General features: G+C 68.9%; 40 protein-coding genes, 1 tRNA gene and 1 pseudogene. 21 read left to right on the top strand and 21 right to left on the bottom strand.

Annotated elements, in window-relative coordinates; genetic code table 11:
* Positions 1–69 precede the first annotated feature (69 nt).
* Positions 70–669, top strand: coding sequence for a hypothetical protein (locus ACWD3I_RS46290; RefSeq protein WP_365409236.1), 600 nt, complete (start codon positions 70–72; stop codon positions 667–669).
* 396 nt (positions 670–1,065) lie between these two features.
* Here the strand turns inward: ACWD3I_RS46290 and ACWD3I_RS46285 are convergent, their stop codons facing one another.
* The 5 genes and pseudogenes from ACWD3I_RS46285 to ACWD3I_RS46265 form a co-directional block, all read right to left on the bottom strand.
* The gene (locus tag ACWD3I_RS46285) at positions 1,066–1,980 is read right to left on the bottom strand and encodes a hypothetical protein (protein ID WP_365409239.1); all 915 of its coding nucleotides are present in this window, start codon (positions 1,978–1,980) and stop codon (positions 1,066–1,068) included.
* 285 nt (positions 1,981–2,265) lie between these two features.
* Positions 2,266–2,613: pseudogene (locus tag ACWD3I_RS46280) on the bottom strand (glycosyl hydrolase); the annotation flags it as partial.
* 138 nt (positions 2,614–2,751) lie between these two features.
* Complete coding sequence (locus ACWD3I_RS46275; RefSeq protein WP_365409242.1) at positions 2,752–3,648, bottom strand: carbohydrate ABC transporter permease; 897 nt, start codon at positions 3,646–3,648, stop codon at positions 2,752–2,754.
* Position 3,649: 1 nt separating this feature from the next.
* The gene (locus ACWD3I_RS46270) at positions 3,650–4,552 is read right to left on the bottom strand and encodes a carbohydrate ABC transporter permease (RefSeq protein WP_365409245.1); all 903 of its coding nucleotides are present in this window, start codon (positions 4,550–4,552) and stop codon (positions 3,650–3,652) included.
* On the bottom strand, positions 4,549–5,865 hold the full coding sequence (locus tag ACWD3I_RS46265; RefSeq protein ID WP_365409248.1) for a substrate-binding domain-containing protein: 1,317 nt from the start codon (positions 5,863–5,865) through the stop codon (positions 4,549–4,551). The genes ACWD3I_RS46270 and ACWD3I_RS46265 overlap by 4 nt, the downstream gene beginning before the upstream one ends.
* Before the next feature lie 750 nt (positions 5,866–6,615).
* Here ACWD3I_RS46265 and ACWD3I_RS46260 point away from each other — a divergent pair.
* The gene (locus ACWD3I_RS46260) at positions 6,616–7,662 is read left to right on the top strand and encodes a LacI family DNA-binding transcriptional regulator (RefSeq protein ID WP_365409251.1); all 1,047 of its coding nucleotides are present in this window, start codon (positions 6,616–6,618) and stop codon (positions 7,660–7,662) included.
* Between the two features lie 269 nt (positions 7,663–7,931).
* Here ACWD3I_RS46260 and ACWD3I_RS46255 read toward each other — a convergent pair whose 3' ends face one another.
* On the bottom strand, positions 7,932–8,183 hold the full coding sequence (locus tag ACWD3I_RS46255) for a hypothetical protein (protein ID WP_365409254.1): 252 nt from the start codon (positions 8,181–8,183) through the stop codon (positions 7,932–7,934).
* A 180-nt stretch (positions 8,184–8,363) separates the two neighbouring features.
* Between ACWD3I_RS46255 and ACWD3I_RS46250 the strand changes: the two genes are divergently transcribed.
* The gene (locus ACWD3I_RS46250) at positions 8,364–8,645 is read left to right on the top strand and encodes a hypothetical protein (protein ID WP_365409257.1); all 282 of its coding nucleotides are present in this window, start codon (positions 8,364–8,366) and stop codon (positions 8,643–8,645) included.
* A gap of 281 nt (positions 8,646–8,926) precedes the next feature.
* On the opposite strand, the gene ACWD3I_RS46245 is transcribed toward ACWD3I_RS46250, so the two are convergent.
* From ACWD3I_RS46245 to ACWD3I_RS46195, 11 genes are all read right to left on the bottom strand, one after another.
* Positions 8,927–9,000: transfer RNA gene (locus ACWD3I_RS46245), tRNA-Met, on the bottom strand.
* A 130-nt stretch (positions 9,001–9,130) separates the two neighbouring features.
* Positions 9,131–9,949: a SigB/SigF/SigG family RNA polymerase sigma factor gene (locus ACWD3I_RS46240; RefSeq protein WP_365409260.1), complete on the bottom strand. Its 819-nt coding sequence runs from the start codon at positions 9,947–9,949 to the stop codon at positions 9,131–9,133.
* A gap of 433 nt (positions 9,950–10,382) precedes the next feature.
* Positions 10,383–10,595, bottom strand: coding sequence for a hypothetical protein (locus ACWD3I_RS46235; RefSeq protein WP_365409263.1), 213 nt, complete (start codon positions 10,593–10,595; stop codon positions 10,383–10,385).
* Between the two features lie 206 nt (positions 10,596–10,801).
* Positions 10,802–11,161 (bottom strand): ANTAR domain-containing protein, encoded by a 360-nt coding sequence (locus ACWD3I_RS46230; protein ID WP_365409265.1) that lies wholly within the window; start codon positions 11,159–11,161, stop codon positions 10,802–10,804.
* 278 nt (positions 11,162–11,439) lie between these two features.
* Positions 11,440–11,832: an ANTAR domain-containing protein gene (locus ACWD3I_RS46225; protein WP_365409268.1), complete on the bottom strand. Its 393-nt coding sequence runs from the start codon at positions 11,830–11,832 to the stop codon at positions 11,440–11,442.
* Positions 11,833–11,914: 82 nt separating this feature from the next.
* A complete protein-coding gene (locus ACWD3I_RS46220) occupies positions 11,915–12,175 on the bottom strand; it encodes a hypothetical protein (protein WP_365409270.1) in 261 nt (86 codons plus the stop codon).
* A gap of 866 nt (positions 12,176–13,041) precedes the next feature.
* Complete coding sequence (trhA, locus tag ACWD3I_RS46215; RefSeq protein WP_365409272.1) at positions 13,042–13,845, bottom strand: PAQR family membrane homeostasis protein TrhA; 804 nt, start codon at positions 13,843–13,845, stop codon at positions 13,042–13,044.
* Positions 13,846–13,906: 61 nt separating this feature from the next.
* Entirely contained in the window at positions 13,907–14,239 is a 333-nt protein-coding gene (locus ACWD3I_RS46210) for a MerR family transcriptional regulator (RefSeq protein WP_365409275.1), read from the bottom strand.
* Between the two features lie 1,362 nt (positions 14,240–15,601).
* Positions 15,602–15,880 carry a hypothetical protein gene (locus ACWD3I_RS46205; RefSeq protein ID WP_451084400.1) on the bottom strand — a complete coding sequence of 93 codons (279 nt, stop codon included), beginning with the start codon at positions 15,878–15,880 and terminating at the stop codon, positions 15,602–15,604.
* A 300-nt stretch (positions 15,881–16,180) separates the two neighbouring features.
* Entirely contained in the window at positions 16,181–17,248 is a 1,068-nt protein-coding gene (locus ACWD3I_RS46200; protein ID WP_365409278.1) for a dipeptidase, read from the bottom strand.
* Positions 17,245–18,573 (bottom strand): amidohydrolase family protein, encoded by a 1,329-nt coding sequence (locus tag ACWD3I_RS46195; RefSeq protein ID WP_365409281.1) that lies wholly within the window; start codon positions 18,571–18,573, stop codon positions 17,245–17,247. The genes ACWD3I_RS46200 and ACWD3I_RS46195 overlap by 4 nt, the downstream gene beginning before the upstream one ends.
* 133 nt (positions 18,574–18,706) lie before the next feature.
* On the opposite strand from ACWD3I_RS46195, the gene ACWD3I_RS46190 reads away from it, so the two are divergent.
* A complete protein-coding gene (locus ACWD3I_RS46190; RefSeq protein ID WP_365409284.1) occupies positions 18,707–19,468 on the top strand; it encodes an IclR family transcriptional regulator in 762 nt (253 codons plus the stop codon).
* Positions 19,465–20,391, top strand: a complete 927-nt coding sequence (locus ACWD3I_RS46185) for an ornithine cyclodeaminase family protein (RefSeq protein WP_365409287.1) — start codon at positions 19,465–19,467, stop codon at positions 20,389–20,391. Before ACWD3I_RS46190 ends, ACWD3I_RS46185 begins: the two co-directional genes overlap by 4 nt.
* Positions 20,392–20,982: 591 nt before the next feature.
* Here the strand turns inward: ACWD3I_RS46185 and ACWD3I_RS46180 are convergent.
* A complete protein-coding gene (locus tag ACWD3I_RS46180) occupies positions 20,983–21,312 on the bottom strand; it encodes a GNAT family N-acetyltransferase (protein ID WP_365409290.1) in 330 nt (109 codons plus the stop codon).
* 127 nt (positions 21,313–21,439) lie between these two features.
* On the opposite strand from ACWD3I_RS46180, the gene ACWD3I_RS46175 reads away from it, so the two are divergent.
* From ACWD3I_RS46175 to ACWD3I_RS46165, 3 genes are all read left to right on the top strand, one after another.
* Complete coding sequence (locus ACWD3I_RS46175) at positions 21,440–21,787, top strand: PRC-barrel domain containing protein (protein ID WP_365409293.1); 348 nt, start codon at positions 21,440–21,442, stop codon at positions 21,785–21,787.
* 578 nt (positions 21,788–22,365) lie between these two features.
* Positions 22,366–22,500, top strand: a complete 135-nt coding sequence (locus ACWD3I_RS46170) for a hypothetical protein (protein WP_365409296.1) — start codon at positions 22,366–22,368, stop codon at positions 22,498–22,500.
* A 250-nt stretch (positions 22,501–22,750) separates the two neighbouring features.
* On the top strand, positions 22,751–22,972 hold the full coding sequence (locus ACWD3I_RS46165) for a hypothetical protein (RefSeq protein WP_365409299.1): 222 nt from the start codon (positions 22,751–22,753) through the stop codon (positions 22,970–22,972).
* Positions 22,973–23,057: 85 nt separating this feature from the next.
* Here ACWD3I_RS46165 and ACWD3I_RS46160 read toward each other — a convergent pair whose 3' ends face one another.
* On the bottom strand, positions 23,058–23,429 hold the full coding sequence (locus tag ACWD3I_RS46160; protein ID WP_451084401.1) for a transposase: 372 nt from the start codon (positions 23,427–23,429) through the stop codon (positions 23,058–23,060).
* 92 nt (positions 23,430–23,521) lie between these two features.
* Between ACWD3I_RS46160 and ACWD3I_RS46155 the strand changes: the two genes are divergently transcribed.
* Positions 23,522–23,710: a hypothetical protein gene (locus ACWD3I_RS46155; RefSeq protein WP_365409302.1), complete on the top strand. Its 189-nt coding sequence runs from the start codon at positions 23,522–23,524 to the stop codon at positions 23,708–23,710.
* A gap of 87 nt (positions 23,711–23,797) precedes the next feature.
* Positions 23,798–24,124, top strand: coding sequence for a PNPOx family protein (locus tag ACWD3I_RS46150; protein WP_365409305.1), 327 nt, complete (start codon positions 23,798–23,800; stop codon positions 24,122–24,124).
* 320 nt (positions 24,125–24,444) lie between these two features.
* Here the strand turns inward: ACWD3I_RS46150 and ACWD3I_RS46145 are convergent, their stop codons facing one another.
* Entirely contained in the window at positions 24,445–25,764 is a 1,320-nt protein-coding gene (locus ACWD3I_RS46145) for a tetratricopeptide repeat protein (protein WP_365409308.1), read from the bottom strand.
* Positions 25,765–26,300: 536 nt separating this feature from the next.
* On the opposite strand from ACWD3I_RS46145, the gene ACWD3I_RS46140 reads away from it, so the two are divergent.
* The 9 genes from ACWD3I_RS46140 to ACWD3I_RS46100 all read left to right on the top strand — a co-directional run bounded on the left by ACWD3I_RS46140 (position 26,301) and on the right by ACWD3I_RS46100 (position 37,310).
* Complete coding sequence (locus tag ACWD3I_RS46140; protein ID WP_451084399.1) at positions 26,301–27,857, top strand: hypothetical protein; 1,557 nt, start codon at positions 26,301–26,303, stop codon at positions 27,855–27,857.
* A gap of 401 nt (positions 27,858–28,258) precedes the next feature.
* Complete coding sequence (locus ACWD3I_RS46135; RefSeq protein ID WP_365409314.1) at positions 28,259–28,633, top strand: hypothetical protein; 375 nt, start codon at positions 28,259–28,261, stop codon at positions 28,631–28,633.
* 134 nt (positions 28,634–28,767) lie between these two features.
* The gene (locus ACWD3I_RS46130; protein ID WP_365409317.1) at positions 28,768–30,141 is read left to right on the top strand and encodes a ricin-type beta-trefoil lectin domain protein; all 1,374 of its coding nucleotides are present in this window, start codon (positions 28,768–28,770) and stop codon (positions 30,139–30,141) included.
* Positions 30,142–30,361: 220 nt separating this feature from the next.
* The gene (locus ACWD3I_RS46125) at positions 30,362–31,657 is read left to right on the top strand and encodes a ThuA domain-containing protein (protein ID WP_365409320.1); all 1,296 of its coding nucleotides are present in this window, start codon (positions 30,362–30,364) and stop codon (positions 31,655–31,657) included.
* A gap of 586 nt (positions 31,658–32,243) precedes the next feature.
* The gene (locus tag ACWD3I_RS46120) at positions 32,244–33,074 is read left to right on the top strand and encodes a PP2C family protein-serine/threonine phosphatase (protein ID WP_365409323.1); all 831 of its coding nucleotides are present in this window, start codon (positions 32,244–32,246) and stop codon (positions 33,072–33,074) included.
* Between the two features lie 50 nt (positions 33,075–33,124).
* Positions 33,125–34,150 (top strand): MASE1 domain-containing protein, encoded by a 1,026-nt coding sequence (locus ACWD3I_RS46115; RefSeq protein WP_451084398.1) that lies wholly within the window; start codon positions 33,125–33,127, stop codon positions 34,148–34,150.
* Positions 34,151–34,550: 400 nt separating this feature from the next.
* Positions 34,551–35,174: a hypothetical protein gene (locus ACWD3I_RS46110; protein WP_365413458.1), complete on the top strand. Its 624-nt coding sequence runs from the start codon at positions 34,551–34,553 to the stop codon at positions 35,172–35,174.
* 187 nt (positions 35,175–35,361) lie between these two features.
* Positions 35,362–35,484: a hypothetical protein gene (locus ACWD3I_RS46105; RefSeq protein WP_365413460.1), complete on the top strand. Its 123-nt coding sequence runs from the start codon at positions 35,362–35,364 to the stop codon at positions 35,482–35,484.
* A 548-nt stretch (positions 35,485–36,032) separates the two neighbouring features.
* Positions 36,033–37,310, top strand: a complete 1,278-nt coding sequence (locus ACWD3I_RS46100; RefSeq protein ID WP_451084397.1) for an MFS transporter — start codon at positions 36,033–36,035, stop codon at positions 37,308–37,310.
* A gap of 382 nt (positions 37,311–37,692) precedes the next feature.
* On the opposite strand, the gene ACWD3I_RS46095 is transcribed toward ACWD3I_RS46100, so the two are convergent.
* Positions 37,693–41,346, bottom strand: coding sequence for an nSTAND1 domain-containing NTPase (locus ACWD3I_RS46095; RefSeq protein ID WP_365413465.1), 3,654 nt, complete (start codon positions 41,344–41,346; stop codon positions 37,693–37,695).
* 386 nt (positions 41,347–41,732) lie between these two features.
* On the opposite strand from ACWD3I_RS46095, the gene ACWD3I_RS46090 reads away from it, so the two are divergent.
* Together ACWD3I_RS46090 and ACWD3I_RS46085 are read left to right on the top strand one after the other, a co-directional pair.
* Complete coding sequence (locus ACWD3I_RS46090; RefSeq protein ID WP_451084396.1) at positions 41,733–42,068, top strand: hypothetical protein; 336 nt, start codon at positions 41,733–41,735, stop codon at positions 42,066–42,068.
* Positions 42,069–42,110: 42 nt separating this feature from the next.
* Positions 42,111–42,680, top strand: a complete 570-nt coding sequence (locus ACWD3I_RS46085) for a hypothetical protein (RefSeq protein ID WP_451084395.1) — start codon at positions 42,111–42,113, stop codon at positions 42,678–42,680.
* The last annotated feature ends 657 nt before the right edge of the window (positions 42,681–43,337 follow it).

Here is a 43,337-nt window from a genome sequence, read left to right as displayed (position 1 = left end):
AACTGCGGCGGATAGTTCTTCATGACCACGAGATGTCCGTTCTCAGATCCTCAGGATCCAGTGTCTCGTGTGTCCAGGATCAAGGGTCAAGGCCCGTTCGGCGCGGACTACGACGCGGCCGGCGAGTTTCAGCGGCGGCTGTGGGAGCGCGCCGAGTGGCCAGCATTCACGGTTCCGCTCGCCGCTGATCACCGTCTCCATGTGGTCTACCGGACCTTCGCGGACGACACCGGCACCGACTACCTACTCCACCACCCCGACTGGGGTCAGGCAGAGCTCATCGCCCGGGACGACGGTCACTTCATGGGACCCGGGCTGTCGTGGTCCGAGCTCGAGGCGGCTGCGGGCAACGCGCTGCCCGGCGGCAGCACTGCCGATGCCCACGCCCGCCTGCTGCTCCTGCTGCCTGCGTTCGGCGACGACGCAGTACCCGACGACGCCGTTGACCGCCTGGCGGGCGCGCTACGCGCCCGCACCAGTGTGGAGGATCCTCAAACCCTGGCCTCTGCTCTTCTGGAGAATCAAGGAGCCCCCGGCCCTGCGCACTGGACAACCGCCACGCACGGTTTCTCCGTGAACGACGGCGAGTACTCGTTCCGCAACCCTGCCAACCGCTTCGCCCTGTCAGCCGATCGCCTGGCCCGGGTGGCCACCGCACTGGCACCGTGACCAACCCGCGCCAGCTTCCGGCCGTGCGGGACGTGCGTGGAGCGATCGAGCCGTGACTGCCCTGATCACGGCTACGCAGCCGGCCTGGACAACCCCGTTCTCCGGCCTGAGTCTTCGATGCTCCAACAATGTGGTCGCCGCGGGTACGCCTCCGGGCGGCCGCCGTGCGGAGTCCGGCAGGCCGGCACCGGCAACAAGGGCGCGATCAGGTCCAGGGGACTCGGCGGAGTTGAGCTGGCAACGTTGTGGCGTACCCGCTTGTTCTCCGGATCGAGCGCGACGTGCGGGCCGATGGTCCCGGTGATCCGGCGGGGACCTCGGGCAGCAGCATCTGTACCGGGGCCGTCTCGTAGGCCTCCAGCTCGAGTGGTGAAGGGGCAGTGTTCCGGCCCTGCACTACTCGCCCGTCAGAGGGCACTGTTGGTCGGCGGGGGTGACCTGCCAAGTGCCTCGGATCAGGTCGAGCGTCGCGGTGCAGTCGACGTGTACGGGTGGTTCTTGGCCGTGACGCCACCGCTGTGGCAAAGCGGACAGGCGGATGGTCGCCAAGGTTGGTGTGGCGGCCCCAACAGCTCCGATCCAGTGGGGGCTTTCGCGGATCAGCCGGCCCGTCGTCGCGATGTCCGGTTCGGGGATCATCACTGATGAGATTTCACCGGCGCTGACGAGCGCAGAGCCAGCCAGCAGGGCTGGCAAACGGCTCAGGACGACTGCGGGCATGGCTGGATCAGTTGACTCGACCGTCAGATAGCAGTCGTCATGCCCGGAATACCAGAAGCGCGAGCCCTCGATGTGGGGTAGAACGGGCTCGTCGAAGGCAGCCGTCCCAATGAACAAGGCGATCTCATCAAGTTGGGCCGGGGTCGGCACCATCGGCACGTCGACCAGAGACAGCTCGTAGGGCGACCAACTGCCATCCAGGAACCGGGGCAGACTGTCGCGGTGCAACACCAGGATCTCCTCACCGAGTCCCGGGGTGGCACAAGCCCACGCCCCGATCGAGTGAACGGTGACGTCGGCTCCCTGCTCAGCAGCGATCAACGACGGCCGCCACTGCTGGAAGTCCTCGTCCAGGAAGCTGTTCGTCGCAAGGTCCACGACGAGGACCGTGTCGTTCACCGAACGCGAGAACACATCGATCAACTCGCTGGCCTGGGCCGCCGAAGCACTGATCTGCCACGACCTGCCGGCCTCACGGACGGTGAAACTCAGCGGGAACGGCAAACGATTCGTCCCGACGCTGTTGACGCTGAAGGCTCCATCGCGTTCAACCTCGATCATCGCCTCATCCCCTATGAACTCGAAGGCCATTTTGACCTGCGCAGATCATCATGCGTCGTCAGCCGGGGCAGGCCGCCCCGCACCGGTATTGGAAGGCGGTGCTCGGACGCTGCGCCACTCCTCGTCCTGGCAGGCGACGAGGTAGTTCGCCCAGCTGTCCAGACCACATTGGGTCCAGGCGTGTGGAGAGTTGGGGTGGATGCCGAACAGGTCGCTGACGACGATGGAAGGGAGGTCCGCGACCGCTTCGATCATCGCGGTGTCGCGGGCACTGAGTACGTGGAGTCCGTACTGGTTCATGAGCGAGTGGATCGAGGCGGCGAAGCCGGCCAGACACTCCTCGTGCGCCACGGCGGGAATATCGAAACGGTTCGCCGCGGCGATACGGGCCTGCGTGCGCGCCAGGGAGAGCGCGCCCACTGCCGGGTCGACGGGGACAGTGCCGAAGGGACGGGTCAGCTGGCCCAGTCCGCTGGGCATCAGGGCCTCGAGATCGGTGGCCTCCTCCATGTCGTGCTGGTGCGGGGCCACTTCGCCGCCCTCATCGGACGCGCCCACCCACACTCCGTACAGCTGGGCGGTCTTCTCCTGAAGCGTCATCGCATCGATCAGGGCGTCGACTCTCGCGGCGACGGGAAGGGCGGGGTCGTTCCAGAGGGGGATTTCAGGGGCGGGCCCCGCAGCGACGTCTGCGGTCGCTTTCCTTCCACATCCATCAGCCCCTGGGCCGGGCTCGACGGGCGAACAGGTACGCGAGCAGGGCGGGCGCCATGGACGACATCACTGCTGTCAGGAGGCCGGTCACCGACTGAATCCGGCGGTCAGGCCGCTGAGCAGCTGGCGGCGCCCGACGACGTACAGCGCCAGGATGGGCAGCGTCGTGAGGACGACGGCGGCGAGCACGGCGGGGACGTTGACCCCGTACTGGCCCTGGAACGACCACAGGGCCAGCGGCAGTGTCCGCTTCGACGGGCTCTGGGTGAGGATCAGCGGCAGCAGGAATCCGTTCCAGATGGTCAACGCGTTGTAGATGGTCACGGTGATGAGGGCCGGCCGGGTGAGCGGCGCCGCCAGCCGCCACAGGGTCGTCCACTCGGTGGCCCCGTCGACCCGCATGGAGTCGAAGAGTTCCTTGGGTACGTCGCGGATGAAGTTGGCCAGCACCAGCACGGACAGCGGGATGGCGAAGGCGATCGACGGCAGGATCAGCGCCAGCAGGCTGTCGTACAGATGCAGCTTGATGATGATCAGGTAGACCGGGATGACCGTCGCCTGAAGCGGGATCGCGAGGCCCATGAGAAACAGGCCGTTCACCGCCCGCAGGAACCTGAAGCGCCAGCCGCGCACGATCGCGTAGGCAGCCATGAAGGAGAAGACGACGGCCGGTATCACCGCGCCGGCGGTGACCACGACGCTGTTCACGAAGTAGGTGAGGAAGTCGGATTCGATGACCAGTTGGTAGTTGTCCAGCGTGGGGTCGCCCGACGGGACCAGCGGGTTGCTCGTGTAGTAGGTGTTCTGCGCCTTCAGACTGGTGATGAGCATCCAGTACAGAGGGATGGCGACGACGACCAGCCAGATCCATCCGGCCAGGCCGCCGGGCCAGTTGCGTCGGCGGACCGCCGGACGGGAGTGGGTGCGCCGCTCGCGGCGGGTGGCCTTCTGCGGTCGCTCGGGCTTGGTCAGCGTGGTGGTCACGTCAGGCCCCCTCGAGTTGGCTCTCACCGGCATCCCGGCCCCCGAGCCTGCGCAGCAGCAGGGCGAGGGCCAGGCCCACGAGGACGAGGATGACGGCGATGGCGCTGGCCGGTCCCATCAGGTTGGCCTGGAAGCCCCGTTTGTACATGTCCAGTGCCAGCACCCGGGTGGCGTCTCCGGGACCGCCCTCGGTCAGTACGAAGATGAGGTCGAAGAAGGTCAGTGACCCCACCACCATGAGCGTCGACGAGGTGATGATGGTGAACTTCAGCTGCGGCAGCGTGATGGTGAAGAACTGGCGGATCCGGCCGGCGCCGTCCAGCTGTGCCGCTTCGTACAGGGACTGCGGGATCTGCTGGACTCCGCCCTGGTAGATCAGCGAGTGGAACGGGATGAACTGCCAGGAGACGACGAAGACCACGAGACTGAAGGCCAGCCAGGGCCGCCCCAGCCAGTCCTGGCTGAGGAATCCGATCCCCAGCCCGTGGCCGAGCCCGAAGTTGGGGTCCAGCAGTGCCTTGTACGCGATCGCGATCGCCGCGGAGCTGAGCAGCAGCGGGATGAAGTACACCACGCCCAGTACCGCACGGTAGCGCTGGCTGCCGGCCAGGAACGTGCCGAGCAGGATACTCAGTGGTGTCTGAACGGCCCAGGACGCGGCCATCACGAGGAAGGTGACCCACAGGGCGTGCGGCAGCCCGGGTTCGGTGAGCACCGCGCGCCAACTGGTCAGTCCCGACGGGTGGATGCTGCCGATCCCGTCCCATGTGGTGAAGCTCAGCGCGAAGACGCCGACGAGCGGAATCACGGCGAAGCCGACGAAGAGCACCAGCGCCGGCATCGCCACCCAGGGCAGGATGCTGCGCGGTTCGCGACGCGGCGGATGGCTGGTGAGAGGGCTCATGTGCCGATGACCGCGTTGAGGTTGGTGGCGAACGTCTTCGGCGAGATGGACAGTTGGAACAGCTTGACGATGTTGTCCAGCAGCGTCTCCGCGGCCGTCGGGCTGAGTGCCTGGTCCCAGGACTGGGCGAACGTCTTGGCCTTGCTGGCGACGTCGTAGGTGAACTTCAGGAACTCGGCGTCCTCGGAGGCGTCCAGTTGCTTCTCCGTGCCGAGCAGGAGCGGGACCGCCCCGGTGCCGATCCAGTCCTTCACCTCGGCCGGCTGGAGGACTCCTTTGGTGAAGTACTCCTTGGCGATCTTCTTCTGCTCGGTGCTGGCCTTGGAGGAGATGTACAGGTACTGGCCGGGGTTCCCGACGGTGTCGCTCGGGTCGCCCTTGCCGCCCTCGACGGGCGGGAAGTTCATGAAGCCGAGCCCGCCGCCGGAGACGAAGTCGCCGCCGTCGGCCTTCTGGATGCCGTACGACCAGGAGCCGTGCAGCATCATCGCCGCCCTGCCGGTGTACAGCAGCGCCTGGTCGGCGTTGGAGTCCGCCGTGATCGAGGAGAAGCCCTTGACGAACCCGCCCGCCTTGACCAGCTCCTGCACCTTGGCGAGCGCGTCGAGGGCGGCCGGGTTGGACCAGGCGTCCTTCTCGCCGTCGAAGACGGCCTGGAACACCTCGGGACCGCCGATGCGGTCGAAGAGGAACTCCAGCCACATCATGTTCGTCCACCGGGACTGACCGCCCAGGGAGAACGGCGCTATGTTCTTCGCCTTGAACTTGGGCACCAGATCCATGATGTCGCCCCAGGACTGCGGCGGCTCCACGCCGACATCATCGAAGACCTTCTTGTTGTAGTAGAGGATGATCGGCTGCACGGTCTCGCACGGCATCGCGTAGATCTTGCCGTCGATGGTCGCGGGGCCGAACGAGGACGGGAAGAGCCGCTTCTTGACCTCGGGGTGGTCGCCGAACCACGAGGTGAGGTCCTCGACCTGCCCGGCCTTCACGTAGCTGCGCAGTGTTCCGCCGCCCCAGCCCCAGATGAGGGTGGGCGCCTGCCCGGCGCCGATGGCGGTCTTGATCTTCGTCTTGTACGCGTCGTTCTGGAAGGTGGTGCCCTTGATCTCCTCATCGGGGTGGGCCTTGTTGAACGCATTGAGCGCGTTCGTCCTGACGCCTTCCTGAGGCTGGCCGCTGAGGTACCAGTACGAGGCTCCGGCACCGCTCTTGCTGGGACCGGACGAGCCGCAGGCCGACAGCGCCGCGGAGGCGGGTACAACGGCTGCCAGCCCGAGGAAGGTACGCCGAGAGAGGGGGATCGCCATGTTTGGTCTCCGCACTCGAGAGCCACCGGCTACTCGTGAGTCGTAGTGAAAGCCTTTCGAAAAAGCCTTCTTCGAGCCTGCGCATGGAGCTTGTTCGAGCAAATTAAGTTTCGAACTGATGCCCTGTCAAGGCATACGCGGCACCATTGTTGGGCGGCATTCACCTGCGTAGTATCGGGCGAGCGCTACTCGCGAAAGGCCTCGGCAAAGACCGAAACATTTCGAATATTGAGGTCACAGATCGCGGAAGGAGGGACCATGCGGTGACTGCGGCTGATTCACTGCCAATGACACGCCAGGTCAGGCTGCGCCGAAACGACCCGGTGGTGTCCAGCCCGGACCGGGCCGATGCCCTCCTGACCGAAAGAGGGTCGGCGGGGACGATCGCGCCTCTCGGCCGCCGCCCGGTCGGCAACCACCCGAAGCGCGTGCCCGAAAGCGGCGCCGCGCAGGCAAATTGTGGGCAAGAGGCCCCCATCGACGGCGTGTTCGCCGGACCCAGGGGCGTTCTGTCGGCAGAGACAACACAGGGTCCTGACGGGTGTACGGGACGGCGTACTCACCGATCGGGACACGTTCACCGGACGGGATCCCTCGCGGACCGTCGAACACCACGAAGTCGAGGGGCTCTTGGGCCCCTCCTCGGACAGGCCACCTGCCGCGTCGCCGTACGGTTGACCGATTCCACCCGTGTTGCCGGCCACAATCGACGGCTCACCACACCGGTGGACGTACAACTGGGAGGAACTGATGCCACCGAACGCCAGACGCACCACCCTGGCGGATATCGCCCGAGCGGCCGGCGTCTCCGTCGCAACGGTGTCCAAGGTGGTCAACGGCCGCGGTGACGTGGCGCCGCAAACCCGCGCCCGCGTGCAGGAACTGTTGCATCAGCACGACTACCTCGCGCCCGTGTTCCGCCACACCGAGGCGAAAGCAAGTCCAGTCATCGAAGTGCAGTTCCAGGGCAGCCTCAAGCCGTACGTGGCCGAGGCCCTCGAAGGCATCGTCGACTCCGCCGCCGCAGCAGGGGCCTCGGTGGCCATCAGCAAAGCGTCCCGCGCCCCGCACTGGGCCCGGGACCTGGTCTCAGCCGGGCGCCGCGCCCTCATCGCGGTCACCAGCGTGTACACCGCCGCGCACCTCAAGGAGTTGGCCCGGGCCGGACTGCCGCTGGTCGTACTCGACCCTCTGCACCTGCCGGACAGCCGGGTCAACAGCGTCGGCGCGACCAACTTCGCCGGCGGCCTGGCCGCGACCCAGCACCTGCTCTCCCTCGGCCACCGCCGCGTCGCCTATCTCGGCGGACCGGCCATGGCCGTGTGCAACCAGGCACGCATGCACGGCTACCGCGCCGCCATGGAGGCGACAGGAACGCCGGTCCCCGCCGCCTACGTCCGGCCCGGAGAATTCTCGTACCGCAACGGCCTGCTCGGCGCCGCGGCGCTGTTGGATCTGGAAGAGCCACCGACGGCGATCTTCGCTGGCAACGACGAGATCGCCCTCGGCGCCATCGAGACCGCCCGCGCCCGGGGCCTGCGCATCCCCGAAGATCTGAGCGTGGCCGGCTTCGACGACACGCACCTCGCTCAGATGGCCTCACCGCCACTGACCACCGTGCGCCAGCCGCTACGGGAGATGGGCGGTGCCGCCCTGCGCACCGCCCTGCGACTGGCCGACGGCGAGAAGGTCGAGTCCCACCACATCGAACTCGCCACCGAACTCGTGGTACGTGCCTCAACGGCGCCGCCGACAGATCTCAAGCGACCGACCATGTGTTCTGAGTCGTCCGCTTGACCAGGTCCTCTTCACCCGGCGGAACATCCTCTCCTGGAAGACAGTGCGTTTCGGCTCCCTGACCAGCTCTCGCTGGACCCACTCCCCCACCAGCTCCTCCCGGCGAGTCTTCTCAGGGCCTCCCTCGCCGGGACGTGGATCGCCTTGCGCACGGCCAGGGAGGCGATGGTGCGGCCGTCCACCACGGGGCCCTGGCAAACCCGCCGGCCTATGACCGCCGAGCGCCTCGGGATCGACGATGACGACGCCCTTGAGCACATCAACTGCGGCTACGGGGGCTCGTATCCGTTGGCCCCGACTATCAGGCGCAGGGCAAAACCGTCCTCGCGGGACCAGACGGGCGGGTCACCCCGGGCCGGGGCGATGTCGATCACCGGGGGACTCCACGGCGGATCCACCTGGATGGTCCTGCCGAGCAGGGCAACGGTGATCACCTCGCCCACCGCAGGCAACGACCAGTTCCGGTAGGACCAGAACGCCACCGCCACCATCGCCCGCATGAACTCGATACTCCACCTCACCCGCACCACGTGACACGGATACAGCCCGGTAGTCTCTGGGCTCGGTCGCCCCCGGGACAGGCTCGTAAATCCGATCGCTTATCAGTCTCTGCCGCCTATGAGCTCGTAACAGGATCACAGGTGAGCCTTCTCGGGGCGTCGCCAGCAGATGAGGCTGCATGCCAGGGAGACGAAAGCATCGTGGAGTTCAAGGCGTCGTTCACCTCGGATGGCGAGGCATTTGAACTGGTGAAGGAGGGCAAAGGCCTGCTCGACGACGTAGCGGAGTTTGCCCAGGCCCTTGATGTCCGGGGCGCCCTTACGGGAGATGACCGGCGTGACCCGGCGTGTGCGCAGTTCACAGCGGACTGCCCGGGAGTCGTACGCCCTATCGCCCAGGACGGACTCGGAGAGAAGGTGGGCGCGGCCCGGACGCCCGGCCACCGGCGGGATGCCGTCGACGAGGGCGAGAGTCCACCCTGATGTCGTTGACGTTCTCCGCGGTCGTGATGACGTGCAGCCGAGTGCCCTTCCCATCGCAGATCGGTTGGTGTTTGCTGCCAGCCTTCCGCCGATCGACCGGCGACGGACCGCTCGTGTCTGCCCCACTTTCGGCGCGGACGTGGGAGCCGTCCACGGGTCCGCCACCGGCTTCGGCCCCGGAGACCGCTCGGCCCAGGGCGGCACGCCCGACCAGGACCGTTCAACGGCAATACAGATGCGACAGGGCTCGGATCCAGACGGATCCGAGCCCTGCATGGCAGTAGCGGGGACAGGATTTGAACCTGCGACCTCTGGGTTATGAGCCCAGCGAGCTACCGAGCTGCTCCACCCCGCGTCGGTAGACCCCACCGTACGCCATCACCACAGACACTCGAGACCACCCTGATGAGCGATGCGGCAGCCCAGACCTCGCCAGGGGGCCGCGAACTTCCCGGCCCGGCCCCGCCCTTGCGTGTGAGACGAGGTCATGATGGCCTACTCGTGTCGGGAGCGTCGGCCATGACCTCGTCGTGCAGGCGGGCACAGATACGGGTGATCAGACGCGAGACGTGCATCTGCGAGAGACCGAGCTGCAGCGCGATGCGGCTCTGCGTCATCTCGCAGAAGAACCGCATGTAGAGGATCTGCCGTTCGCGTTCGGGCAGCGCCCGCAGCAGCGGGCGGAGCGCCTCACGGTTGACGACCCGGTCGAAGCCGGGCTCCGTGCCACCGAGCGTGTCTGCCAGTGAGTGACTGCGCTCGGAGCGGCTGGGAACCGCGTCCAGGGGCAGCGCGGTGAAGCTCTCCAGCGCCTGCTGGCCGAGCCGTACCTCCGCCTCGGTGAGGCCGGTGTGCACAGCGATCTCATGGACGGAGGGTTCACGGCCGTGGAGCGAAACGCACTCCTGGCCGGCGAAGCGGACCCGGCCGCGCAGCTCCTGTACGTTTCGCGGCACGTGCACACCCCACAGGTGGTCCCGGAAGTGCCGCTTCACTTCCCCGAGGATCGTCGGTATGGCAAAACTCGGGAAGGCAGTGCCGAGACTGGGGTCGAAGCGGAACACCGCCTTGACCAGGCCGAGTTGGGCGACCTGTTTGAGGTCCTCGAAGGACTCACCGCGGTGCCGGAAGCGCCGCGCGAGCCGTACGCCCATCGGCATCCAGGCGCACACCACCTCCTGCCGCAGCACGGTCCTCTCCGGACCGTCCGGCAGGGCGGCGATACGGCGGAACACTGCGTCGGTATCCGGGGTGTCGTCGTAGGGGCGTGCGCTTCGTGGCCTCTGCGTGCGTGCGTACGACATGGGCGCGTGACTCCCTCATCGGTGGCGTCGCTCACCGTGGGAGCCGGCGGACCGCAGCGCGCTGGGGAGCAGCGACAGCTGCTCCCACGGGCGTGCCTCCGGTCTGAAGCACCTCGGACGAGTTCCCGGGCAGACCGCCGTCAAACAGGCTCCGCGCCACGCAACTGCGGCCGCCCACGGGACACATGGGCGGCGAACGCAGCGCGCCGGAACGCCTGGCACGCTCTCCAGCGGCTGACCCCACACCGCGTACTCAAGGTGGCCAACGGGCAGCACGGCAGGCACCCTTGACCGATTCGTGTGGGAAGGATGCCGCGTGGTCGCCCCCGCCTCAGCATGATCTAGCGCGGAACCCCGGGCGTTCAGGCCCGGGAGGAAGCGCTTCTCAAGTTAGGGGTGACCTGCACGGGCGCACGGGTCTGCACTGTTGCCCTCAGTCGGGCCGCACCGTCGACGCCAGCCACCCCTTCGCCCGCACCCGGCACGTCACCGCCTTCCTCACCGCGCCCCTCGCCCGCTCCCGCGTCCACCAGGCCGCCACCGTCTCCTGGCTGCGGGTCGACGAGATGACCCGGAAGAGGATTACGCCCGCGACGGGGAAGTGAGTCCGGCGACTGCCGCGCTCCACCTCGACAACGCCGCACATGCGCTCCCCGACTACCTGCCGCCGACGCAGTGGCGCTCTCGAGCGCGCTGCCTGCTCAACGGCTGCGGAGTCAGGACGAGGCCAGGGCGGTGTTTGAGTTCCACGAAGAGGGCTACTCAGCGGAGGCGTCCGACGGCCGTCCTGGACGAAGGCACCGGAGAGTCGAACCCACAGCGTCCGGTGCCGTCCGCCGGGCGCGCATGCCGTCACCGGCGGTCTGCCAGATGAAGGCGCCGCAGCCCCCGGCGCAGCTCCCGCTGTATCGGTTCCGGGAGCGTCTCGTTCGTCGTCGTGGCGACCAGAGCCGCGGCAACGTCCCGGAGCTTGACATTGCAATGCTGCGACACGCCCACCAGCACATCCCATGCCCGCTCGCTGGAGCACGGCGCCAGTGCCATCACCATGCCGCGCGCCTGGTCGATCACCGCACGGCTTGCCAGCGCCTCCTCCAACTGCTTGTTCTTGGCGCGCAGTTCGACGACCTCGGCCAGCAAGACCGCATCCCTCACCGAATCCGCAGCCGCCAACGGCAGATGTTCTTCACGGGGCGTGGTCAGGTGGTGCATGGCGTATACCTCACAACACAGCCCTCACAGCCAAGTCATCGTGTTCAACGAGCGGTCAGCGGCGCACCAGTTGCCTCTCACCGGCTGCGCCAGGCTTGGAGGGCAGGCCGTAGAGCTTGAAGGTCTTCCTCCCGGTCGGCGCACAGCACGTCGTCGGTGCCGATCGAAGGAGCATGCCGCACCAGCGCTCCGACTCAGCCGGCCTTGCGGCCTTCGCTGTCGACGACATCGCGGGCGCGCCGTTCCCGGACGCCGGCTGCGTGGATCAAGGCCGCTGTCTACCTGGACGGCTCATCAGCCGGGGATGAGCCGTGCCCTTGGTCGTCCGCGTGAAGCCGCCGCAGGGCATGCCGTTGCGCCCGGTGCATCGGCCGCGGGAGCGGCTTGCCCTCCCAGGCGGCGACGATGGCTGCGGCCACCTCAGGAAGTTTGGTGTGGCACTGCCGCGAGATGTCGACCAGGAGGTCCCCGGCCGTCCCGTGTCTGCAAGGGGTCAGGATCATCATCATGCCGCGGGCCTGGTCGATGACCGCACAGCCGGCAAGCGCCCGCCTCAACTGATCGCTCTCGGCGCGCAACGCGACGAGATCCTTGCCGGTGGCTGCGTTCCCCCACGTGGCCTCGGCCCGCAACTTCCAATGATCCTCACGTAGCAGGGTTGTGCGATGCATGGCATGTACCTCTCAGCGATTTCGACATGCCCGGCCCGGCTGAAGCCGTCCGGAACACATGACTGCCAGGTCGCTCTGCAGATCACCGGTGGCGTTCGTGGTCCCTGCGATCCTCGCGCGTCCAGCGCGCCCGGTTCTGGCGGCTGTAGCGACGCTCCCGGTGGTTGTCGTAGTCCCGGTAGTTCCCGAAGCCGGAACCGGCGCTACGGCCTCGGATCCCGCCACGATTGTGGCCATAGCGAGTGGAGCCGAAGACCAACACCGCCGCGGCCAGCCACCAGAGGGGGTTGAGGAACCCGAAGCCGAACAAGATCAGGGCGACGATGAGAAGCGCGACGAACACGGCGGGCCTTCCCGGAGGCGGAACAAAACATCACTGCCGGGGGCCGGGGCCTGTTCGAACAGCCTAGTCCTCCCCGGGGGTTGTGGACAGCGGCCCACGTCAGCGTCCACCGCCAGGGCCGGATGGCCACTTGCCCTCTGTCCAGGGGTGCGGTGAGGGCCGGCGTGCGCGCTACGGCCCGAGCCCCGGCAGCGTCGATCACCTCTCGCGCTCCTTCGAGGGCGCACCTCGCGCATCAGTGCCGGTTCCCCGACCCGTTTGCCGACGGACTGCTCCCGCAGCCGGTGTCGCCACGCCCTTCCGGCGCCGCTTCGATGTGCCCTACGCGAGCAGCGTCCCCCCTGCTGCCCGCCGCGTCGCACGCATCCCACCGCAGGTGGCACGCATGTACGTACTGATCGTTCCGGCAGCACTCCCCTTCACCCTGCTCGCCACTGTGATGGGCCCGTCCTGATGGGAGGACCATGTCCTGCCGGCACCGTCGGCCGAGCCGGTCGAGGCTCCGTCTGTCCCGGCGGCCCCTGCCCAGTCCGCAGAACTGCCCCAGGTCGACACCGAGTTCACAAGGGCAGTTGTCGGGCGTTGACTGACGGCACGGCGTAAGGCTATGCCGCTCCCGATCACTCGGGCGCGCAGTATGCCGCCTTTCCTCTTCGCCCGGGCCCCGCAGAAGTCAGAAGATCTCCGCGATCTGGAGACCCGGCAATGATGCGCGCGCCTCGCGGCGTTCGTGGCCCGGACCGTACGGCCCGCGACGGCACGAGCGAGGCCAGGTGACCTCATTCATGGGGGGCGGGCTGTGCAGCGGCCGGGCGTGGAGACCACGGGTACGAGGCGCCCGGAGCACCGTCAGCCCGCCCATACCGTCACGTGGCTGCGAGGAGGATGGCGGTGTAGTGGGCGGTGAAGGCGGCGATGGTCAGGGTGTGGAAGACCTCGTGGAAGCCGAACCAGGCCGGTGAGGGGTCCGGGCGCTTGAGTCCGTAGACGACGGCGCCGGCGGTGTAGAGCAGACCGCCGGCGATGACGAGTACGACTACCGCGGTGCCGCCGGCGTGCGCGAAGTCGGGCAGGTTGAAGACGGCCACCCAGCCCAGCGCGATGTAGCACGGGGTGTACAGCCACCGGGGAGCCCCGATCCACAGGATGCGGAACGCGATCCCGGCCAGCGCGCCCGCCCACACCACCGTCAGCAGCACCCACTGCCGCCCTTCGGGCAGCAGCAGTACCGCCAGCGGGGTGTAGGTGCCGGCGATGATCAGGAAGATGTTCGCGTGGTCCAACCGCCGCAGAACCGCCTCCCCGCGCGGACCCCAGGTGCCGCGGTGGTAGACCGCGCTGGTACCGAACAGCAGACAGGCCGACACCGCGTACACCGAGCAGGCCGCCACTGCCGCGCCCGTGCGCGAAACGGCGATCAGGACGATGCCGCCGGCCAGCGCCAGCGGGAACACGCCGGCATGCAGCCAGCCGCGCATCCGCGGCTTCAGCGCAGCCGCCGCCCGCTCCACCCCGTCTTCCAGCCTGCTGGTGCTCGGCCCGGCGGCCGGCCGGTTGGTCGCGCCAGCAGGCGCAGCAGTCTCGGGGGTAGGCAGGGTGTCGGGCGGGGTGCCGGGGCGGGAGTCGAACTCCGGTCCGTGTTCCGGCGGCTGGGCGTCTTCGGCGGTCATGCGCTCATATTCTTGAATTGGGCTGGAGAGTGGGGTCTGGCGCGTCACCGTGGAGTGCGGGTCAGGCGCCGCCCGGGTGCGGGGTTGCGGTGCGGCGGTATTGGGCGTTGATGCGCTGGGCTTCTTCGAGCTGGTCTTCGAGGATGATGATGCGGCAGGCGGCCTCGATGGGGGTCCCCTGGTCGACAAGTTCCCGGGCGCGTGCGGCGATGCGCAGTTGGTAGCGGGAGTAGCGGCGGTGTCCGCCGGCGGAGCGCAGCGGGGTGACGAGGCGGGCGTCTCCGATGGCGCGGAGGAAGCCCTGGGTGGTGCCGAGCATTTCGGCCGCCCGGCCCATGGTGTAGGCGGGGTAGTCATCATCGTCGAGACGGCGGTACGAGTCGTCTGCTGTCATCTGACCTCTCTGGAACACGTGGAGGGCCCTGGCGCCGTGCGGCGCCAGGGCCCGAAGGAACTGCTACACCATCTGCCGGCCCTGTTACTGCGCCGGCCTTCTGTCACCGCACACCCGGCCGAGATGCTGCCGGGAATGCTGGGATCGCGGTTGCTTGACCGGAGACCACCTCACTATCGATGTCCTGCGGTACCCGGACTCACATACCGTCCGGGCGATCCTGATGGCGTCCCATTCCTCCGTTTCTCCCTCTGGGATCAATCACTTACTAAAGGGGACCGCGTACTGCTGGTGATGCGACCTGCTCAGCGGCCTGTGACAGCGCCGCTCTTCGGCAGCCAGCCCCGTTCGCCTGTCCTGCGTCTGCTCTGGCTTGGAACCCCACTGCCGAACCTCCCGGTGCGCGCGTCCGCAGCCGACGCCTTCACCGAGGTACCGCTCACTGGCTTCACTGCTGGTGGGTACTGCTCACGGCGGCCCCTGATCACTGCGGGCCACCCGGTCCGGTCGTCAGTCCCGTCACCGTCCTGAAACCCTGGCTCCGGAACTCCACCACCGCACCGTCCTGCGCATTGCAACTACGTACCGCTGCCCGGCAGTTCGTGTCTGCCGGGCCCTGATGTCTCTCTGGGCTACGAGAGAAACCATAGCCAGATCCACCACTGAATGTCTACTCCAGCCAGAACAGATTTCCTTGAGCTCCATGGCGAGATTCACAGGCCGTCCCGGCAAGACCGCGGTAGCGGGATCTGCGCGGGCCGCAGCGGCCGGTTCCCTGGGAGATGGCGCCTTCGCCCCGCCCAGATCTTGTAGCGGTCCATTAGGAATCGGTCTGCTGCCCGGCGCGGACCGCCTGGACGGCTTCGTGCTCGGCACGGTGGCGCAGGGTGATGTCAGCGACTTGCGGTGGCCCCGCTTGGACGTCGCGCACCTGGTGGGAGACGGAACCTCAAGACCGATACAGGCTCTGTCCGATCTGGGTGGGTCCACTGCTGGCCCAGGCCAGCGTGTCCTCCCCCAGCACCGCCGCCTCCTCGCCCCGGGCAGGCGCTGTGCGGGATCCTGTTCGTGCTGCACACCGGGAGGCCGACAGCAGTACGCGGTTCAGCCGGGGACTCCAGGCGAATGCTCTGCTGACTTCCGTGGCGGCTGCTCTGCCTCGCGCGGTAGCGGTACAGGAAGACCGGGACTGGGGCGGCCCTCCGGGAGTCTGCCGTCGCGCACAGCCGGCAGCCACCGTCTGTCCCGTGCGCGCTCACCATCGGGGCCGCGATCACGCTGCCGACCCGACGGCTTACCCGCCGCACGAACCGCCCCTTGGATTGCCGCGATGGCGCCCATGGCTACGTGACCGCTCGGCCGTCAGGTGTCGTACGCGCCGTTCCGCGGAGCCGAGAAGCCCAACCGATCCGGATAGAGCTCAGCCCAGTCGTGCTCGCCGTCCTCGTCCTCGGCATGGCACTCCGTGATGAGGCCGAAGACCACACCATCCACGGTGACCTGGAACGGCCGGATCGCGATGTCGCACCACTCACGCTCTGGGAAGCCGGCGAGGACTGCGGCCAGCCGGGCTTCCGCGCGGGCGAGCACGGAGCGCTTGGTCGTCGTCGACGGCGGGGCAGGACCCGAGATTCCTGTCACCGTCCTGGTCGGACTGCCCAACCGCCAACGGCTTCACCGTCGGCAGGTTCATCGCCGCCCGGGATGCCGCTCGGCGATTGGCTCGTGCCTGACGCATCATCAGCGCCTTGTGCGACCAGGACCGCTTCTACGGCGGGGACGGGGCCGTCGGCGTCGATACCGGCGTTGTCCTCCTGGCTCAGTTGTGCGTCCGGTCCCCCGTCCTCCGACCAGTCCCGCTGAGACAGCATGCGCGTCGGACTGGGCCGATGGAGACGGGTTCCCGCGTCACACCGTATCGGCGCCCCCCGACTCGGCCGGTCAGTCCGCCCAGACGCGTCGTGCGTAGTCGACGAAGTTCCGGCCCATGATCTTCTCGATCCGCTCGGTGGAGAATCCGCGCCGCTCCAGCAGGCGGATCAGTTCCCGGAACTGGTCCACGCCTCGCAGGTCGACCACGAAGGGGAAGGTGTCCGCGCGCTCCCCGGCGGCGGAGACCCCGGCCTGCTGCCGCCGGGTCACGTGCTCGGCCAGGTGGGCCCGGTAGGCGTCGAGGTCGTCGATGGCGGTGACCGGTCCGTCGGTGCCGATGCCGACGTGGTCCTCCCCGCAGACGTTCACGGCGTGCACGACGTGCTCGACGACGTCGGCGGCGCGTGCGTGGCCGGTGGGGCTCAGAAACGGCATGAAGTAGATGCCGACGAACCCGCCCCGGGAGGCGACCAGCCGCAGTTCCTCGTCGGTCTTGTTGCGCGGCAGGTCGGTCAGTGCCCGGCATCCCGTGTGGTTGATCGAGACGGGCCCGCGGGAGTGGCGCGCGGCCTCCAGGCAGGTGCGTTCGCCGCTGTGCGAGAGATCGACCATGAGGTGGCGGTCGTTGAGGGCGTCGATCACCTCTCGCCCGAAGTCGGTCAGTGCGGTGTCGGCGGACGCCATCGAACCGCCGCCGAGGTGGTTGGCCTGGTTGTACGTCAACTGCACCACTCGCACGCCGCGTTCGGCGAAGACGGCGATGCGGTCGGCGTCGTCGCCGACGGCTTCGGCGTTCTGAAAGCCGTAGATCACGCCGACGCGGCCGTCCCGTGCCGCGGTCTCGATGTCGGCGACGGAGGTGACCTTGAGCAGCTCGTCGGGGTGCCGGGCGAGGATGCCGTCCCAGACGTCGATCTCGTGCAGGGTGTGCTCGTAGGGCGGGAGGTCGCCCATGACGTAGCCCAGGGTGATGTTGACGGCGGTCAGGCCGGAAGCCCGTGCCTCGGAGAGCGTGCGGGCGTCAACGGTGAACTGTTCGCTGGTCGCGTTGAGTTCGCTCGCCGCCGCCTGCGAGCGCGGGTCGTTGGGGTTGTCGAGCTGCCCCAGCGCGTTGATGATCATCGGCGTGCCGGTCATCGGTTCTCCCGGGGGCGGTCGGCGGTGGGGGCGGAGCGGTGGAAGCGCCGGCCCCGCTTGACGGTCAGGGTGATGGTGCGCAGGTGGTCGATGTCGGCCAGCGGGTCGCGGGCGAAGACCGCGAGGTCGGCGAGTTTGCCCGGTTCGACGCTGCCGGTCAGGTCGCCCACTCCGGCACTGCGGGCACCGATCAGAGTGGCGGACCTGAGGACGTCGCGCTCGGGGATGCCGCATTGCCGTACCAGGAAGGCGAGTTCCTCATAGAGGGCGGGGAAGGGCTCCTCGGGCGGGGTCTCGTAGTCGGCGCCGGTGGCGATCTCGACTCCGGCCCGGTGCGCCTGTGTCGTCAGGGCGATCGCCAACTCGTTGTTGCGGGCGGCCCGTTCGGCGGTCTCGGGGTCGTCGCCGGCGAACTCGCGGGAGGCGTACAGTCCGGCGGTCGCGTCCAGGACGATGCCCCGCTCCCGCATCCGGGCGAAGAGCTTCTCCAGCCGCTCGTCCTCCCCGGTGACCAGGGCGGCGTGATCGACGGGCGGCTTGTCCCGGTACGAGGTCAGCGGCTCGGTCGCCGCCTCGTGGGCGAGGAGGGTCACGTGCGAGACGGCGTCCACGCCCGCCTCCACGACCTCGCCCGGCGCGGCGGGGAAGACGGCGGCGTGCGCCCAGACCGCGATCCCCTGCCGGTGCGCCTCCGCGGTGATCGCCGCGACGAGCCCCGCGTCGAGGTCGGCGTACACCTTGATGGCGGACGCGTACGTCCCGCGGGCGAGGGCCACCGCGAGCGGCAGGTCGGTCGTGTGCGTGACGGCCTGCATCCAGGGGACCTCGCCGGGCACCGCGCCCTGGCTGACCTGGTGGGTGCGGGGATCGTCGAAGAAGCCGGGGCCTGCCATGAGCGCCGCGTAGTGGATGTCAGGGCCGGCGATCTCGCCGACGCGGGTGGCCCGGGCGAGGTCGCCGATCTGACGGAGGTCGTCGGCCATGTCGCGGATGCCGGTGACACCGCTGTGCACCAGCCTGTCCAGCACGGCCTCGGCGGCCGGGCGGTCGGGCGGGGTGGCGAGGTGCTGATGGGCGTCGAAGAGCCCTGGGGTGACGAAGTGCCCGGTGAGGTCGACGATTTCGGCGCCCTCGGCGAGGGCGTCGGCGTCCTCGTCGGTCACGACCGCGCGGATGAGGGGGCCGTCCACCACGATCGACATCCCGGTGCGGGGCGGGCTGCCCGTCCCGTCGAACAGGGTGACGCCCCGGTAGACCACCGTCGGACCCGTTCCCCGCTCCGGCGGCGCGTACGGCGTGGCCGCCCCGGCACTCTCGCTCGTCATGAACACCGCTCCCTTGTTACGCTGTATGTAACATTGCTCTCGCTAGACGAAACAACCGGTACCCTACATCCGGATCCGGACGGTGCACACGCCGCACCGGGCCGTTCTCGCCCGACGTTCCGGAAGGGTTTCGATGCCGCAAGCGCAGCGCACGGCCGTGGACAAAGCGCTGGACCTCGTCGAGGCGGTCGCCCGCGCCCCCCGCCCGCCCCGGCTGACCGATCTCGCCGAGACGGTCGGACTGCACCGCGCCACCGCCTACCGGATCCTGGTGGACCTGGTGCGCCGCGGCTGGGTGCTGCGCGCAGACGACCGCTATCTGCCCGGTACGGCCGTACTGCTCCTGTCGGCCCGCGCGGCGCACAACTCGCTGACCACGCTGGCCCGTCCGGTGCTGGAGGACCTGTCCGGGCACACCGGTCTGATGGTCAACCTCCAGGTGCTGGAGCGCACCGGCTCCCGGGTGGTGGACGTCGTGCGGCCCGACCGGCTGGCGATGATCAGCACCCTGCTCGGCGAGACCCTGCCCGTGCACCGCTTCGCCGGACCGCTCGCCCTGGTGGCCGCCCTGCCGCGGGAGGCCCGCACCCCCTATCTCGACGCGGCCGTGGACGCCGGGCATCCGCTCGACGGTGACGCGGGGCTGCTCGCCGACCTCGCACGTGCCGAGGCCGACGGCTTCGCGGCCGAGGACGGGCGCAACGACCAGTTCGTCGCCTCGGTCAGCCGGGCCGTCGTACCCGCCGAGGGAGTGCCCGTGTGCGCGCTCACCGTCGTCGGACCGTCGGCGGAGATCGACGACGACCGCCTCGGACGGCTCCGTTCCGACCTCGCTGCCGCGGTCGACACGCTGGCGGGACTGCTCTCCGGGTCGCACCGGGAGGTCCGGGCGTGAACGACGTCCTCGTCCTCGACCGGGCCGCCACCCTCGCCGCCCTCGACCCGCACCGGCTCATGAGCGCCGTCTCCGATGCCCTCGTCGCCGTGGCCCGCGACCGGGTGTCCGCCCCGGCGCGGACCGCCGCCTTCGCCCCGAACGGGCTGCTCGGCGCTATGCCCGGATACGTCCCCGGCCTCGGCCTCGCGGCGAAACTCGTGTCGGTGTTCCACGACCCCGACCGGCCCGGCCGCAGCAGCCATCGGGGGGTGGTCGTGCTGTTCGACCCCGAGGACGGCAGCCCGATGGCGGTCCTGGACGCCGAGCCGATCACGGCCTGGCGCACCGCCGCTTCCGCCACGCACAGCGCCCTGGCCCTCGCCGGTCCCGGTCCGGTCATGGTGGTCGGCACCGGCGCCCAGGCTCGCGCGCAGGTCTCCCTGCTGGCCGTGGTGCGGCCCGGCGTGCCCGTCACCGTCGCGGGCCGCGACCCCGAGGCGGCCCGCGCGACCGCCGCACTGCACCCCGAGGGTGGGGCGGCGGACATCGAAGGCGCCGTGCGCGAGGCCGCGACGGTGTACTGCTGCACCGGCGCCACCCGTCCGGTCATACGCCGCGCCTGGCTCGCTCCGGGCACCCACGTGAGTTCCGTCGGCGGCTCCCACGGCCCCGAACTGGACGCCGAGACCGTCCAGGACGCCGACCTCTTCACCGAATGGCCCGGCGCCGCCACGACCCCGCCGCCGTCCGGCGCCCACGAGTTGCAGGATCTGCCCACCGAACGCGGGGTCACTCTCCTCGGCTCGGTCCTGGCCGGCGAGGCCCCCGGACGGCGCTCCCCCGAGGCCCTGACCGTCTTCAAGTCCACCGGACACGCGGCCCTCGACGTGGCCGCCGCGCACGTGGTGCACAGGACGGTGACCGGGCGCATTGGGCGGTAGCCCCGGCGCCGGCCTCTTGTCCTGCAACGGTGAGGCAACCTGCCGCGAGCCACGAGGGTTCCGCCATGATCCGGCTGCGTCCGCTTCGATGCCCTGGACTATCGGCGCGTCCGGTTCTCCCAAGTCTCCGCTTGGCCAAGCGACCGCGACCGACACGGTTTCCTGCCCGCCTGGAACTGCATCCACCTATGTGCACGGAGGCGGAGGTGGACCAGGCTGTTCCTGCCAAGGCAATGGGCGTCCCCCGCCGGAAGGGAACCGACGGCCCATGAGCCTGCCCACCGCCAGTCGGCGGTGACCGCCACGGAGGCGACCGGCCTGGTCTCCGAGGCCCTCGTCGTCGACGCCCGCCGGCTGTTCGGAGGGAATCTTCTGCAGCGGCGGCATCTGCTCGGCCGCCGCCGCGAACCTCCTGGCGGGGAACGACTTCGAGGCGGTCACCATGTCCCGCGGGCTGGTCGTGCGGCGCGCGGTGGGCGGCCGCCTCTCGCCCCACTTGAGCAGAGGCGGCGGACGCCGTACGACGGGCCGGGCGCCGGCCCAGCCACAGTGACCGGCCCAGCGTCGTGCGGTGCGGCCGCGTCGCTCAGCTCAGTCAGCGACTTTGCTGCGGTTCTGGTAGGCGAGGTCGTGATACTCCGAGTGCCGCGCGAGGTAGGCCGCGATGAAGGGACAGGTCGCCAGCACCGCCAACTCCCGCTCTCGAGCGTCCTCCAGGACGGCACGCGCCAGGGCCGAACCGAGGCCCCTGCCGTTGTAGGCGGGGTCCACCTCCGTATGGGGATAGACGACCAGCTCATCCGTGCGCAGGTATTCCGCGAGACCCACCCGCCGCCCGTCGATCCGCACCTCGAAGCGCGACTCCTCGGGAACGTCGACGACCTCCACCGTGCTGCTGCCCTGGTCGGTGTGCGGGGACATGGCCATCTCCTGAGGTCGCGCCGGGGAACACCCGAGCGTAGTCGATCATGCGACGGAGTCGGCCGGCAGACGTCTGCCGCGGCGGATGGCGGGCACACGCAGATCCAGAACCCACAGGGAGGACGAAGTGAACGAGTTCCAGACCGACCAGGTACCGACGGCCGGACACACCCCGGACGACGCTCTCACGGGCTACCACGTGCACGCGATGGACGGAGAGGTCGGCAAGATCGGCGCGCATTCCGCGGACCTCGGGCCACACCATGCGGTGGTGCACACCGGTCTCCCGCTGCTGGGCAAGGACGTGGTGATCCCGTCCGAGTCCGTCTCGGGCATCGACCATGCGGCCCGGACCGTACACCTGAGCTGGACCAAGGACCAGGTCAAGGCGGCGCCGGTCTTCGACGAGGAGCAGTACCTCGGCGACCCCCACTACCGCGACCAGCTCGGCGGCACCCAGGGCTCGGGCCACTGACCCGGGCCTGAGCAGCTTCCTCGGCGACTGCGATCGGGTTGCGCCGCGCTCTGCGAGGACAGCTGCGGGGTCCTGCTCGGCGCGTCCGTGCGGTGGCGGCCGAGACGGCCCCTCACTTGCCCTGCGCGGCCGAGCGGGCGCGCCCTCTCCCTCGCGTCCAGGGGGCGTATCCGCGACACTGCCGGCGAACGGCCTGCCGCTGCCCGGGAGCTGGACCACACGCCACACCCACCTCGGCGGCCGGGCTTTCGATATCGCGAGCAGGCAGATCAGTTGAAGGTGCCGCCACCGCAGGGGCACAGATTTCCCCGGGCTCGTATGAGTCCGCCGGACGTCACTCGCGGTCCCGTCGATCGCTCCACGGAAGCAGCCGTCGGCCTGAGGGATTGGGCGGACCGCCCGCACATCCTGTCCGAGACCGCTACGTCCGCGCGAAGAAGGAAGAAGCCGTCGCTGTGGAGGCGCTGGTCCCACTGGAGTGAGAGGCAGTCCCGGCCCGCTCCAGGCTTGCAGCCCTGGAGACAGCACAGGCGGAGTCGGATGCCAACAGGGACTTCGCGGAACGCCGCCCGGATGTCATGGACCGGATCGCGCCAGCTCCCGCCGAACGGATGGTGCTGCCGGAACGGCTTCCCGGTCTGACACCGGCCGAACAGTTCATCGAGAACGCCATCAGCGCCGATGAACTGGACGATGCGCTCACAGCACGCTGATCAGATCGTCCGGGAAGCCCTTTTCACGTCCCGTTCGGGGCTCGGGTTGGGGCGTGCCGCCCTTCGAAGACCTGGGTCCTCCTTCGGATCTTGACGGTTCCCGGATGGCACTCCCTGCTCCTGGGGCTGGGAATGCCCCGACGTCGGGCGCCTGCAGATTCCTGAGGGCGAAGTCCCGGGCCTGTCCGCCGGGCGGGCGAGGCCACAATCCGGTGGCCACCTTCTCCCCAACTCCCCTAGGGTCGCTGGGATGACGCACAACACAGTTGATCCGGCGACGATCACACCGGAGATGGCTGTTCAGATTCGCACGTGGCGATGCGATGAGGACTACTCCTGGCGCGCTGTGGCGCAGGCCGCGTCCGGCCTGTGGGGGTCCGAATGGGGCAGCAATCAGCTCTTCGGAGAGGACCTCTGCGTGGCCGCAGCGACGCTGCTGGGCGAAAACCCCTGCCGGGAACCTTGGAACTGATTCTCGGGTCCTCCTGGTTCAGCGGGCGGACCCGCTGAAGATGCCGGCGATATGAAGTCCGGCTCGGAAGACGGTGGCGGTCTTCTCATAGCGGGTTGCCAGGCCGCGCCAGTTCTTCAAGCGGTTGATGCAGCGTTCGACGGTGTTGCGTCGTTTGTAGGCCTAGCGGTCGAACAAAGGTGGACGTCCTCCTCGGCGGCCTTTGCGCTTGCGGTTGGCGACTTGATCGCTGGGGAATCAACGCCCGGATCCCTCGCCTGCGTAGGTGTTCGTGGATGGCCCGGGACGAGTAGGCCCGGTCCGCCAGGACCACCAGGGGCCGCGCGTGTGGTCGGCCGATCGCTCTGGGCACGCGCAGTGCGGCCATGACGTGCTCGAACGCGGGCGCATCATTCGCCTGACCGGGCGTGAGGACAAAGCACAACGGTCGGCAACGGCTGTCCCCGGCAAGGTGGATCTTCGTCGTCAGCCCACCGCGGGAGCGTCCGATCGCGTGGTGGCCGGACTAGGTGGCCGGGGCCCCCTTTTGCAGGCCCCGGCCGCGTGCTGATGGGCGCGCACGATTGTGGAATCGACCGCGAGGACCCAGGCCAGGTCTCCCTCGGCATCCGCCTGGGCGAGCAGGGCATGCTCCCCGGCCACTGGAACACCGCCGCGGCCGTCGAGGCCCAAGCGGCCGACGCCGCCCGCGCCCTCGCCCGCACGTCAGGAGAGGCTCATGCCCGTACAAACCGCTGACTTCACCCTCGCCGCCGAGCGCGTCGGACGGGGGAAATACGTCAGCCTCACCACCTACCGCCGCAACGGCCGGGGGGCGCGACACCGGTGGGCTGCCTCGTCCACGACGGGACGATCTATGCACTGACCCCGCCCGACACCGGCAAGGTCAAGCGGATCCGCAACAACGGCCAGGTGACGGTAGCCCCCTGCACCATGAACGGGACCGTCGCCGACGACGCCCCGGTCGCCGATGGCACGGCCAGACTCCTCGACGCGGCTGAAACGCGGCACGTCCAGGAGCTGATGAAGCGCACGTTCTTCCTCTACCGGCTGGTACTTCTGGCCGACCACGTTCTGCGCCGGCCTCGCCCGCTGGTCGGCATCGCGGTGCCCGCCGCCCCGACGCCCGACAGGGAGCTCATCCCCTCCTGATCGGCTTCCTCGCCGCCCCTTACCAGCCACAGTCGGGACGGCAGCGCCCCGTCCTGCGGGCCATCCTCCACCTCACCGAGTCCCTGCCCCTTCCGTCGTGGCACTGCTGGTCGGTGCCGTCGCGAAGGCAATGGGTCACCACGACAAGACCGCCAACCGGCTGGTCACCCAAGCCAAGGAAGCCTGAGTGGGCGGTTCGTGATCCTGATGCCCCGGAAGACTCCAGGCTGGCATACCGCAAGAAGGCAATCGCCGGGTGCGCCTGGGGGTGTCACGGCCACAGAGGTGGATCGCACGCGAGGCAACTGCGCACCACGCCATCACAGGAAGCGAGAGCTGGTCACCGGACCCGAGGACGACAGACTCGTCCGCTCGCCCTGCAGCCAGGTATGGCGGACAGCGGACACGAAGTCGGTGAGCTTCTCGACCGGTTCGGCGGGCGTCGCGCCGTCCCCCTCGTCGGGCGCGGCGTCGGCAGCCAGGATATCCGCGGCGATCTCCTCCTCCGGCCTGCTGTCGGGCGCGCCGCGTTCCGCGACGCCGTTCTCTCCGGCGTGCAGTTGCCCTTCCCAGGGCGCCGTCGCTGACTGGTGCAGCAGGGTGACGCTGTCGGCGGTGACCGCCGGTGGGTCGGTCCAGTTGCTCGCGTGTTCGTGGAGGATCTGGCCCGGCGTCCGTTCGAAGAGCCGGCCGAGGGTCTCCGGGCCCTGCTCGGCGCCGGCGACCTCGTTCAGGTCGTACGCGATGACCACCGTGTCTTCGCGTTCGGGTGCGAAGGGCTTCGCCGGCAGTTCCAGCAGCTGGGCCGCCGCGAGGCCGAGGATGCGGCTGCCCCGGTCGGGCAGCAGGGACACCGACGTGGGACGCGCCCCGGCGGCGCTGAGGACCGCCTTCAGCCTCAGCAGTCCGCGCAGGCACTGGCCGTGGGTGTCCTGCAGCCAGGCGAACCGCCCGGTCATCCCCGCGTCGAACCCATAGGGGGACAGGGTGGTGAGTACGGTGCCGCCGATGACGTACTGCCAGCCCCGCAGATCGGTGGCGTCCAGTGGGCTCACCGGTTCGGCCTCGGCGGCCCTCGCCAGCATTGCGCGCTGACGGGCCTGCGCGGGCAGCCACATCTCGTCCTGCGGATCGGGCAGCCGTGCGTGATGGCGGCGGGCCAGGGCGAGGTCACCGGCCATGACGGCGTTGAAGACCAGCAGATAGCGGTCCGGCCAGTCGACGAGGATGTTCTCGTGCGCGGTGAGTACGCCGACGGCCTCGCGGTGCCGGCCCTCGCGCTCGTATGCCGATACCAGTTCCCGCAGAATCCCGGCGGAGTCCGGCGCCTGCCGCAGCGCCTCGCGCAGAGCGGGTATCGCCAGATAGGGCACGCCGCGCTCGATGCATGCGTACCCGAAGTCGTAGAGCGCGCGGACCTTTCCGGGACCGGCAGTCAGGGCGTCGGCAGCGGTGCGCAGGTCGTCGAAGCCTGCACTCCTGGCGGCCCGGCCGGCCACGAGTGCGAGCTCGTCAAGCGGCAGGTCGTCGGTGCCGTGCCGCAACTGGCGCAGGGCACCGGGCAGGTCACCCTCGTCGAGGGCCTGCCAGGCCTGGAGGAGTTCAGGGGTCTTGGGGCGGCGATTCCTGCGCGAGAACATGACAAGGATCTTCACCGATGATCGCTGTCCCCCTCAACCGCATTACGCGGGCGGGAGGCACGGTCGCCGCACGTCGCACCGCCGGACCCGTCCGGCACGTTCCGGCTTCCCCGAACAGATCAACAACGTGCCGGGCACTCGGCCATGATCCGCTATCCGATGATCTTCGAAGACAGGCCCGCGTGATCTGGCACTCGCAAGCCTTGATCACCTGGGGTCGATCCGGGTCAGGCCTCTTCCGCCGGGCCGTTCACGGGCCACTCCCCCCTCGGACGGGTCATGCTCCCGGGTTCCGTGGCGTCCGGTGAGGCAGGCGGCACGTGGCGGGTGCCGGATCGGAAGGGGGCCAGGCCTCCGCCGTAGGCGACAGCGGGGCGCCGTCCTGCCGCGACGACCTCGTACGGCACGGCGCTCTGCCGAACGGGACCCGCCTGGCCGAACCGCACCCCTTCGGTTCACCCTCTGTCCTCCTTCCCTAACTGGCCGTACACTGTCAACTCGGGGAAATTCAGGCGTGATTGACTGGGGGAGCCGTCATGTCCTGGGACCAGAACGCAAATCCGGACTTCGCTGTTCCACCTATGCCGAGCGCACCGCCGCCCGCTCCGGCGGACCCCTGGCGGGCTTTCGCCGTGGGATTGCTGAACCTCAGCGGCCTGGGGCTGGGCTATGCCGTCGTCCGCCGTTGGGGGTTGACGATCGCGTGCCTGGTGGCCACGGGGATCCTGCTCGTCGTGGCACTGCCCGCCGATCCGAACGGGGTTCCGGGCACCCTGTTCGTCCTGTATCTGATCCTGTTGGCGGCGGCAGCACTGCACGGTGCGCGGCTGGGCCTGCGCACGCGCCTGGCATGGCTGCCGAGCGCGCTGGTCGCGGCGGTGCTCAGCGTCGCGTTGCTGGCCGTACCCGCCGGCGGATACCTGCTGTATGACCAGGCACGTGACGAGGCCACTCAGCAGATGCTCCTGGACCGGCTGGCCACAGCGGACGAGCTGGTGGAGTCGGCCGGGACGCAGGCCTTCGAAGTAGCGCAATCCGACTACCGCAGGGCACTGGCCATCTACCACGGTCTGGCCGCGGACCATCCGACGTCACGGGCTGCCGCCGAGGTGCCGAACCGCCTCAGGACCTACTACACCACCGTCGGCGCCGCGTACGCGGAGAAGAACTACTGCGGGGCTGTGGCGCCGTTGAAGTACCTGCGTACCGTGCCGCGCACGATGGACAAGCAGACGCTCGGATCCCTGTCCAGCTGGCCCGACGACCGGCTGGCGACCTCGCTCTACGAGTGTGGGACGGAGTCGATGAGCGGTGACAGCGCGTCCTGGACCGCACAGTGGGGCGAACTGCTGACGACGTTCCCGAAGTCCGAACAGGCTCAAAAGGTGGGGCCCGCTATCGACACCAAGGTCGGCGAGGCGGTCACGGCCGTGGGCGGCAGCGATCCCTGCGCGGCCGTTGAGCGCCTGGGCTCCCTGTCCACGCAGATTCGCGGCGTGTCGGGCGAGGAGGCCGGACTCACCGATGCCCTCGACCAGGCCGCCGACCGGGCGGAGCGGAACGCGGCGTCAGGGACGTACAACTGCGGTGTGGACCAGTACAAGGACGGCAGTTTCAGCGACGCCGTCACCACCATGGACACGTTCATCAAGGACAACCCCGACAGCCCGAAGCGGAGTCTCGCCCGGAAGGTGGCCATCGCCGCGGAGGTCGCTCAGACGGTCCCGGCGGCCGGCAAGCGTCTGCCGACCACCCGCTCGGGCGGCAGCATCACCGTCACCGTCAAGAACGACAGCCCCGACAAGGTCACCGTCCTGTACACCGGCCCGGTGACCGGGAGCTTCACCCTCAAGGCGTGCGGTGGCTGTTCCACCTATTCCGCACTGGGCAGCCCCCTCGGGCTCGACTCGAAACCGTGCAGCGACAGCGGCAAGAAGTATCCGCAGAAGACCATCCAACTGCCCGCCGGCACCACCTACTTCGTCCACAAGTCCCAGGAAGGGATCGGCAACACCCCGGCCTCGGACACCGCCAAGCTGGAGCCGGGCTACATCTACACCGAGTGCGCCTACACGACGAGTCTCGGCTACTGACCGAGACGAATCGTCGCGGTCAGCCCGCGCCGGCAGAACACCTCATCCACGATCTGGTGCCCTCCGAGTCCAGGACTGTGCTTACGCTCCTCGGGAGCCGTCTCAACGGCGCCAACCTGGCCGGGGCGGGCAGGGATCACGGTCACTGACGGGCTCTGCACGCATGCCGGTGCCAGATTCTGCGCGCTACGACTCCGAACGCCGAGCGAGGAGAACAGGCGGCGGCTGCGAGACGGCGTCAGGAGAGGACTCTCTTACCTGATCGGGCCCGGTACGTCTTCGACAGGACGCCGGCCCGCAGCACCGGAGCGCTGCTCGGCCAGCTCGCCCTGGGCTGTCTCACGCTCGTCGTCCCGGTCAGCGCGCTGCTGGTGTGGACAGATCCGCAGGGGCCGTACTCCGTGGCGGAGCGGCTCATCGACGTATGGCGCACCAGTGCTCAGACATTGCGGCTGAGCGGAGTGGCGGGCGCTCCCCTGCGGACGCCGCCGGCCGCGGTTCTCGGTCTCATCGCCCTGTTGTGCGTGCCGACGGTCGTGGGCGTCATCGCCACGGGTCCGGGCGACCGGCCGGCGGAACTGCGCCGGGGCGACTCCACCGTGCTCGAACACGGTCACGCCGTCGTGCTCGGCCGGTCCGATCAGGTCTTCACCGTGGCGGCCGAGTTGTCCGCGGCTTCATCCTGCCGCGCCTTCCCCTGCTTCGCCTACAACTTCTCAACTCAGCCCTGCCGTCCGGGACTTCTCTCGTCGCACCTCTTGACGGCTTTGGCCTAGACCTTTAGGTTCACCAGCCAGCAGGCCCTCCACGCATGCATTCTCTGCACACATACGTGAACGCCCGTGTCCCCTCTCACCGCCTTCACGCCAGCGGCGTCCACCCCCCACCTCAGGACGAAAGGCTCCTCACTATGCAACGCCTCGCCCTGCGCTGCGCTCTCGCCCTCTCGCTCGGCCTCACCGCCGTAGGCACGCTTGCGGCTCCCCCCGCCTCTGCCGCCACTGGCATGATCACCGGCCTGGCCGGCAAGTGCCTCGACGTGGCCGGCGCGAGTTCGGCCGACGGCACGGCCATACAGCTCCACGACTGCAACGCCACCGCCGCCCAGCAGTGGACGGTCGGTTCCGACGGCACCATCCGGGCCCTCGGCAAGTGCCTCGACATCACCGGCAGTTCGACGGCCAACGGCGCCCAGCTCCAGCTCTGGACGTGCAGTGGCGGCGCCAACCAGAAGTGGACGGTCAGCGCCGCGCGCGACATCGTCAACCCCGCCGCCAACAAGTGCCTGGACGTCACAGGCAACTCCTCCGCCAACGGCACCCGCACCCAGATCTGGACCTGCACCGGCGCCGCCAACCAGAAGTGGAGCGCGCCCGCGGCCGACGGCGGCACGACTCCGCCCGGCTCCGCGCCGATGGCCGTGGCGCCGTACCTCTACAACGGCTGGGGCGATCCACCCAGCCCGACGACCGTCATGAACGCGACCGGCGTGAAGTGGTTCACCCTGGCGTTCGTCCTCAGCAACGGATACTGCAATCCGCAATGGGACGGAGGCCGGGCGCTGACAGGCGGAGTCGACCAGCAGACCATCACCACCGTGCGCGCCAACGGAGGCGATGTCATCCCGTCCTTCGGCGGCTACAGCGGCAACAAGCTGGAGAGCTCCTGCTCCAGCACCGGCGAGCTGGCGACGGCGTACCAGAAGGTCATCAGCGCCTACTCGCTCAAAGCGATAGACATCGACCTCGAGGCCGACGCGTACAGCAACGCGACCGTGCAGCAACGGACCGTGGACGCACTCAAGACCATCAAGGCCAACAACCCGGGCACCAAGGTGTACGTCACCATCGGCACCGCGCAGAGCGGTCCCGACACGAGTCTGATCAACCGGGCCGCGTCCTCCGGGCTGGCCGTGGACGCCTGGACGATCATGCCGTTCGACTTCGGCGGCGCGGGCCAGAACATGGGAACGCTCACCCAGCGAGCGGCCGAGGGGCTGAAGAACGCGCTGAAGAACGCGTACGGCTACAGCGACGACGCCGCCTACCGGCACATGGGCATCTCGTCGATGAACGGCATCACCGACGACCACGAGACCGTCACCCCCGCCGACTTCCAGACCATCCTCAGCTACGCGCAAGCCCATCACCTGGCGCGGTTGACGTTCTGGTCCGCGAACCGTGACCGACCCTGCCCGGGTGCCTACCCGAACGACGACACCTGCTCGGGCGTGAGCCAGAGCAACTGGCAGTTCACCAGCATCTTCGCCCGGTACACCGGCTGACGTGCGCGCTCCGCACCCGCACCCCGACTCCCCTCACCACAGCAATATCCGCGCTCCGGCAGAGAAGACCGACCGGCCCGCCATCCCCTCCCGAGAGCGGTCATGGCAGCGGCTGCCACCGGATGAACGGCAACCGGACATCGGCGAACCGTCCGACTACGGCAGCCGTCGCCTGCCTGAGCAACTACCCGTAGACCACATGGAAAGGATCGACCAACAGATGAGCACCGTCAGATCCGGCCCCACCCGCGCTGTCCTGCGGATCCTGCTCCTGCTGGCCACGCTGCTGGGCCTCGCGGCCGTCCCACCCGTCGCGCAGGCGAGCACCACCGCCACCCCGTTCAAAGTCCTCGCCCTCTACAGCGGCACCTACGACGCCGCGCACATCGACTTCGGCAAGGAGGCGAACGCCTGGTTCCCCCAGCAGGCAACCGCCAACGGCTTCACCTACACGGCCAGCACCAACTGGGACCTGCTCGCCAACGGCGGGGTCAACGCCTACCAAGTCGTCCTGTTCCTGGATGATCTCCCGCAGACGTCCGCCCAACGCTCCGGCTTCGAGGCGTACATGCGGGGAGGAGGCGGCTTCATGGGCTTCCACGTCTCGGCGTTCACGACCAACGCGGCAAGCTGGTCCTGGTACCACAACACGTTCCTCGGCTCGGGCAACTTCGCATCCAACACCTGGGGCCCGACCGCGGTGACCCTGAAGGTGGAGGACCGCACCAGCCCGGCCACCGTGAACCTGCCGGCCACGTTCACCTCGTCGGTCAGCGAGTGGTACAGCTGGTCCAAGGATCTGCGGCAGAACCCGGACATCAAGATCCTGGCATCGATCGACCCGAGCAGCTTCCCGGTCGGCACCGACCCGAACCAGTCCTGGTACAGCGGCTATTACCCGATCCTGTGGACCAACACGAAGTACAGGATGCTGTACGCGAACTTCGGCCACAACGCGATGAACTACACGACCAACACACGGCTGTCGTCGACGTTCGCGAGCGCGACCCAGAACCGGTTCCTGCTGGACGGGCTCAAGTGGCTGGGCGGCGACACCACGACCCCACCGACCGGCGACCAGATCTCCGAGACCGCCTGGTACACCGTGCAGAACGGCGGCAACGGCGCATGCGTGGACGCCCGTTCGGCGGCCACCACGAACGGGACGGTGATCCAGCAGTACACCTGCAACGGCACGACCGCGCAGCAGTACCGGTTCCGGAGCACCGACAGCGGATACACGCAGATCACCGCCCGCGGCAACCCCGCGCAGGTGATCGACGTGACCGGCCGCTCGACGGCGGACAACGCGCCGTTGCAGCTGTGGGCCTACTCCGGCGGCACGAATCAACAGTGGCAGCCGGTACGTGAGACGAGCGGGCGCTACCACTTCGTCGCCCGGCACAGCGGCAAGTGTCTGACGGCCGCCACAGCGGCGACGAACAGTGCCCAGCTCACCCAGCGAACCTGCGACGGTTCGGCCGCGCAGGCCTTCCAGCTCGCCGTGCAGTCCTGAGCCACTGCACGGCGACACAAGGGCACCTCGCGTGCAGCCGCGCTCCGCTGCGAGGCTGCGGGTGAGTTCCCCCATTCGCCGCCATCGCCGCGAGCCTCACCACCTGCCGCAGCGGGTCAAGCCACAGCAGATGCGGTCCATGCTCCCTTCCGGTGATACCCCCGCTGGTTCAACGAGCAGAAGAAGACACCGAATGCCGCGCCGACGAGCAGCTCCAGGCAAGGTGCAGGGCGAGCCGTGCGAGTTCCCTGGGATTCCGCAGGTCGGCGGTGGGCGGCCGTAGCCGGTGGTAGTCGCGGTTGTCATGCGGCGGCCGGTCGCCCTCCTTCGGCCGGCATATCCATCACCGGCGCAACATCGTCGAGTGCTGCTAAAACCGGCTCAAGGGCTTTGGGTCTCGCCACCCGATACGAAAGGACCGCCACCTCGTACGAAGCGGCGATCAGCCTGCCATCGTTCCTGGCGACCTGCGAGGCAGGCACAGCACAGCTGGTGTTCCGAGTAACACCGCAGCGGCGCTATCATCCGATATGAATCCTTTAGGGCTAATGCCCCGAAAGGGAATGAAGATCCTTCGGAGCCGCCCATGTCCCGCAAGGGTCCCGCATACGACGGCGACGAACTGCTGGCCAGACTCAGCTCGCTCACGTCCCGGGCACGTGAGCACGCGCAGCTGCAGCGTTCCCAGGTCGAGCTGGCCATTGCCCTGCAGCGCGGCATGCTGCCCGCCCAGATGCCCACAGCACCCCGCTACCACCTGGCTGTGCGCTACGTACCGGCCCACCACGGCCTCAACGTGGGCGGAGACTGGTACGACGCCTTTCACCTGCCGGACGGCCGGATAGGACTGTCCATCGGTGACGTCCAGGGCCACAACATCGAGGCCGCCGCCTTCATGGGGCAGGTACGCGTCGGCTTGCGCGCGCTCGCCTCCGTGACAAGTGAGCCCGGTGAACTCCTCGCGCTGACGAATGACCTTCTGCTGTCGCTCGGCTCCGATCTGTTCGCCACCTGCACCTTCCTGCGCCTTGACCCCTCCACCAGCGTGCTGGAGAGCGCCCGGGCCGGGCATATTCCCTGCGTCTGGGCAACGGCGGACGGAAAGTCCGGCGTGGGCAGCGACGAAGGCGGACCACCGCTGGGTGTCCAGGCCGGCACGACCTACCCCGTCACCCGTTACCGGCTCACCACAGGCGGCGTGTTCGTCCTGCTCACGGACGGCGTGGTGGAGGGGCCGTCCATGGAGATCGACCAAGGCCTGGACCAGGTCGTACGACTCGCCGGGATCGCCGCCGTAGCGGGCATGGACGCCAGCTCGCTCGCCGCCGCCGTGATCCGGGGCGCGGACCAGGTGGGACACGAGGACGACGCCGCCGTACTGGTCCTCGGCTACGAAGGAGCCGAACCTCAGCGGTAGGGCGGCACGCCGCCGCTCCCGCCTCGCCGGAACGGCGGCCTCGGTGTCTGATGGCTTGTGTGGCGGGTACCGAGAATCTGCGCCCGACCGGCGTCTACGCCCTCCAGACACTGGCCGTGGCCGGCTGCTACTACGCCGCGGGACGACTCGGACTCCTGCGGAATCTGACCGTCGAGGGGGCAGTGTTCACCCCCATCTGGCCGCCGACCGGTATCGCCGTGGCCGCTCTGCTCATCCTCGGGCTGCGCGTCTGGCCCGGCATCGCGCTCGGTTCCCTGCTCGTCATCGTGCACCTCACCTCCCTGCGGCCCGAGGTGCTCAGCAATCTGGCGGGCAACACGGCCGCGCCCATCTGTGCGTACCTCATGCTGCGTGCGGTGGGCTTCCGTACCGACCTGAGCCGACTGCGAGACGGCCTGGCCCTGGTGTTCCTCGGAGCCCTGACCGGCATGCTGATCAGCGCCACGGTGGGCGTCGGCACGCTCGTGATCACGGACCGGCTCCACAGCCACGACTTCTGGGCCGTGTGGCTGGCGTGGTGGGTGGGCGACGCAATGGGGGTCTTGATCGTCACTCCCCTCCTGCTGGTGCTCCACGCCGCACGGTGGCCCCCACACCTGTCCCGATGGCAGGAGGCCACCGGACTCACCCTCATCACCTGCGGCACCGTAGTGCTGGTCACCCACAGCAGCCTCAGCGTGCTGTTCCTCATCTACCCCCTGCTGATCTGGACGGCCCTGCGCTTCCAACTGGCCGGCAGCATGCTCTGCGCGCTCTTCACGTCCATCGTGGCCACCGTCGCCGCCACGGAAGGGGCCGGCCCCTTCGACGGTCTGGACCACATCGAGGTGATGATCAAACTGCAGGCGTTCAACGGCACCATGGCCCTGACCGCACTGCTGCTCTCCGCCGTGATCACCGAGCAGCGCAACACCCGGCTCTCGGTGGAACGGGCCTGCCAGGAACTGGTCGAGGTACTCGAACACCTCACCGCGGGGAATGCGCCACCGGGCGGGCCGATTCGACCGACCGGGGAAGCGGAGGACGGGCCCCGGCAGCAGAAGACAGGGCGCTGAGCATCACCTCCATGCCGAGCCACGACGGCCGGCCATGTCACTCGGGCGGGCGTACGCGGCCCCGACCAGATGCGTCGGTGTGCCGCAGCACACTGGACTCCCCGATACCCGGCAGAGACAGCCGGCCGCAAGGGTCATACGGACGGCGAAGGCCACCGTCAAGCACTTCAAGCGCTGCCCTGCGTACCCGCGGAGCTGATCTCCTGGCCGTCGGGCCCGGGCCGCGTCGCGGTGCCCGGGCCCGACGGCGTAGACAGGCAGGGAAGCCGCAGTCACACACACGCAGCGTGCACAGCTTCACGAACGCCGACACCGCCAAGGCAGCGAGCGGACACCACCGTTGTCGGTGCCGTCTGCGATGATCTCGCGTGGTCCAGGGACACCACGATGGGGAGGGTTGATGTCAATCGGCTTCAAGACGTCATGGCTCGCGGTGCGCGACGCCGGGCCGGAAGAGGTGGCCGATGCCCTCGACCTGCGGCACCGACAACGCATCGACTGGGAGACCGGCACCGAACTCGCCTACCGGCAAGGTGTCTTCGTGGCCAGACCTGTCCCGGAGTGGACACTCGCCCACGGCAGGATCCATCTCACGCACAAGACCGACCCCACGCGCCCGGACTTCCCCACCTGGCTGCGGACGCTGGCCGCGCGCATCGGGGACCTCCAGTACTTCGCCACCGACCGCGTCAGCGAGTGCCACGCCTGGGCCCGGGTCGAATCCGGTGAACTGACCCGCGCCTACTGCTACATCGGCATGATCGGTGACGTTCCCCTGCGCCGCGGAGAACCCACTGCCGTCGAAAGGGAGCTCGGCGTCGGGCTGGTCGGGTGCGACGAGATCCGGCAGGACTGGGGAGACGCCGAATGGGACGCCTGGCACGACGCCATGCCCACGGAACAGCACGTGATGCGCATCGCCGCCGACTGGAGCGTCTGCCCGCCACTGATCAGGGACGACTCCGTCACCGCCCCCGGCATACACGGCTTCCCACCAGGCGTCGAGCCAACCGCGACCGGATAGAGGCCGTCATCGTGGCCTACGAGAGCGGACTGGTTCGCCCTGCCGGATGACACGGTCAGGCACCCGGGACGACTCCCGACGACACCATCAAATTCTGGCTTCTGGACATGGCGATCACGCGCGAGTTCCTCGCAGCCCCCGGCTCACCGGCGCCATCGCGCCCGGCTCCCCCACCCTCGCCCAGGCCATGACCGCCGGTCTGGACCGTCACTGGGCCGACGTCGTGGTGGAACCCGGATCCGGCACCGGCGCGATCACCGGAACTATCCTGCGGCAGCTGGCCCCGGGAACGCGCCTGATCGCCGGTTGAGCTCAACCCGGCCTTCGCCTCCCCGGCTCACGGGCCGGTACGCCGATAACAGCCCCGCCGAGGTCGTCCAGGGCAGCACCGAGGACCTGGCACCTGATCTTCCCGGCCGATGGCCGACAGCCCGCTCGCACCACTCACGACACTGCCCACGGCACTGCCCACGACACCGGCCCCATCCATCGACCTGGAACCGAACCCGAGGGCGGCATTCAGCTGTTCAGGCATAGGGCCGGTGATCCCCTGGGAGCTGTGGACCGTCATGTCGCCGCTCTCCGGGGAGGTCGCGGATGCCCTCGGTCGTCGGACTGCTGGAACAACATGCACTCGCTGCAGGCCGACGAATGGCTGAGCTGCCGACATTTCTGCGACCCAGCCCCCTCAAGCGTTCCCGGAACTCCCCACCACACGTTGCTGCCTCCCACACGACCCCCGGATCCGCAAGCCCTCCGCCTCCTCTTGTCGATCGCTTGCCGAGTGTGCGGATACTCGGCAAGCGATCCAACGTGCCGCCTTCCGAACCGTTCCTCCAAACCCAGCGGAGCTCCCCCTTGGCAGACCGCGCCATACGCCGACGCCGTCAGGCTTTGTTCCTCTTGTTCCTTCTTCCCGGTATCGCCATGTCGTCCTGGGTCACGCGCACCCCCGATGTCCGCGATCAACTGAGCCTCTCCACCGGACAGATGGGGCTGGTCCTGTTCGGTGTGTCCGTCGGTTCCATGATCGGCATCCTGTGTTCCGGCCGTTTCGTGTCCCGATTCGGCACCCGACCGGTCATGGCGCTCGGCACTCTCCTGATCATCGCCGGCACGGTCGTCATCGGTGTGGGCAGCGCCGTGCCGTCGGCGCCCCTCGTCACCGCAGGACTGTGCCTGTTCGGCGCAGGCATGGGCGGTGGCGAAGTGGCGGTCAATGTCGACGGCGCCGACGTGGAGCGCATCACCGGGACCGCGGTGCTGCCCACGCTGCACGGCTGCTTCAGCCTGGGCACGGTGGTCGGGGGTTCGGTCGGAATGGCGGCCACCGCCGCTGCGTTTCCCGTCCACTGGCATCTGACGGTGGTCGCCCTGATCGCCACAGGGATTCTGGTCCACGCCCTGCGTGCCGTTCCCACCGGTATCGGCATCAGCGCCGCGCCATCGACGCCGGGTCCGGGGCCGAGTCCGGGTTCAGGTCCGCCGCGGCGATCCGAGCCGCAGGTGTGGAAGGACCGGCAGCTGCTGCTGATCGGCGCCATCGTGCTGGCCATGGCGCTGGCCGAGGGCGCCGCCAACGACTGGCTGCCGCTGCTCATGGTCGACGGCCACGGCCTCGACGCCGCGATGGGCTCGCTCGTCTTCGTGGGGTTCGCGGCGGCGATGACCCTGGGACGCTTCAGCGGCAGCTTCTTCCTCCGCCGTTTCGGGCGAGCCGCTGTCGTGCGTGCGAGCGCCGTCTCCGGTGCCGTAGGGCTCCTCCTGGTCATCTTCTCCGACAACGCGGTCGTAGCGGCAACAGCCGTACTCTTCTGGGGTCTCGGGGCGTCCCTCGGTTTCCCGGTGGCCCTCTCCGCGGCGGGCGACTCAGGTCCCGACCAGACCGCCCGCGTCTCACTGGTCGCCGTCATCGGCTACATCGCCTTCCTCGTGGGGCCGCCCGTCCTCGGGTTCCTGGGCGACCACTACGGGCTGCGCTCGGCCATGGTGGTGGTTCTGGTGTTCGTGGCCGCCGCCATCCTCATCGCTCCGGCCGCCGACACCCGTGACCGCACCGCCGCCGCGGTGGACGTGGCCCAGCGCACGCAACCCGGCACACATCCCGCAGGACAACACCAAGGAGAGCGCTCGTGAGCCCCAGGTAGCGTCCGGCACGATCGGCGTCCTCCTCCCCCGCGGCATTCCCCACGCCGAAGTCATCGCCTTCGCGCAGGAAGCGGACGACTACGGCTTCGACGAACTGTGGGTCGTCGAAGAGTGATCCGGGGGAACTCAGACCACAGCCGCCGCCTGCCACACCGCGCCGACTCCCCTACCCGCCCTAAGGGCGAGCGTCCCGAATTCAGCATCCATCCAGCCACAGAGGGCCACATGCAGCAGAACCCTTGCCACAGCAAGGAGGGCTCACGTTCGCGCAGTTAAGAAGCGATGAACCCAAGGCTATCGACTGAGTCCGGCGACCGACGGTGGGGGACCCGACGTCACTCGCCGTCGGCTACAGCCCGCCGGAGCCGGCTCATCCGGCCGTCTCGTTGAGGTAACCGCCCCGTTCCTCCTGGGTCAGGTCCCGGGTGATGCCTTCCCGGGAACGCCGCAGCACTTCATCGATCGGTTCGCAGGGGCGGCATGTCCAGACGCGTACGGTGCCGTCGTCGTGTGAGCTGACAAACCGGTTTCCGGGCAGGAAGTTCGTGTTCTCGACGGACGCGCCGAATCCGTGGAGGACCACAGGCGGGCTGCTGCCGGTGGTCTCCCAGATCCGGGTGGTCGCGTCGTTGCCGGTGGTCGCCACCCGGCGGCTGTCGGAGCTGAAGGCCACGCTCCACACCACCCCCTGATGCCCGTTCAGCACGCGCGGTCCGCCGGGCCTGGTGAGATCCCACAGCCTGGCCGTTCCGTCGTTGCCGCCGCTGACGAGGTGCCGTCCGTCCGGGCTGAACGCCACTGACCACACCAAGCCGTTGTGACCGCGGAGAACCTCCAGCTCCTCGCCGGTGGTGGGGTCCAGGACGTGGATGGTGCCGTCCAGACCGGCCGCGGCCACTCGGTGCCCGTCGGGGCTGTAGGCGACGTACCGAACGTTGTCCTGGCCGGTGTCGACCACCAAGGGCGCGGCGCCTGAAGTGGTGTGCCAGATCCGTACGGTGCCGTCGCTGCCGCCGGTGACCAGTCGGCGTCCGTCGGGGCTGAACTCCGCAGTCCACACCGCGCCGCCGTGGCCGCGCAGCACGACGGGTTTCGTCGCACCGTCCACCGGCCAGATCCGCGTGGTCCCGTCGTCGCCGGTGCCGGCCACCCGGCGGCCGTCCGGGCTGAACGCCACCCCGAGGACCTCGCCGTCGTGACCGCGCAGCACGGTCGGCGGGGCGGTGCTCCCGGTCCGCCAGACGCGCACGGTCCCGTCGGCGCTCGCACTCGCGAGCCGGTGGCCGTCCCGGCTGGGTACCGTCGCCCACACCGGCCCCTCGTGACCGGTCAGGACGCTGTCGCTGCCCGTCGGGGCCGCGTCCCAGATCCGTACGGTGCCGTCCTCGCTGACGCTCACCAGGTGCCGTCCGTCGGGGGCGAACGCGACCGTCATCACGGCACCGCGGTGCCCGCGCAGGATCAGCGGGGCGGCGCGGTGGTGCACGTTCCAGATGCGTACGGTGCCGTCGTTGCCCGTGCTGGCGACCCGGGTGCCGTCTGGGCTGAAGCCGATTCCCTCCGCCGTGCCGTCGTGGCTGCCGAGCACGACGGATTCGGTGGGCGCCGCGGGGTCCCACAGGCGCGCGGTGCCGTCGGTGCTCGCCGTGGCGATGCGCTGTCCGTCGGGGCTGAAGGCGACCGCTTCCACGGAATCGCCGTGCCCGCGCAGCACCACGGTCGTCCGCCGGCTCTCGACGTTCCAGATGCGCACTGTTCCGTCGCCGCCGCTGCTGGCCAGGCGGCGTCCGTCGGGGCTGTACGAGACGCCGAGCGTGCGCCCGTCGTGGCCGCGCAGCACGACCCGTTCGCCTCTTCCCGTGGCGTTCCAGATGCGTACGGTGCCGTCGTCGCCGACGCTGGCGACGCTGCGGCCGTCCGGGCTGAACGTGGCGCTCCACACGCGTGCCGTGTGCCCGCGCAGGGTCACCGGCTTGGCACTGCTGGCCCACGTCCACACCGAGACGGTGCCGTCCTGGCCGGCTGCCGTGATCCGGGTGCCGTCAGGGCTGAACACCGGCGTCCACACCTGGCCCTCATGGTGGCCGCGCAGCACCACCGGGTCCCGCAGCGTCGTGCCGTACCGCCACACCCGTATCGCGCCGTCCCCGCCACTGGTTGCGAGGTACCGGCCGTCGGGACTGAACGAGACCCCGAGGACCTCCCCGTCGTGGCTGGCGAGCACGGCCCTCACCCGTGACTCGAACAGGGCCTGGCGCAGTGCTGCCTCGGTCTCGTCGGTCGCGCTGGTCCGGTAGGCACGGGTGGCTAGCAACAGGCCCAGTTCGGGGTCGAGTTGGGCCTGGCTGCGCGCGCTCGCCACGAGTTGCCGGGCGAACGCGAGTTCCTGTCCGGCCTCCGCCCGTCGGGCCTGTACGAGCGCGACGAAGGCGAGGACGCTCAGCGCGACCACCGTCGCCGTGAGCCCACTCAGGGTCAGCCGCACACGGCGCCGCGTCGCCGCCCGCTCGGCCTGTGCGCGGTCGCGGCTCGCCGCCAGGAACTCGTGTTCGAGATCATTGAGCAGGCCGGTGTCCCGGTCGTCCCACTCGGCCAGCCGTACTCCGCGGTAGAGCACCCCGTCGTCCCTGCCGTGCTCCGCCCACTCCCCGGCCGTATGGGTCAGACGCCGGTGTGCGCGCAGGAGTTCGCGGTCGGTCTCGATCCACATATGCAGTCGCGGCCATGCGGTGATCAGGGCTTCGTGGGCGAGGTCGACGGTGTCGTCGTCGAGGGTGACCAGACGGGCGCGGGCCAGTTGTTCCAGGACCAGGGCAGCGTCCCCGTGGGCGCCGGCGGTCAGTTCGGCGCGTGGAGCGGGGCGACGGGTGTCCTGGGCTCCTTCACCAGGGGTGATGAGCCGCAGCAGCAGATCGCGGGCGAGCGCGGCCTGTTCGGGAGAGAGTTGAGTGTAGAGGTGCTCTGCGGTTCGGGCGATGGCACCGCTCACCCCGCCGACGGCGTCGTACGCGGCTTCCGTGAGTGCTCTGCCTCTGCGTCTTCGCCAGGTCTCCAGCAGCGCGTGCGACATCAGCGGCAGTCCGCCGGACTCATCGGCGACGTCCCGGATGATGCGGGCGGTCAGGGCACGTTCCGGGGTCAGTCCGGTGGCTGTAGCCGGTTTGACGATGGCGTCGCGAAGTTCGTCCTGGTTCATCGGACTGACCAGCAGGTTGGCGTCGCGCAGTGCGTCGGCCAGAGCGTGGTGTTCGGCGCAGCGGCCGTAGAAGTCGGCGCGGACCGCGATCAGCACCCGTAATCGGCCTGCCGGTTGGCGAGCGGCGAGCAGGAGGTCGATGAACCGGGTGCGTTCCTCTGGGTCGTGGCAGAGTGTGTAGACCTCCTCGAACTGGTCGACGATCACGAACCTGTCCCCGCCGCCATCACCACCCTTGCCGGCTCCGTCCGCATCGAGGAGAGGGGCGTGGGCGCGCGCGGGGTGGGCGCCGGGAGTCAGAATCCGGATCACGGCCGGCCGCAGACCGGTCTCCGGGGACTGCTGGAGGGCGGGAACCAGGCCCGCGCGCAGCAGGGAGGACTTGCCACTGCCGGACGGCCCGAACACCGCGGCGAACCGCTGGCGCCGCAGCAGATCGAGCAGGTCGGCGGTGAGCCGGTCCCGGCCGAAGAAGAGCCCGCTGTCGCCAGGCTCGAACCGGGCCAGCCCCCGATAGGGCGCATCCACCCCCTCACCGGCATCCTCCGCACCGGAAACGGCGGCGTCGTCCGCGGCCTGTTTCCACCGGGCTTCCCACTCCGCGGAGTTGCCTCCGCACGCCGCCGCATAGGCCAGGGTCACTGCCAGCGTGGGCAGTTGCTCGCCCGCCGCCGCCTGCGACAGGGTCGTGCCCGAGTAGCCGGCCCGCCGGGCCATCGCCCGGTAGGTGAGGCCGCCCGCCTCCGCCCGCAGCTTGCGCAGCTCGAACGCGAACCGCTGCACCGGGCCCGCCTCCGGATCCACCGGCACCTCATGACGCCCCGCCATACCCCACCCCGCCAGCCGCCCCATGCCAGACCAGACACACCACCCTCGCATCCCCCTACTCCGGGCGGAGAGACCACGCCCGGCCATTGATTGGCCGTCACAACAGCCCTGCCAATCAATAGGCCAGTCGCTGGAATCAGTGATGTGAGCGGTGCGGGGGGCTACTCAAGCCGGGCGGTGTGTGGGGTGGACGGTTGTCCGTTGTCACCGCAGCCCGGCAACGTGCCCGCTGCAGCGTTCGGCTCACGGCAGAACTGGACAGACACGCAGGTCGCTTGCGGGCAAGTTGCATGTTGTTTGCGTGATGAGGAGCGTCCCGTCACTGCCACTGTTTCAGGGAATTCCGGGCATTCATCGGAATGCTCGTCCATACGAAAGGCATCGCGATGAAAAAGATCAAAGCGGCTGCCGTGGTGACGGCGGCGCTGGCCGGCGTGGCCGTCGCTACGGCGCCGGCTCAGGCTCACGGGGCAACGGTCGACCTGTCGCGCAACGGCTGCGAGTACTACGGCTACAGCGACCACAGCCAGGCCTACACCTGGAAGGAGTCGGGAAGCTGCTCGGGGCACGCGTGGCTCCGGGTGCGCGTCAACGGCGTGATCAGCAGTTGGTATCACGACCCGAGCGCGGTGCGGATTGACGCGGTTTCGGGAGCGAGCATCCAGGTAAGCGATCACAAGAGCTGCGCCGACTGTTCGTACAAGAACATCTGGCACATCTAGAGTGCTCTTGACATGAGGTGCTGGTATCTCGGCAGTGCTGCGTTGCTGCTCGTGCTCGGGTTGAGCGGTTGCGGTCAGGTGCCGCGAGGGCCGGTCATGTCGACACCGACCGCCCAGTTCCACGACTACATCAGCGAGAAGGAGCGTGAAGAGGGCCGGGCCGAGCAGCAGGTATTGGTGGCTGACGGCTCCGCCAGCAGGAGTGACTACGAGGTCGCCGTGGCCAAGCTGCGGAAGTGCCTGACACAAGGCGGCGTCGCACTCGTGAATCATGGCTGGAATCCGGTGAACTATCAGAGAATGAGCCTGTGGTACAAGAGTTCGGCCAGGTCGGACGACGAGGTCGCCGCCTATGGCGATCAATGCCACGCGGCTCACATGGCCGACGTCGAACTGCACTACGTCGAGCAGCACCCGCCACGTATGTCCGGTGCACTCCTGGCGAACACACGCCCGTGCCTGTCGGCTGGCGGCATCGCGACCACGGGGGACGAGAAGAACCTCCCGGAGCTGGTGCGGGCCGGAGGACCGAACCGGGAGAAGGACGTGTTCGAGTGCGTGTCGAAAGGCGTCGCGAAGCTCTATCCGGACAAGCTCTTCATGGTGAGCTGACCCGCCAACGGAACCCGCCGGACGCGAAGGCACCCGGCGGGTTTTCCACGAACTCCGCCTTTGTCGACGGGTGGTCTTTTCCGGGCGACTCCCCGGAGGATGGGAATCCCGATCAGCCTGCGGCCTGACTTCCCGGGCGGGTACCATCGCGCGCTGATCATTCCTGTCAGTGCCGACGGACGCCCTACAGCGGGGATGCTGGGCCGTATGACCAGCGGCGCCGAGGCGCGTCTCGCGCGGTGCGCGCGCTCGCGAAAGGCAATTCCTGGTTGACGAGAGTCACGGTAACCATGGTTACCGCCACCTTCGTCAACCTGACATTGCCAGTCAGGCAACCGATACGGGCGGGTATGTCGCCCCCCCCCGTTCGTCCGCCTCGAGTTTGAGGGCAGAAGGGCAGGCAGTCGGACAACCGTCACACGCGCATTACGGCCGCTGAAACAGCCGCGCCGGCCAGCCACGCGAGCGCGGCAGCCTCCCACTCCTGCAGTCCGTTCTGGAGCGCCCATCTCTTCGCGATCGTGTGGGCGCAGGATCCTACGAACGCCGCAGTGACCTTCTTAGACGGTGTCCTACGTGGTGAGGCGGACGTATCGCTTGTAGCAGCAGATGGCTGCGGCGAGTCCGAGAAAGGCCAGGTAGTTGCGGGGATTGCGT

Source organism: Streptomyces sp. NPDC002817 (assembly GCF_053592055.1).
The sequence above is the reverse complement of the archived record's forward strand: the minus strand, read 5'-3'. Positions and strand labels throughout refer to the sequence as shown.

Excerpts from the sequence above, each read along its gene's own strand:
- ACWD3I_RS46225 (WP_365409268.1), bottom strand. The coding sequence starts at position 11,832 with ATGCATCGCACAACCCTGCTACGTGAGGATCATTGGAAGTTGCGGGCC.
- ACWD3I_RS46090 (WP_451084396.1), top strand. The coding sequence starts at position 41,733 with ATGAAAAAGATCAAAGCGGCTGCCGTGGTGACGGCGGCGCTGGCCGGC.
- ACWD3I_RS46230 (WP_365409265.1), bottom strand. The coding sequence starts at position 11,161 with ATGCACCACCTGACCACGCCCCGTGAAGAACATCTGCCGTTGGCGGCT.
- ACWD3I_RS46115 (WP_451084398.1), top strand. The coding sequence starts at position 33,125 with ATGGCTTGTGTGGCGGGTACCGAGAATCTGCGCCCGACCGGCGTCTAC.
- ACWD3I_RS46145 (WP_365409308.1), bottom strand. The coding sequence starts at position 25,764 with ATGTTCTCGCGCAGGAATCGCCGCCCCAAGACCCCTGAACTCCTCCAG.
- trhA (WP_365409272.1), bottom strand. The coding sequence starts at position 13,845 with ATGACCGCCGAAGACGCCCAGCCGCCGGAACACGGACCGGAGTTCGAC.
- ACWD3I_RS46235 (WP_365409263.1), bottom strand. The coding sequence starts at position 10,595 with ATGTGCGGCGTTGTCGAGGTGGAGCGCGGCAGTCGCCGGACTCACTTC.
- ACWD3I_RS46195 (WP_365409281.1), bottom strand. The coding sequence starts at position 18,573 with ATGACGAGCGAGAGTGCCGGGGCGGCCACGCCGTACGCGCCGCCGGAG.
- ACWD3I_RS46105 (WP_365413460.1), top strand. The coding sequence starts at position 35,362 with ATGACCGCCGGTCTGGACCGTCACTGGGCCGACGTCGTGGTGGAACCC.
- ACWD3I_RS46155 (WP_365409302.1), top strand. The coding sequence starts at position 23,522 with ATGGGCGCGCACGATTGTGGAATCGACCGCGAGGACCCAGGCCAGGTC.
- ACWD3I_RS46210 (WP_365409275.1), bottom strand. The coding sequence starts at position 14,239 with ATGACAGCAGACGACTCGTACCGCCGTCTCGACGATGATGACTACCCC.
- ACWD3I_RS46270 (WP_365409245.1), bottom strand. The coding sequence starts at position 4,552 with ATGAGCCCTCTCACCAGCCATCCGCCGCGTCGCGAACCGCGCAGCATC.
- ACWD3I_RS46095 (WP_365413465.1), bottom strand. The coding sequence starts at position 41,346 with ATGGCGGGGCGTCATGAGGTGCCGGTGGATCCGGAGGCGGGCCCGGTG.
- ACWD3I_RS46120 (WP_365409323.1), top strand. The coding sequence starts at position 32,244 with ATGTCCCGCAAGGGTCCCGCATACGACGGCGACGAACTGCTGGCCAGA.
- ACWD3I_RS46285 (WP_365409239.1), bottom strand. The coding sequence starts at position 1,980 with ATGGCCTTCGAGTTCATAGGGGATGAGGCGATGATCGAGGTTGAACGC.
- ACWD3I_RS46110 (WP_365413458.1), top strand. The coding sequence starts at position 34,551 with ATGTCAATCGGCTTCAAGACGTCATGGCTCGCGGTGCGCGACGCCGGG.
- ACWD3I_RS46200 (WP_365409278.1), bottom strand. The coding sequence starts at position 17,248 with ATGACCGGCACGCCGATGATCATCAACGCGCTGGGGCAGCTCGACAAC.
- ACWD3I_RS46180 (WP_365409290.1), bottom strand. The coding sequence starts at position 21,312 with ATGTCCCCGCACACCGACCAGGGCAGCAGCACGGTGGAGGTCGTCGAC.
- ACWD3I_RS46190 (WP_365409284.1), top strand. The coding sequence starts at position 18,707 with ATGCCGCAAGCGCAGCGCACGGCCGTGGACAAAGCGCTGGACCTCGTC.
- ACWD3I_RS46260 (WP_365409251.1), top strand. The coding sequence starts at position 6,616 with ATGCCACCGAACGCCAGACGCACCACCCTGGCGGATATCGCCCGAGCG.
- ACWD3I_RS46130 (WP_365409317.1), top strand. The coding sequence starts at position 28,768 with ATGCAACGCCTCGCCCTGCGCTGCGCTCTCGCCCTCTCGCTCGGCCTC.
- ACWD3I_RS46140 (WP_451084399.1), top strand. The coding sequence starts at position 26,301 with ATGTCCTGGGACCAGAACGCAAATCCGGACTTCGCTGTTCCACCTATG.
- ACWD3I_RS46265 (WP_365409248.1), bottom strand. The coding sequence starts at position 5,865 with ATGGCGATCCCCCTCTCTCGGCGTACCTTCCTCGGGCTGGCAGCCGTT.
- ACWD3I_RS46240 (WP_365409260.1), bottom strand. The coding sequence starts at position 9,949 with ATGTCGTACGCACGCACGCAGAGGCCACGAAGCGCACGCCCCTACGAC.
- ACWD3I_RS46125 (WP_365409320.1), top strand. The coding sequence starts at position 30,362 with ATGAGCACCGTCAGATCCGGCCCCACCCGCGCTGTCCTGCGGATCCTG.
- ACWD3I_RS46170 (WP_365409296.1), top strand. The coding sequence starts at position 22,366 with ATGGACCGGATCGCGCCAGCTCCCGCCGAACGGATGGTGCTGCCGGAA.
- ACWD3I_RS46165 (WP_365409299.1), top strand. The coding sequence starts at position 22,751 with ATGACGCACAACACAGTTGATCCGGCGACGATCACACCGGAGATGGCT.